Below are 57671 nucleotides of genomic sequence, written 5' to 3' on the forward strand. Positions count from 1 at the left end.
CGACACCGGCAAGGCGGCTCTGGAGGGCTTCAGCGGCGTTGAAGGCACGAAGATAACAGTCTTCTATCCCGCCGACGGAGTCAGCGATATGCAGAAGCTCCAGATGACGACGCAGGAGGGCGAAAACGTCAGCGTCAGCGGCATCGCCGGCAACTTCGACGACGCGCAGACCGGAGTCAAGCGCATCTTCGCGGACCCGGCGATCGCGGAAAAACTCGCCGCGCGCGGCGAAGTCCTTTCCAGCGCGAACTCGATAAACTGGGGACGCCTCGTGCCGCAGATTGCCTACTACGTTCACACGTGGGCGCAGCTGAAAAAGCAGGGCGCGGCGCTTGACGGCGGCTTCAACGTCGTCGTGCCGACCGGCAACTTCGGCAACATCCTCGCCGCCTACTACGCGAAGATGATGGGCGCGCCGATAAACAAGCTCGTCTGCGCCTCCAACAGAAACCGCGTGCTGACAGACTTCTTCGCCACCGGCGAATACGATAAGAACCGCGAGTTCTACACCACCGAATCGCCGTCGATGGATATACTCATCTCATCGAACCTCGAGCGCCTGCTCAGCTACCTGGCCGACGGCTCCGCGGAAGCGGTGCGCGGCTTCATGAAGTCACTAACCGAAACCGGAAGCTACGGTGTTACGGATGAGATGGAACGCCGCGCGTCGGAGCTTTTCTTCGGCTCCTGCGCGAACGACGCGGAGACGTCCGCGGCGATCGGAAAGACCTTCTCGGAAACCGGCTATCTGCCCGATACCCACACCGCCGTCGGCATAAAGGTCTGCGGCGACTACCGCGCCGCGACGGGCGACGAACGCCCCTGCGTGATCGCCTCCACCGCCTCGCCGTATAAATTCCCCGCCGCCGTGCTCGGCGCGATAGGGGAGAGCGCCGAAGGCGCGCCCTTCGAGCTTATCGAACGCCTCGAGGCGAAGACCGGCGTTCCCGCGCCCGCCCGCATTTCCGCGCTGAAGGATAAGGCGGTACGCTTCACCGGCGTATGCCGCCCCGAAGAGATGGCGGACGTCGTGCTTGAGCAGAGGTGAGCGGATGGCGGTATACACCATAGCCGACCTGCACCTTTCCTTCGGCACCGACAAGCCGATGAACGTCTTCAACGGCTGGCAGAACTACGAGGAGCGCTTGAAGGTGAACTGGCTCGCGACCGTCGGGCCGGACGACACCGTAGTGCTCGCCGGCGACTTTTCGTGGGGGATGGACCTGCCGCAGACGCTTCCGGACTTCCGCTTCATCGACGAGCTGCCGGGCGAAAAACTGCTCGTCAAGGGCAACCACGACTACTGGTGGACTACGGTCAAAAAGATGACCGGATTCATTGACGAAAACGGCCTGACGACGATAAAATTCCTGCATAACAACTCTTACGTTCGCGGCGGTGTCAACCTCTGCGGAACGCGCGGCTGGCTCTATAATCAGCCGACTGAGCTTGACAAAAAGGTCTTCAACCGCGAGCTTATGCGGCTTGAAGCGTCCCTCGCCTCCGCTGAGGAGGGGATGGAGCGCGTCGCGTTCCTGCACTATCCGCCGGTCTTTTCCGGAACCGCGTGCGTCGAGGTCGCCGACCTGCTTGCGAAGTACGGCGTGCGCCGCTGCTACTTCGGGCATATCCACGTCCGCGACAGCGAATTTCGCGACGGATTCACTTACGACGGAGTGGAATACAAGCTCGTTTCGAGTATATGCGCGGACTTTTGTCCCGTAAAGGTCGCGGAATAAACGAAATCGGCAAAAAAACGATTGACAAACACCCGGACCTACTATATAATGTATATTTGATAGTTTATTATCAATAAAATCGCGCCCGACGGAAAAATCCGCCGAGCGCGTAAAACCGAATTATTCGGAGGGGAAGTCAAATGAGACAAAAAGCAAAGCCCGTCTTCTTTATCGTGCTTGCGGCTATCCTGTTTCTGACTTACGTGGCCTTTTTCGGCTTGTACAGATACTACGGTGATATGTCGTCCGGCATTTCCGGAGCGGGCAAGATCAGGTGGGGAATAGACATCCGCGGCGGCGTGGACGCCACGTTCCAACCTGATACGACCGAAGAAATTACCGACGAAAACATAGACGGTGCGATAACGATACTCAAGCAGCGTCTTGACGACAAGGGAATCTCCGACAGCGAAGTCATCGGGGACTATTCCGCCGACCGCATCATCGTACGTTTCCCGTGGAAAGCCGACGAATCGAACTTCGATCCCGAGACTGCCATAAAGGAAATCGGCGAGACCGCGCTGCTGAGCTTTAAGGACCCTAACGGCGAGACTGTTCTGACCGGCGCGGACGTCAACCAGGCGACTGCGGGCTATGACCAGCAGAACGCGCAGTATATCGTTTCCCTCGACCTTAACAGCGAGGGTTCGACCAAGTTCGCGACCGCTACGAGCGCCAACGTCGGCAAGCAGATAAGCATCTATCTCGACGACGAGCTGATCTCATCCCCCGTCGTCAACGAGGCGATAACCAACGGCAGAGCGTCCATCAGCGGCAGCTTCAAGGAGTATTCCGAGGTCAAGGCGCTGGCGGACAAGATCAACGCCGGTTCGCTGCCCTTCTCGCTGAAGGTCGAGACCTACTCCACCATCAGCCCGACGCTCGGCGAAGACGCGCTTGACGTTATGCTTCTCTCCGCGGCAATCGCGCTCGGGCTCATCGCGCTCTTCATGCTCTGGAGATACAAGGTGCCCGGACTCGTCGCGATCATCTCGATCGTCGGTCAGGTCGCCTGCACCATACTTGCGATCAACGGCTTCATCTTCGTGCTGCCGATGTTCGCTGCGCAGACGCTGACGCTGCCCGGCCTTGCCGGTATTATTCTTGCTGTCGGTATGGGCGTTGACGCCAACGTCATCACCGCCGAGAGAATCAAGGAAGAAGTCGTCGCCGGCAGGACCATCGACGGCGCTATCGAAGCCGGCTACAAGAAGGCGTGGAGCTCCATTCTGGACGGCAACGTAACGACCTTCATCGTCGCGTTCATCCTTTTCATAATGGGCAGCGGCACGATCAAGTCCTTCGGCTTCACCCTCGGAGTCGGCGTTCTGCTGAACTTCGTAATGGGCGTTTTCGCTTCCAGACTGATGCTGAGAGGCATTTCCAAGTTCAAGGTCTTCCGCAAGGTGACCCTTTACGGAGGTGCGAAAAATGCGTAAGAGATATTATGATTTCTGCAAAAACAGCAAGTGGTTCGTGCTTTGTATCGCGGTCGTCTACGTCGTTACGATAGCGATGGCGTTCATCAGCGGCATCGGCGTTGACATCAAGTTTACCGGCGGTGCCCTGCTCAAGTACAGCTACACCGGCGGCACCGTCGATCTCAAGAACATCGAGAGCATCGCGGAAGGCACGCTCGGCAGAGACGTTACCGTTCAGGAAAACACCGATTCCTCCGGCAACAAAATGATAACCATAAGCGTCGCCAACCGCGGCGGTACGAAGGTAAATGACGAACCCGCGGCCGCGGGCGAAGAAGACGCCGCCGCGAGCAGCGAAGAAACTCCTATCGGCGATGCCCCGGTCGTCGGCGATACCAACGCCGGAGAAAAGGTGGAGAACCCCGAAGTATACGTTGCAAACGACGGTGAAGTCACCACCACGGGCGCCGAAGACGGCGAAGTCACCACCACGGGCGCCGAAGACGGAGAGGTTACGACCACCGATGATGAAGACGGCGAGGCCGCCGAAGACGCCGCCGCTTCGACCAAGACCGAAGCCGATATCTACGCGGTCAACGTCGAAGAGGAAGCCGCGCTGAAGGAGGCAATTCAAAAGGCGTACCCCGACGTTACCTTCACCAACGCGGGCTCGAACAGCGTCTCCGCTTCGATGGGTAAAGAAACCCTCATCAAGAGCTTGATCGCGGTGCTCATCGCGGTCGGTCTGATGCTCATCTACATAGCGATCCGCTTCCGCAAGATAGGCGGCTGGAGAGCCGGTTTCTGCGCGATAGTTTCGCTGCTGGTATCGCTTTCTTTCGTGTTCGCGACCTTCGTGATAATGGGCAGCTCCCTGAGCGAGAATTTCATTGCCGTCATGCTGACCATCCTCGGCTACGCGATCAACAACACGATCATTATCTATGACCGTGTCCGCGAGAACAAAGCGAAACTCGGCCGCGGCAGAGTCGATTACGCCAAGCTTGTCAACGACAGTATGAACGAAACGCTGACGAGAACGATAAACACGACTATAACGACCTCCATAGCAATCGGTACCGTCGCAGTTATGTCCATCGTTTTCAACATCGAATCCATTATCAGCTTCGCGTTCCCGATGCTTGTCGGCATTATAGTCGGCACGCTCTCCACGCTGTTCATTTCCGGACCGCTGTGGGTCAAGCTCCAGAAGAACTGAATCACGCACGGACGGCTGGCTTCGGTCAGCCGTCTCAATATTAAGATGACGGAGGAACCTTTATGAAAGGCATGAAATGCCCCTTCTGCGCTTGGGAGGACAGCAAGGTCATTGATTCCCGCCCGACCGACGATTGCGAGCGCATCCGCCGCCGCAGGGAATGTTTGAAATGCGGCGAACGCTTCACGACTTATGAGGCGATCGAGCGCATACCGATAATCGTCATCAAAAAGGACGGCTCCCGCGAGCCGTTCAGTGCGGAGAAGCTTCTGCGGCAGATGCTGATCGCCTGCGGCAAGCGCGCCGTGCCGACGGAGCGCATCGAGCGCGCCGTATTCGATATCGAGGCGTCGCTGCAGAACTCACTGCTGCGCGAGGTCGAATCCTCGCGTATCGGCGAGCTGGCGCTGGAAAAGCTGCGCGACATCGACGAGGTCGCCTACGTCCGCTTCGCCTCGGTCTATAAGGAGTTCCGCGACATAGACAGCTTCATGGCGGAGCTTCAGCAGCTCAAGCGCGAGCAGGAATAGGATAACACGAGCAAAAGCGGAGCAGGGAAAACCCTGCTCCGCTTTAATGTATCGTATTATTGATTGATTACTCGCCGATCATATCGTCCATCGAGTACATACCGTTTTCCTTGGCGGAGATGAACTGCGCGGCCTTGACCGCGCCGACGGCGAAGATATCGCGCGAAAGCGCGGTATGCTTCAGCGTGACGACCTCGTCCTTGCCGGCGAAGATGACCTCGTGGTCGCCGACTATCGTGCCTCCGCGCACGGAGGAGATTCCAAGCTCTTTCTTGTCGCGCTTCTGCCTGCGGGAGTGGCGGTCGTAGACGTAGACCGGCTCCTCCGGAAGCGCGCCGGAGATGGCGTCCGCGAGCATTATCGCTGTCCCGCTGGGCGCGTCGAGCTTGCGGTTGTGGTGCATCTCGACTATCTCGATATCGAAGGAATCGTAAAGTATCGACGCCGCCTTCTTCGCGAGCCCCGCGAGCAGGTTGACGCCGAAAGACATATTGTATGAGAAGAATACCGGCACCTGCGCGGACGCATTCCGCATATATTCGACCTGCTCGTCAGAAATGCCCGTCGTCGCGATGACCGCGGGCGTTTTCGTTTTAACGGCGTAGTCGATTATGCTTTTCAGCAGGGAGGGGTGGGAGAAGTCGATAACGCAGTCGTATTTTCCCGGCGCCTCCGAAATATCGGAGTAGACGGGGAAGCCGACCTCGGCGGCGACCTTGTCGACGCCGGCTGCCGGCTCGTGTCCGTATTCGCGGGCTACGGCGGCGACCGCCCTGCCCATAGCGCCCGCGGCGCCGCAAATCAGAATCTTCATCTTAAACTTCCTTTTCGTTGCCGTCAGACGATAAGCGCCTCGGGCATGGCGTTCGCGAGCTCGACGTGCAGGCGTTCCTCGTTCTTGCCGGAGATCTTCGTCAGCGGCATACGGAGCGAACCGTCGCACCAGCCGAGCAGCTTCATCGCTTCTTTGACGGGGATGGGGTTGACGTCGCAGAAGAGCGCCTCGATAAGCGGATGGAACTTCATCTGCAGCGCGAGGGACTCCTTGAGCTTGCCGTTGAACCAGTATTGGCAGATATCGTGCGTTTCGCGCGGCAGGCAGTTGGCGAGGACGGAAATAACGCCTATGCCGCCGAGCGAGAGGATCGGCACGATCTGATCGTCGTTGCCGGAATAGATCTGCAGGTCGTCGCCGCAGAGGTAAGCGGTGCGCATTATCTGCGAAATATTGCCGGAGGCCTCCTTGATTGCGACGATATTCGGGTGTTTCGCAAGCTCCGCGCAGGTCTCGGGCAGTATGTTGACGCCCGTGCGGGAGGGGACGTTGTAGAGTATCATCGGGATATCCACTCTGTCCGCGACGCACTCGAAGTGCTTGACGAGCCCGGCTTGCGAGCATTTGTTGTAATATGGAGTGACGGCGAGCAGCGCGTCCGCGCCGGCTTCCGCGGCGTATTGCGAGAGCTCGAGGAAATAGGCGGTGTCGTTGCTTCCGGTTCCGGCGATGACGGGTATCCTGCCGGCGACGGTCTTCACCGCGAAGCTGATGGCGTTGCGGTGTTCGGCGTCGGTCAGAGTCGAGGGTTCGCCGGTCGTTCCGCAGATAATGACCGCGTCGGTGCCGTTCTCGACCTGGTAGTTGAGTATCCTTTCGAGCGCGGGGTAGTCGATGGCGCCGCCGTCGATGAACGGGGTGATGATAGCTACGCCCGAGCCCTTAAATACAGTCTTTTTCATATCTGTTCTGCCTTTCGTAAAAATTGCAGCGTCAGTCGATATAACCCTCGGCGCAGAGCAGTTCGGCCATGAGCACGGCTCCGCCCGCGGCGCCTCTCAGCGTGTTGTGTGAGAGGGAAACGAACTTCATATCAAAGAGGTTATCTTCGCGGAGACGTCCCACGGTGATGCCCATGCCGCCGTAGATGTCGCGGTCGAGCGCGGTCTGCGGGCGGTTGTCTTCCTCAAAGTAGGTGATGAACTGCTCGGGCGCGGAGGGGAGCTTCAGCTCCTGCGGACGCCCCTTGAAGTTCTTCCATATCTCCTTGACCTCGTCGAAGGACGGGGGATTCTCAAACGAAGCGAAGACCGCCGCGAGGTGTCCGTCGGAAACGGGCACGCGCACACACTGCGCGGTGATGACGGGGGAGGAGGCGAGCTTTATCTCGCCGTCGGCAATCGAGCCCCAGATCTTGAGCGGTTCGACTTCGCTCTTTTCCTCTTCGCCGCCGATGTAGGGGATGACGTTGTCCGCGATCTCGGGGAAGGTGGCGAACGTCTTGCCCGCGCCGCTTATCGCCTGATAGGTGCAGACGGCGATGGATTTCAGCCCGAACCTGCGCAGCGGCGAAAGCGCGGGAACGTATCCCTGGATTGAGCAGTTCGGCTTGACTGCGACGAAGCCGCGCTTCGTGCCGAGCCGCGCGCGCTGTACGGGTATTATCTCCGCGTGGTGCGGGTTAATCTCCGGGATGAGCATGGGAACGTCGGGCGTCAGGCGGTGCGCCGAGTTGTTGGAAACGACGGGGCATTCGCGCATGGCGTACTTGTTCTCGAGCTCGCGTATCTCCGCCTTCGGCATATCGACAGCGCAGAAGACGAAATCGACCGAGGAGGCGATCTTATCGATATCCTGCTCCGCGTCGAGCACCACCATATCCTTGACGCTTTCCGGCATCGCGGAGGCGAGCTTCCAGCGGCCTTCCATCAGTTCGCCGTAGGGCTTTCCCGCGGAGCGGGAGCTGGCGGCGAGCAGCGCGATATCGAAATTCGGGTGCTTGTCGAGCAGTGTGATGAAGCGCTGACCGACCATACCGGTCGCGCCGATTATTCCGACTTTGTAGTTTCTCATAGATATCAGGTCCTTTCGCGGTCGGGGTTTCGCGCTCTTTATATGGTATGCTTTTGTGACGAAACTACCACACCTATCATAATAGTATAGCATAATATCAAAAAATGGCAATAGCAAAAATGAAAATTTTTACGGATTAAAGCGTAAAATTATTCGCTCCGGTGCTTCGGGATAAAAATGGAAGAATCCACTTGAAAAGCCGCGCAGGATTTGGTATAATAATTTTTTAGAAACGACGCTTTGCCGCGTTCGCGGCGGAAAGGTGATAATATGAAAAAACTCATCAAAAACGTTACCGTCATAACCCCCTCCGGAGAGGTGCGCGGATGCATCGGCGTCGACGGCAGGGTCATCGACTATATCGGCGCGCCGGAGCCGGCCGGATACGACGAGATTATCGACGGCAAAAACGCGATAGCGGTTCCCGGCTTCGTGAACGCGCACGCGCATCTGCCGATGGTGCTTTTCCGCGGATACGCGGAGGATATGGCGCTCCAGCCGTGGCTTTTTGAGAAGATATTTCCCGCCGAGGACAAGCTGACTCCCGAGCTCGTAAAATGGGCGTCCCGCGTCGCGATCGCGGAGATGATTTCGGGCGGAACCACGTCCTTCTCCGATATGTACTATTTCTGCGACGAAATTATTTCCGCCGTACTCGACAGCGGCATAAAGGCGAATATTTCCCGCGGCGTTTCCGCGTTCGCGGAGACCGACGCGTCGAAGCTCGTTTCATTTCGCGAGACGGAGGAGCTTTTCGGCAGGTTCGACGGCGCGGGCGAAGGCCGCGTGAAGATCGACGCCTGCCTCCACAGCGAATACACGAACAACAAAGCGATCTGCCGCGCGATGGCGGATTACGCGCTTGAGAAGAAGGCGGTGCTTCACGTCCACGTTTCCGAAACCGAAACCGAGCACCGCGAATGCATAGAGCGCCACGGTCTTACGCCGACGGCGTTCCTCGAGAAGTGCGGCTGCTTCAGGTCTCCCGTTCTCGCCGCGCACTGTGTCTGGCTGACTGACGAGGATATCGCGATCATGGCGGCGAACGGCGCCTCCGCCGCGCACAACCCCTCCAGCAATCTGAAACTCGGCAGCGGCGTCGCCCGCGTTACCGATATGCTCGCCGCCGGAGTAAACGTCTGTCTCGGAACGGACGGCTGCTCGTCGAACAACAACACCGATATGTTCACCGAACTCCACCTCGCGTCGCTGTGCGCGAAGGGCTTCCGCCGCGATCCGCAGGCGCTGCCCGCCTCGCAGGCGTTCGCGCTCGCGAACGCTGCCGGCGCGAAGGCGCAGGGCAGGGCGGATACCGGCGTCCTCGAGGTCGGCAAGCGCGCCGATATCGCGCTCGTCGGAACGGACGCGCCGCATATGCATCCGACCTATAACGCCACCGTTGCGATAGTTCAGTCCGCGCGCGCGGCCGACGTCCGCTTGACGATGGTCGACGGCGAGGTGCTTTACAAGGACGGCGAATACAAGACGCTCGACGTCGAGGAAGCGATCTTCGAGATGGAGAAGCTCGTCGACAAGACTTACAGATAGAGGGTGCGCGTAATGACCGAAGAAGCGAAAAGACTTGTAAAAGAAAAATACGGGTTTCAGGACCTCGTTGACATAATGGCGCTGCTGCGCAGCGAAAACGGCTGTCCGTGGGACCGCGCGCAGACGCACGAGAGCATACGCAAGAACTTCATCGAGGAGACCTACGAGGCGTGCGAAGCGATCGATAATCACGACACCGCAAATCTACGCGAAGAGCTCGGCGACGTGCTGCTCCAGGTGCTTTTCCACGCGCAGATGGAGCGCGAGGCGGGGCGTTTCGATATAAACGACGTCATCACCGAGGTGTGCGAAAAGCTCGTCGTACGCCATCCGCACATTTTCGGCGACGTTTCGGCGGATACGCCGGAAAAGGTGCTCGAGAATTGGGAGGATATAAAGATCCGCACGAAAGGCCAGACGGACGGCAAAAAGCGTCTTGAGGACGTCCCGAAATCGCTTCCCGCGCTGATGCGTTCATACAAAGTCATCAAGCGTGCGGAAAAGGCCGGCGCCGACCTCGGCGCACCGGAGGATGTTGCCGATAACACTTCCGCGCTTTTGAAGGATTATTTGCAGGCGGAGCAGGCCGAAAAAGAGCAAATTATGGGAAAAATGCTCATAAATCTTGTTACTTTAGCAAAAAAATTTGAAATTGAGCCAGAAGAAGTATTGACAAAAGCTGTTAATTGGTATATCATATCTTACAAGGGAAACGAAGAATAATACTTCGGACAAGCCCTTGAAGAAGTTAACAAACCGCACGTGCGGTTAATTTTGAAGGAGGAAATCAAACCATGACCAAGACTGAACTCATTGCGATCATCGCCAAGGAAGCTGACCTGCCGAAGGCTAAGGCCGAGAAGGCCCTCGCCGCCACTCTCGACGGCATCAAGAAGGCCCTCAAGAAGGGCGACAAGGTCCAGTTCGTCGGATTCGGCACTTTCGAAGTCAGAAAGCGCCCCGCCAGAAAGGGCCTCAACCCCAGAACCAAGGAAGCCATCAAGATTCCGGCGTCCAAAGTTCCCGCTTTCAAGGCCGGCAAGGCCCTCAAGGATGCTGTCAAATAATTAAGACAATATTCGTTAAAGGCGGTCGGAGCGACAGCTCCGGCCGCTTTTATCACACGGAGGCAATATGCGAGTAGACAAGTTTCTGAAAGTCAGCCGCATTATCAAGCGGCGCACCGTCGCCAATACCGCGTGCGACGGAGGCAGAGTGAGCGTAAACGGCAAAAGCGTCAAGCCGTCGCACGAGGTCAAGGTCGGGGATATAATCGAGGTTTCCTTCGGCACGGGAAAGGTGAAAGCGGAGATACTCTCCGTTGCGCCGACCGCCGCGAAAGCGGATGCGCCGTCGATGTACCGGATCATCGAGGGCTGATTGAGGCAAGGATAAATAAATAGAATAGAATAAGCGCCCGCCGCTGTTCATAAGTATAGGTGTCTGTATTTATGAACGGCGGATTTTTACGCCTGAATTCAAGGGGGCGCGGCGAAATGGCTGAAAGCATAACTGAAAAGTCGCACGATCTGTCAATCGTGCGCAGAAAGAAGATGACTCTTACCGGCGTTGAAGACGTGGTGAGTTATGATGATAGCAGGATGGTGATGAAAACCGCGCTTGGCGGACTTGTTATCGCCGGCGCCGGCCTGAAGCTCGGACGGCTTGACACGTCGAGCGGAGAGGCGGAGGTCGAAGGACTGATAAAAATGCTTGAATACACCGACGCCGGCACTGAAAAGGGCTTCTTTAAGAAGTTGTTTCGCTGATGCAGTTCTTTGACGATACCGGCGCGGTGCTGGTCAATATGCTGCGGCTCGCGGTTTACGGAGCTGCAGCGGAGTTCGCGCTTGAGGTGATAAACGGGTGGAATTCTGCGCGAAGACCGAATAAAAAAGCCCTCTTTGCCGCCGATCTCGGTTGGAGCATATTCGCGGCGGCGGGTTTCTTTTTGCTGCTGCTCGCGTACGCGGACGGCGCTCTTCGCCTGCTGTGGTTCGCATGCGCATTCGCCGGCGGATTCGTTTTCAGGCGGCTTTTCGGGCAGCCGACAAAGCGTGCGTTTGCAGCGTATTTCCGTTTCACGGCGAGCGTATGGAGATTTGTCTGCGCGCACGTTTTGAATCCTGTAGTTTCAGCGGCGAAAAAAATCGCGAAATTTTTCTCAAAACCCTTGATATTTTTTACTGCATGCATTAAAATGAAAGCGTATAGGTTAAAATCCGGAAGAATCAGGCGTAAAATCGCGAGGAGAAAACGCAGATGGCTTCGAGAGCGAAAAAAGGCGTAAAGAGAAAGGGCATGCTGCTTAGAATAGCAGTGGTGCTTTTCTTGTGCTTTGTCTGCTACACGATCGTCAAGCTGCAGATAGGCATCTCCCAGATGCGCGCCCGTCTCGCCGACATCGAGAAGGAGAACGCCGCGATCGAAATGGAGATCGCGGAAAAGGAGATAACCCTTCAGGAAGGCGCGACGAAGGAGAACGTGGAACGTATCGCGCGCGAAACGCTCAACTACGTTTATCCGGACGAGATCATCTACACGGATCTCCCGTGATGCGTAGGAGGAAAAACTGATATATGCCAATAAACGTCGGTGATATTTTTGAGGGAACGGTGACCGGAATAACCAATTTCGGCGCTTTCGTCGCGCTTCCGGATGGAAAATCCGGAATGGTGCATATTTCCGAGGTGGCCAACGTTTACGTCAAAGACATAAACGAGTTCGTCAAGGACAAGCAGACCGTCAAGGTCAAGGTGATCGGCATCGACGACAAAGGCAAGATCGGCCTTTCGATGAAGCAGGCGGCCGAATCCGCGCCGGAACCGCCCAAGCGCCGCGAGGAGAAGCCCGCGCCGGCGCCCGTGCCTGCCAAAAAGCCGCCCGTTTTCGACGGCGGTTGGACTCCGGAGATAACCGACGACGCGGATTTCGAGGGAATGATGGCGAAGTTCAAGAAACTGAGTGAGGAGAAGATGAGCGACTTCAAGCGCAGCAGAGACGTTAAGCACGGAAGTTACTCGAGAAGAAGATAGTATGCTTATAAAAAACGCGAAAGTATTTATGCCCGACGGCGACGTTATGGAGAACGCCTGGCTTGCCGCCCGCGACGGAAAGATCAGCGGGATAGGCAGGATGACCGAGGCGCTCCCTCACTTTGAGGGTGAGGAGTATGACGCTGCCGGCGGTTTCTTACTGCCCGGATTCATAGATCCGCACACGCACCTCGGAATGTGGGAGGATTCCCTCGGCTTTGAGGGCGCCGACGGCAACGAGGAGACCGACCCCGCCACTCCGCAGCTCCGCGCGATAGACGGCGTCAACCCAATGGACAGATGTTTCTCCGAAGCGCTCGATTACGGCGTGACCTCCGTTGTTACCGGCATGGGCAGCGCTAATCCCGTCGGCGGGCAGATGGTCGCTGTGAAGACCTTCGGCGACTGCGTCGACGACATGATAATCAAGAACCCCGTCGCTGTCAAATTCGCGCTCGGAGAAAATCCGAAAACGGTCTACAACGGTCAGAAGCAGGCGCCGATGACCCGCATGGCGACCGCGGCGATAATCAGAGAATCGCTTTTCAAAGCGAAGAAGTATATGGAAAAGCAGGGCAGGGCCGCCGCCGACGAAGACGAGGACGAGCCAGACTTCGATATGAAGAGCGAGGCGCTCATCCCGCTGCTGAAGGGTGAGATCTCCGCGCATTTCCACGCGCACCGCGCGGACGACATCTTCACCGCGATCCGTATCGCCGACGAGTTCGGGCTGGATTTGAAAATAGTCCACGGCACCGACGCCGCCTGCATCGCGAAGCGTCTTGCCGACCGTGGTATCGACGTTTTCGTCGGCCCGATAATAAGCGACCGGTGCAAGCCGGAGCTGCGCTCGAAGTCGGATTCCACCGCCGCCGAGCTTGCCGCCGCCGGGGTCTCCGTTTCGATAACGACCGATCACAACGTCGTGCCGATACAGCATCTGCTGACCTCCGTGCAGATCGCCGTGCGCGCCGGTCTTTCCAAACGCGACGCGTTCCGCGCGGTCACGGTCAATCCCGCGAAGGCGCTCGGTCTCGAGTCCAGAATCGGCCGCCTCGCCGTCGGTCTGGACGCGGATATGTCCGTATTCGCCGAGGATCCGTTCGAGACCGTCGCCGCGAAACCGGCGATGGTTTTCATCGACGGCCGGCGCGTCAGATAGCATCAGATAACGAACGATCGGAAGTGGAGCTTAATGGCTGAAATACTTGAAGCGGCAATGGTGATACTCTTCGGTGTATCATGGCCGACGTCGATAATCAAATCATACCGCGCGCGCACGGCGAAAGGGAAGAGTCTGCTTTTCCTGTGCTTTATATTCTTTGGCTACGTCTGCGGCATCGCGGCGAAGATAATCACCGGCAATATCACCTATGTTTTCGCGTTTTACGTGCTTAATCTGCTGATGGTCGGTACGGATATCGCGCTCTACTTCCGCAACCGCGCGCTCGATCGCGTCGCCGAAAAAACGGAGCAGCCGGCATAATAATCATTAGAAGAAATTGCTGAAATCCTTACACAAAATTGTAACAAAAAAGTTACAAATCGGGAACGGTTTGTAACTTTTATTGTTAATATTCGCTATGTTTTGTGGAAATATAGAAGTTGTGATTGTGCATATTCCCGAAAAAGTATCAAAAGTATTGCAAAATAGTTACAAACGGTTATAATAGTATAGTACGAAAACACTCCCGTTCGCGGGAAACGGCGGATCATCGCCGGTAAAAAAGGTGGATATATCGTGCTTGATAACAACATTACAAATAAATACGGCGCACGCGCGGTGAAGTATTCGCCTGCGCACGCTTCGAACGGATCTTCCACGGGCCTGACGGCGTTCTTCAAGAACATCAGGAAGATGTTTAGAAGAGGATTCAGAAAAACCAAGGCCGCCTTTGGCAATATGTTTGCCGCCTGCGGCAGAGGTTTCAAGAAGATCGGTTCTTGGTTCAGGCAGCACTTCGGCGAGGATATTGCTGCTGTCAAGCGTTTTTTCGCGAAAGTTCGTTCTGCAGATAACAAGGCGATCAACGAGACTAAAAATTTCTTTTCCGAAATAGGCAGGGATTTCAAAGCATTCTTCGGTCTGTTCTCGAAGGATTCGCGCAAGCGGATATTGACTGCGGCGAAGAATAAGCTCACCGCAGTAGGCGAGCGAGTTTCGGAGCGGGGTTTCTTCGCGTGGGCGGCGAACAGCGTCAAGCTGCACGCCCGCTTCATTATAACGGTCGCAATGGTATTCAGTATAGTGCTGTTCACTTCCATCTACGCGGCGAATGCCTACGCGATGAACAGCGTTGCGGTCATAGTCAACGGCGAGAATATCGGCGCGGTCAGCAGCATCGACCAATTCGACGAATCCGTCCGAATGGTCGAGGAGCGCGTTTCGCTCGGAACTAACGGCGAATACAAGCTCGGTCTTGACATAAAGTACGAGTTCACGACCTCGTCGTCGGCCGATATATCCACTACTTATGAAATGATCGATAAGATCCTTCGCTTCTCCGGCACGAGCATAGTCGACGCCTACGGTCTCTACGTGGACGGCGAGCTGTGGGCGGTCTGCCGCGACAAAGAAACGATCGATAACTCTATTGCTTCGGTGCTCGCGCCTTATCAGGCGAAGCAGACGGAGGCGGGCGCGACCGTTGCCTTCACGCAGAAGACCGAGACGGTCTACGGGCTTTACCCCGCCGGACTGCTCTGCAGCGAAGAGGACCTCAAATCCATAATCGGCGACGTTGAGGGCTACAAGAGCTATCGTATCCAGGCGGGCGACACGCTTGAGAACATCGCTATGATGAACGACACCACCGTCGAGGCGCTGAAGGAGCTCAACCCCGACCTTCCCGAAGAGCTGGTCGTCGGCACGGATATCAACGTCGCGAAGAACGACGGCAAGCTTTCCGTCAAGACGGTTATCCGCAAGAGCTACCAGAAGACGATAAAATATAAGACTGTCAAAACCAGAACGAAAACGCTCGCTGCCGGCACGACGAAGGTCGAGCAGAAGGGCGAGAACGGGCTGAAGGAGATCGTCTCCGACTTCGTCTACATCGACGGCGAACTGATCGAAGAGGTCGTTGTTTCCGAGAAGACGATCAAGAAGGTCGTCGACGAAAAGATCCTCGTCGGTACCAAGTCCACGGGAGGCGGCGGAGGAGTATCCACCGGCAACTACATGAGACCGGTATCCGGCGGCTACGTATCCAGCAGATACGGCTACAGAGGCAGGGAGTTCCACACCGGCGTCGATATCGCGTGTCCGAAGGGAACGCCGATAATGGCTGCCGACGGAGGCACCGTCACTACGGTCACATACGGCAGCAGCGGTTACGGATACCATATCATTATCAACCACTCCAACGGAGAACAGACGCTTTACGCTCACTGCAGCGCGCTCTACGTTCACGTCGGCGAGAAGGTCGATAAGGGTCAGGTCATCGCCGCGGTCGGGCAGACCGGACGCGCCTACGGCTACCACCTCCACTTCGAGGTCCGCCGCAACGGCAAGCACGTCTACCCCGGCATAGGATAATAAGCGGCATAATAAAAGCGGCTCCGTGCGGAGCCGCTTTTGTCTGTCATTCTGAGGGCGATGCCCGAAGAATCCCCCGACTTTCTCAGCGGTGCGGGATCAGTCTTCCGGCCCGAGCTGGCCTTTCGCCCAGTGCTTGCGGCAGAGACTCGTGTAGCTTTCATTGCCGCCGATGACGACCTGTTCGCCGGTCTTCGTGACCTTGCCGTTCAGCAGACGTGCGTTGCAGGTGGCTTTCCTGCCGCACCAGCATATCGTTTTTACCTCCTCGATGGAGTCCGCCCACGCGAGCAGCCATTGACTGCCCTCGAAAAGGTTGCCTTTGAAGTCGGCGCGCAGTCCGTAGGCGACGACGGGGACGTTTTCCTCGTCCACGATGCGCACGAGCTCCTCGACCTGCGCCTTCGTCAGAAACTGCGCCTCGTCGACGATGACGGCGTCGTACTTTTTGACGTCCACGCCGCCGAGCTCCTCCATATAGACGCAGTCAGCGCGCAGTCCGGAACGCGAGACGACGACGTGATCGCCGTCGCGGTCGTCCACGCGCGGCTTGACCATGAGCGCGTTCTGTCCGCGCTCGGCGTAGTTATACTGCACCATGATCGCGTTCGCGGTCTTGCTCGAGCCCATCGCTCCGTAGCGGAAATACAGCTTTGCCATAAAAGCGCCTCCGTTTCTTTGCATCATTATACCACACCGTAGCGGAAAAGGGAAGAGGATTTGCGTAATAAAAAAGGCGCCCGTCGGGACACTTGCGACAGAGCATGTGTCCCGATTTTTTGCGCTTAGCTTTGAAATTGATCTGATCTGTGCTGTTTTCAGCAAAACCAACGCAAAAGCACTTTTGACAACCTGCGGTCATCAAAAGCGCATTTTTGCTCGGTGAGGCGGGGATTGATCTCCGCCTTGATGAATTAATGGCACTGCATTGTTTCAACTCCCAGTTGAATTATTTGCGCTTATCAGGTTATTGAATATTAATTGAGCATGATCTATAATGATATCAGAACGAAAGGCGCCGATTCGTTTTAATTATGTAATAGAAACGGAGATAACTATTATGGTATTAAACATCGGAAGCAAGATTAAATCGTTGCGAAAGCAGCGAGGATTAACGCAAGAACAACTGGCTGAGGCTGTCGGCATTTCTTTTCAATCCATAAGCAAATGGGAAAACGGTATTGCATTGCCGGATATAACTCTTACACCGGCTTTGGCGAGTTATTTCGGCATCACGATGGATGAACTTTTTGGATACAATCTGAAAGAAACAGAAGAAAAGATAAATTCCATCTGCGAAGAGGCTTTTAAATGCAGAAACGAAGATCCGATCAAAAGCCGCGGTATTCTTGAAGAAGGGCTGAAAGCTTATCCGGACAATGATGTTTTGCTTAATAATCTTCTATACGTAATGGATTATCAAAAAGAGCCGGATGAGGTTATTCGAATTGCCAATAAACTGATTGATCAGACAACGCAAGAAGATGTTAAATACGATGCGTTGCGTTGCCTTGCCGACGCTTATAAACAAAAAGGCGATATGAAGAGCGCCGAAGCAGCCATTGAGCAGATTCCCGAAATCTATTTTTCAAAGTTATCGGTAGCAGCGTGGATACTGACAGGCAAAAAACAATACGATGCTGCGGAAAAGCAGAAGTGGATAGCTTTTGAAGATCTTCTACAAATGATGGGCAAAATCGCCGAATATCTGGAAGAAGAGGAGAACTGCGTTGCTGCTCTTGCGGAAGCAAAACGTGCAAAGGCGCTCATTGAAGCAATGAAAGATGAGAAAAACATTGAAAAATTCAGTGTATATGTCAAGGCGATAGATGAACAGATTTGCAGACTATCGGCAAAAAAGTAGTGAGGCGCGGAGCAATCCCAGCCTTGTATCATTGTTACTTATAAACAGTCTTCTTGACTCTTTAGCTCCGAACCCGTAAACAAACCGCGAGGGACACCTGCTCTATGGCAAGTGTCCCTCGGGACGCCTTTTTCGTATGCGTTTTTCAGAAAAGTTCGGTCCTGCGGTTGATGCGGTTGAGCAGGAGCATCAAGCTGACGCCGAGGACGTAGCAGACGGCGGCTTCGCCGGCGCCGACGGTCAGCGCGTGGAGCCCGAGCACCGCGAACTTCGAGGTCGCGCCGAGGGTGGCGGTCACTCCGTAGCCGTAGTAGAGCACGAATGGGATAATCAGCGCGTTGAAGACGACGGGCGGCAGCGGCACGAGCAGCTTCGCTCCGAGCGCGACGCGCTCGGTCCTGCCGACGCGGAACGCCCTGCCGATGAAATAGCTCGCGATCGCGGCGAGCAGCGTCGCCAGCGAGCCGAAGACGACGTCGATCCACGTGCCGCCGAGTATGTTCGCGACGGCGCAGCCGATCGTCAGTCCCGGGATGGCGGCGGGCGTGAACGCGGGCAGCACGCAGAGCGCTTCGGAAAGGCGGAACTGGATGCCTGCGGACGAGATCTCCCACAGCACCATCGTCAGCGCGGCGTAAAGCGCGGCGGTCAGCGCCGCGGTCACAAGGTACCTTACACTTTTGTTTTTCATTTTTTCAACTCCGTAGTTTTGTTTTTTCGGCCTTGCGGCGTGGGTGAGGATGGTTCCGAACTCACCGAGGGCGATTATAACACAGGCGCGCGCGAATTGCAAGCGAAAGTTTCGCCGCCCGAAATACAAAAAATATCTCTTGACAAAGGCGGCGCGGTATGTTATCATTCATCTGTTGCGTTACGGAGAGATGTCCGAGCGGTTTAAGGAGCCGGTCTTGAAAACCGGTGACCCGAAAGGGCCGAGGGTTCGAATCCCTCTCTCTCCGCCAATTTCTCTCATAACGAAATGATATAGGCGTTTATCGTCACCATGGAGAAGTACCCAAGTGGTGAAGGGGCTCCCCTGCTAAGGGAGTAGGCTTGTAACAGGGCGCAAGGGTTCAAATCCCTTCTTCTCCGCCAAATAAATCAACCCCACAAAAATTGTGGGGTTGATTTATTTATGTCGGATTCAAGGGGATTTGAAACGAGCTCCAAAGGCGCGAAGCGGCTTTGGCCGCAACAGTCCGGTGGACTGTTGCGCAAGGGAGAGGAAAATCCCTTCTTCTCCGCCAGCATGGCACCTCGCGATCGCGGGGTGCTTTTGTTTTATCCTTTCCCGCGCCCCGCGCGTATACTGCGAGGGGTGATAGTATGAAAAAACTCCGCAGCCCGTTCGCCTGCGCGGTAAGGCGCACGGCGGGCTATCCGAACTACCCGGGCGGCGCGTACCACGGCGGGGAGGATTACGTTCCCGTCGACAAAACGCCCGAATCGAACTGGGATATCTACGCCGTTTCCGGCGGCGAGGTATATATCGCGAAAAAGCAGAAGGGCGACTACTCCGGCGGCTACGGCGCTTACGGCAACTATATCGTCTATATCTGCGATAACGGTCTGTGGGTGCTCTGCGCCCACCTCGCGAAGCTCCCGTGCGTGAAGGCGGGGGAGCGTCTCGCCGCGGGCGAGCTGATCGGCGTTGCCGGCGCGACGGGGAACGTCACCGGCCGTCACCTGCATATCGAGGTCGCGGATATGCGCGGCGTCGAATGCGACCGCGCGGACTGGTACGCCGCCTTCAAGGCACGCCGTGTCCGCCCGAGCGACTATATCGATTTCAACGACTACAGGGAAGAGGGCTTCTTCGTGAAAGTGTGGAAAAACGGCAGCACCGTCGAATACGTCTATCAAACGACGGCGGACTGCAAAGCGCGGCGCGGCCGTATCGGCTCGCTCGCGCCTTACGAAAGCTGCGAGTGCCGCGGGATCATCGACGGCGTCTATCTCGTCGTCTACCGCGTCAACGGCACGAACGCGCTCAAGTGCGGCTTCGTCCGCTACTCCGGCGGCGTAAAGTAGGTGTTGACCTCGCAGCGAAACGGTGGTATAATACCGGTATCAGCTAAACGAAAGGACGTTCGGATATGAGTATTCTGAAATGGGTCATCAAAGACGCCGTCGAAGAAGCGGTCTCGCAGGCCGCGTGGAAGGCCGCTCAGCCGTCTATGGAAGCCGCCGCCAACAAAGCCGCGCAGGAAGCGTTCGCTGAGGCAACCAAAAACGACGCCGCCGTTCAGGCCGCGCTCGAAGCGGCGAAGAATATGAAGATCTGCCCCTCATGCGGAACCGGCTGCGCTGCCGATATGAAGTTCTGCACCAACTGCGGAACGAAGCTGCCGGAGCTCGCCGTCGGCGCGGGATTCTACTGTCCGAACTGCGGCAAACAGAACAGCGACGACGCGAAGTTCTGCGTCGGCTGCGGTCAGCCGCTGAACCATTGATACCGCGCTTTTTCCGCGAGCGCCGTCCTTCCGGGCGGCGCTCGTTTTTTGCGCGCGCACCGCGGTATTGATTTTTCTTGTCCGATATGCTATAATATCTAATGTTATACACAAGATGCCGTTGGGGCAAATACGCGAAAAGAATATGGGGGCTTCCGCTTAATGAGCCGTAAAATACGTAACTTTTACTATTATGACGAACGAAACGACGACTTCGCGAGCAACGGAATAGAGACCAAGCCGCTGCCCGCGGACTACGAATACCTGCCGAAGAGCCGTCTTTTCCGCTTCTTCAAACCGCCGGTCTACTTTTTCGTGCGCGGGATATGCTCGCTTTGTGAAAAGACGGGGATCGCGATGCGCGGAAAGAACAAAAAGGTGCTGAAGAACAGGGGAGACCGCTCGAAGGGATATTTCATCTACGGCAACCACACCTCGAGCTTTTCCGACGCCGTCACCGGCGCGGTGGCGACGTTTCCGAGGCAGTGCTACGTCGTCTGCAACCCCGACGCGCTCTCAATAAAAGGCATCCGCACGCTCGTGCGCTTTGTCGGCGCGCTTCCGACGCCGTCTTCGCGCAGGAACTACGCCGACTTCGGCGTCGCCGTGGGGACGCTGTACGAGAAGGGGCGCCCGATAGTGATTTATCCTGAGGCGCACATCTGGCCGAAGTATAACGCGATCCGCGACTTCGCCGACGTGTCGTTTTCATTTCCCGTCAAGCTCGGCGCGCCCTGCTTCGCGAAAACCACGGTTTACAAAAAGAAGCGCGGAGGCAGGACGAGGGGCTTTGTGATATACGACGGGCCATTCTACGCGGACCGTTCGCTCGGCGAGAGGGAGGCCCGCGCGGAGCTCTGCGCACGCGTTAAGGCGTGTATGCGCGCGCGTGCGGAGGAGTTCGGCTCCGCGCTTGACGAGAGTTACCATTATATAAAAGTCGAATCGCCCGCCGAGGTCAGAACGGAGAGCGTTAAAAAATAATTCTCAGCGATTATTCAAAGCGGCGCGGAAGCTGATAAAAAGACGCGAAGAACAAAAAAACTAATTTTCCCTCTTGACATATGGGGAAATATGCGGTATACTTTTAATGATTTGATGTAGTTTTATGATGTCTTGCGGTACGCAATTGTGCCGAAAGGCGTTGTAAAGCGCAGTTTCCGTATTTATTTTTTCGCGTTTCAAGAAAGATTGCGGCGCCGCGAAAAGCGCTTTCCGCAATCGTTTTCGGAGGTCCAAATGTGGCATAAGAAAGAAAACGTGAATAATGCCGTCGAGGAACAGACCGCTCCCGAGCAGGTTTCCACGGTGAAAAAGGTATTTAACATAGTTAAGAGAGTTTTCACCTGGATTGTTGTTATCTTCGCCGTCTTTATGATGATTTTCACCATAATCTCGACGACGACCTTCAACCGCAGGGACAGGGGACTGTTCGGATATAAGATGTTCATCGTTCTGTCCGACTCCATGAGCATCTCTGAGCAGGATACCACCGCCGAGGATAAGGCGGGGGTCTACTTCAACGCAGGCGACCTGATTTTCAGCAAGAATCTCGACCCCGAGGAATGCGTGCAGCTTCAGCCGGGCGACGTCATTACCTTCCAGTCGCAGAACGGAGACAACTTCGGAGAGGTCGTCACCCATAAGATCAGGAGGATAACGACGACTGCAGAAGGCGGCCTCGGCTTCGTCACCTACGGTATCAACACCAACACCGACGACGAAACCATCGTTGCGCCCGACTTCGTCCTCGGCAAATACGCCGGCAAGATTCCGAAGCTCGGCACGTTCCTGAGTTTCCAGAAGTCGACGGTCGGTTACATAATCTGCATATTCGTACCTTTCGTTATTTTGATAATCATTCAGGGCGTTAAGAGCATCCGCCTGTTCCGCGTTTACAAGAAGGAACAGCACGCTGAGCTCGACGCCGAGAAGGCGGAGCTTGCCGCGCAGAAGGCGGAGACCGAAAAGATGATGCGTGAAATGCTCGAGCTCAAAGCTCAGCTTTCCGGTCAACAGGCGCCGCAGCAGGCCGCTCCTCCCGTTCAGGAAGCGCCGCAGCCCGCGGCGGCTCCCGAACCCGCGCCCGCGGCAATACCCGCGCCGGAAGCGGAGCCAGCTCCCGCACCGCAGCCCGAACCGGCTCCCGCACCGCAGCCCGAACCGGCTCCCGCCGAGGATCCGTTCGCCGCGCAGAAGGCGGAGCTCGAGGCGCAGAAGGCGGAGACCGAGCGCATGATGCGCGAGATGATGGAGCTCAAAGCGAAGCTCGACGCGCAGCTCAATAAACCGAACGACGGCTCCGAAGGAGCAGAATGATTCCGCAAACGGTATATGCGGCGTATCTGCGCCGATAATACGAATGCGGTTTGAATGGATAGGAGGCAACGGCTTTGTTCAGAAATGATAAGCAACAACTGAAAAAGCGTAAGAATGCGGCGCTGAAGGTGCTGCTGTTGTCTGCGTTCGTTACATTTATGTGCTTCTCTATGCTTGTCGGCACGACCTACGCATGGCTGACCGACAGCGTCACGAGCGGTAAGAACAGGATCGTTTCCGGCAGTCTGGATATTCAAATGAACTACTATAACGGCACGAAGTTCGTTTCCGCCGAGGGCGACGTTTTTGAAAACGTTACCTGGCAGCCCGGCGCAGAAACTCACCGCCTCATACAGATTTACAACAACAGCGATATGCCCGTCAAGTTCGCGTTCAAGGCAAACGTTATGTCCGAGTACGGCAGCATAAACACCGAAGGGAACAGCTTCCTGCTTTCCGATTCGCTGGTTTCTTATCAGGCGATATTTGACAACGATAAGCTTCAGGACGCGCAGGATGCGTTGGGCGCGATCGTCCAGACGTGCAAAAACACTGCCATCAATAAGTTCGGCGCGTTCACGCAGATCAACGACAACAGCGTGCTTATCGATCCGGGCAAATCGAAATACGTTCTCCTCGCTCTTTATATGCCGGAAACCGGCGTTGAAGCCTCCACCGTTAAGGAGGGAATGCCGCTGCCTACGTTCGAGGTCGAGCTTGACCTCGCCGCCACTCAGGCGTCCGGAGGTCAGGATTCCTTCGGATACGTTCCCGGCAACACCACCGTTCCCGACGTGAGCGTCGATACGGCTAAGTTTACCTATGAGCTCGCCCCGAACACGCTCCTTTACGAAAAGGAAGACGAGAATCACAACAAGTATTATGAAATAAAGGACGCCGCGGATTTTGCCAGATTCGCAGCCGCGGTCAACAAAGGAAATAACTTCGCCGGCAAGACCGTCAAGCTGACATGCGAGGAAGAAATCGACCTCGACGGCGCCGCCTGGCCGCTGACCGGCGATTTTGCCGGAACGTTCAACGGCAACGGCAAGAAGATAAGCGACTTTAAGCTTACCGTAAACACAACGACCGCCACCCCGGTTCAGTATGCGACGCTGTTCAACGGACAGTGCGGCGTGACCAATCTTAAGGTCGCCGGTATCGCGCTGACGAAGCATAATACCGATGATAACTCCGACGCCGAATCCACGATTAACGAGTTGAGCGTTATGAGCAACGGTACGATATCTGTTGCGTGATAACCCTTTACGGAGGAGCTTTATGAGCAAAGATAACAGCACAGGCGTCGAACGCAGCACATGGCGCAAAGTCTGGAATATCGTCTCTATCGTCCTTGTGGCGATAGTCGTGCTCATAGCCGTTCTGCTTATGGGCGCCAAGATAATAGGACTCAAGACCTACAGCGTTATATCTCCTTCGATGAAGCCCGCATATAACGTCGGTGATCTCGTTTACGTCAAGGGCTACGACATTGAGGATATACCGGAGAATATCGAGGTCGGCGACGCGATAACCTTCGTCCTTGACGAAAACCTCAACGTCGCGACCCACAGAGTCGTGAGTATAGACCTTGAGAGCAGTCACTTCACAACGAAGGGCGATGCGAACGACACTCCCGACGCCAACCCCGTCCATTTCAAAAACCTCGTCGGCAAGGTCGTTTTCAAGCTTCCGCTGCTCGGCTACGTAGCCGACTGGGTGCAGAACCCGCCCGGAACCTACATAGCGGTCACCGTCGGTGCGGTGCTGCTGATCCTCGTCTTCCTGCCCGATATGATAGGGAAGAGGGTAAAGGCGAAAACAGGGCAGAACGTTATTGTGGAAGACGTGCCGCCGGCTGAAGATAAGCCGGACGGCGACGATAACTTTCAATAAATAATAATATAGTATTCTCTTGAAAAGGAGCATCAACTATGAAAAAAAAGATAATCGTTGTATCCGCAATCGTCGCGCTGGTTGCCATCGCGCTGGTCGGCTCTTCGCTCGCGTTCTTCCGCGACGCTGATGAGAAGGCGAACGTATTTGTGTTCGGCAGCGTTGACATCGAGCAGCACGAGAAGGACAGAGACGGCAACGACTTCGTTGACAACAGCATCCTGATGCCCGTCATTGATACTACTCTCGGCACCGACAGCGAGTCCGCGACCACGAGAGACACCAACGGAATGCCCACCGACGAGAACTTCCGCGATAAGATCGTCACCGTCGAGAACGTCGGCAGCGAAGACGCTTACGTCCGCACCTACATAGCCGTTCCGAAGGCGCTTGACGACGCGGGTATCCTCAAGCGTGATATCAAGGCCGGCACCGACTGGACCGCCGTTTCCGCGGACCCCGTTGCGGTCATCACCAGAGACAGCATCGATTATAACGTCTATGCATACTACTACAACGCCATTCTTCCGGACGGCGAGACCACTCCCGCTCTGCTCAACGGCGTATATCTCGATTATAAGACCGACTGCAAGACCGCGGTTGATGCAAACGGTGTTACGCAGCTGACTCATCTGACTTATCCCGGCACCCCCGCGGCGATTGAGATTGCCGTTGATGATTTCGCCATCGGTACCCCCGGCGCCGATCCCGCCGTCAATCCGACCGAATACAAGAGCTACGTGCTCGTAGCCACCGAAGGCGTCCAGGCCCGCGGCTTTGCGAACGCCGCCGCTGCTACCAACAGCGCGTTCGGCGATTTCTCCGCGATGAGCGCCGCCGACGCTGCCGCGCACTTTGACGGTTTCTGGAACTGATAGAGTTCTGTTGATTCAGGTTTTAGAGGAGAGATCGGCTTTTGTCGTAACACGTGAACGACAAATATCTCCTTTGAAATAATTTTCAAAGAAAGGAGAAGACTACTACATGAAGAAAAAGGTTCTTGTCGTTGCAGCTATCGTTGCTATCATATCCATTCTGTCGGTAGGCACTTTGGCGTGGTACAGCGATTCGCAGGAGAAGGTCAATAAGTTCATCGTTTCCTCTGATCAAAACGGTGATCCTGATTTCTCCGTTGAAGTGCAGGAGTCTGTTGACGATACCGCGAGTGACGTCGTGCCGACCGTTATAACAGATACCGACGGCAACCCCACCGGCCTCCAGTATGACGGAATACTCCCCGGCGACTTCCTGTCGAAGGAGCCCAAGGCCGTCAATACCGGCGCTTATGATGAATACATCAGAGTTACCGTAACGCTGGTTCCCGATGACGCCGCCGCGTGGGCCGCGATGGTTCCTGATTTCAAGCTGAACGACTACCTCCAGGATGTTGACGCCGACTTCGTATTCGACACGGTTTCCGCCGATGGTCTGACTGTTGTGTATTACTACAACAAGATCCTGCCCGCGGGCGAAGCTACTGCTGACGTGTTCAAGGGCTTCAACGTTCCGGACGTCGAGATGACCACCACCAGCGGAGTCGTCTCTCTTGACCTGAAGGTCAAGGCTGACGCTGTCCAGACGAGAAACATCGTCAACGCTGACGATTACGCCACCGTCGCGCTCGCCGCGAAGGCCGCGTTCACCGTTCTGGGCGCGTAACCAACTTTTCCCGTGTTTCTTAACGTAGCATGACATGCGTTTTGAATAGCAAAACACAAAAATCAATCTCGAGATTTTGTCCGCTCGAATCCGCAAAAGTTCGAGCGGCGAACAAAGGGCTTGAGGGTTCAAACCCTTTGTTCGCCAGAAAGATTTGTTCCAGTATTTAAGGAGGAAGCGTATGGCAAAAATTAAATTATGCTTTATTGCGTTTCTGATGTTAATAGTTTCACTGCTGTCTTTTGAGACCGTCGCGTTTTACACCGTAACGGGTACGGCGCGGAACGTCATAACCTTCGGCGATATCCCGTCGGAAGTTATTGAAACGACCGCTACCGGCGACGACTTCCCGGAAGACGGCGTATACGTCATGCCCGGCGATATCGTCAGCAAGATCGTTAAGGTGGCCAACAAATCCGAACATCCGTTCTACGTCAGAGTCAAGCTCGTCAAGGGCACCGACAACGTCGAGCTCACGCCCGAGGAGTGCCTCGCCATCGAGACTGACACAGTCAACTGGACGTATATGGAAGACGGATATTACTACTACAACAAGGCAGTTCCCGGCTACGGCGTAACGGAACCTCTGTTCAAGGAGGTCGAGGTCGTCGGCGACAAGATCACGAAGGAGCAGATCGGCTCCATCCTGACCGTCACCGTCAAGACCTTCGTCGTGCAGAGTGAGAACAACGCCGACACTCCGTTTGAGGCCGTTGGCTGGCCGGTAGAAAGCTGAGGCGGCAGATGAAGAGAACAGCGAAGTTTTTTGTAATGTTAATAGCTGCCGCGATACTGCTCGCGGGCGCCGTTCCGGCGTTTGCCTATAACGGTGAGGTCGTTTACGACGGCAACGCGAAAGAATTCGTCTTTGCGCCCGGCAGTGAATATTCGCCCACCGATCTTTTCCCGGATTTCAAAGACGTTATGCCGGGCGACAGTCTGACGCAGAAGATAACCGTCCGCAATACCGCGGATAAAAAGGTCGACGTCAAGATCTATATGCGTTCGCTCGGAGCGCAGGAGGGAACCGAAGACTTCCTTTCCCAGCTCTCCATGAAGGTTATCCAGAGCTCCGATAATACGTTGTTCGACGCTCCGGCGGACCAGACCGACGGACTCACCGATTGGGTCCTGCTCGGCACGCTCCGTTCCGGCGGACAGACCGATCTGACCGTTCAGCTCGACGTCCCCGTGACGATCGGCAACGAGTTCAAGAGCGCTATCGGCTACATAGACTGGGAATTCAAAGTCGAAGAGATACCGGTCGAAGAGCCCGACACCGGCGACGAAGGGTTGCCGGTATGGCCGTTCATCGCGGGCGGCGCGGCGCTCATTCTGATAGCCGTACTGCTTGTGGTTTTCAAGCGCAAGAAGTAAATTGTTCAACACAGTAATTTTTGGGAGGAACTTAGAATGAAGAAAGCGACAAAAGCAGCTCTTTGTGTAAGCATCGCTTTGCTTATTTTGTGGGGCCTCCTCGGCGCCGGCGCCTCGCTGGCGTGGTTCACGGATACCGTCACCGACGTTCGTAATCAGTTCATCATCGGCGTCGCCGATATAAGAGTTTCATATTACAGTCTTGTTCCCAACCCGACCTACGATTTCAGAGAGCTTCTCCCGACGACGACCGATATGTTTGATGACCAGGCGCTTTACGAGCCGGGTTATACAAAGGTCGTTTATATCAAAGTCGAGAACCTCGGCGGCATCCCCGTTGACTTCAAGGTTTCCGTTACGGCTAACAGCTGGGTGGACGGCAGAAACTCGCTGGGCAACGTAATACATCTCCCGTCATATCTGAAGTTCGGGATTCTTGTTGACAACAACCTTACCGATCTGGCCGCCGCGGTCAACGCGGTGGGCGGGCGTCCGGATGCGCGTATGATAGCCGGTCTCGATATGGACGATTACGAATCGCTCAATCACTATAACAGCAACAGCGCGTCCCTCGACGTCAACGAAACGAAGTACGCAGCCATCGTCGTCTATATGCCCGAGGACGTCGGCAACGTCGCCAACTACGTCGGCGATACTCAGCCGACCGTCAACCTCGGCGTGACCGTGCTTGCTTCGCAGAAGGGAACCATCGATCAGCTTTAATTAAGCCGATCAAAAGCGCCGGACGGCGCGGAATCAAAAGTAATGCCTCTTTGCGTTGGCGCCTGCAGTCCACGTTGTAAAAAGTGGCTTTGAAAGGAGAAAAGGCGATAATGTCTGATAAGGTCTTTACCAAAAAAATGACACTGTCTATATGCCTGATAATATTATGCCTGTGCGCCCTCTCCATATCTGCCGGAGCGTTCTTTTCCGATACGTCAAAATCCAACGCGAAGACGTTCTCTACCGCCACTTATGACCTGACGATCACGGCCACGAAGCAGGTGACTGAAAACTCGACGACAACGACGGAAAGCGTTACTGCGACTGCTGCCGATCCTCATATTTACGAGTTTACAATACTTCCTGATGCGGATAAAGCTGAGGGTTACTCGGTAAGGCTACAGATTAAAACCGGAATAACAGCAACGTCGTCCGGATATTGTAAAATCGTAATCAAGGATAAAGAAACTCCGACAACGGTCCTTGGTACGTATTATTCAAAACAAATCGCAAAAGCGAATGCGGCAAACGCCGATATCACAACGCTTCGCGATATCAAGATTATTACAGAAAAAGCGATAATTGTCGAATTCATTCCTCTGTGGGGAACGTATTCCGGTAATGATGCGCTGGCAAATAACAAGATTATCAACGTGGCTGCTGCCGGCACAATAACCCTTTCCGATCCGCCTTCCACTAATACGTAATCAAATAGTTGCTTTAACCGGCGGCCTTATGGCTGCCGGTTTTTGTTATATAAAAACCCGCGCATTTTATCATCTTTCACTTTTCATTTTCAAAACCTCGTGGTATAATATACAATATGTTATTATGAGAGATTGTGGGGTGATCGCGTGGATAGATTTCAGCTCGTTTCCGAATACAAGCCGACCGGCGATCAGCCGCAGGCGATAGACAAGCTCGCGAGCGGAGTGGAGAAGGGCTTTCGCGAGCAGGTCCTGCTCGGCGTTACCGGCTCGGGCAAGACCTTCACGATGGCGAACGTCATCGCGCGCGTGAACCGCCCGACGCTTGTGCTCGCGCACAACAAAACGCTCGCCGCGCAGCTTTGCAGCGAGCTCAAAGAGTTCTTTCCGAACAACGCCGTTGAATACTTCGTGTCGTATTACGACTACTACCAGCCGGAAGCGTACATCCCCGCGACCGACTCATATATCGAAAAAGACTGCGCGATAAACGACGAGATCGACAAGCTCCGCCACTCCGCGACCTGCTCGCTTTCGGAGCGGCGCGACGTGATCGTCGTTTCATCCGTCTCCTGCATCTACACGCTCGGCAACCCGATCGACTACCGCAACATGATAATCTCGCTGCGCCCGGGTATGAAGTGGGATCGCGACGCGCTTATCCGCAAGCTCGTTTCGCTGAAATACGAGCGAAACGATATCAACTTCGTCCGCAACAAGTTCCGCGTCCGCGGCGACGTCGTGGAGATATACCCCGCATACAACACCGACACCGCGATCCGCGTCGAGCTTTTCGGCGACGAGGTCGAACGCCTGACCGAGATAAACGTCCTGACCGGCAAGGTGAAGGCGGAGCTGAACCACGCCGGCATCTATCCCGCGTCGCACTACATCGTTTCCGACGAGAAGCGCGAGGAGGGGCTGCGCCGCATAGAAGAGGAAATGCGCGAACGCGTCGAGTTTTTCCGTGCGCACGACCGCCTTATCGAAGCGCAGCGCATCGAGCAGCGCACGATGTACGATATCGAAATGCTGCGCGAGACCGGCTTCTGCAACGGTATCGAGAACTACTCCCGCGTGCTCGCGGGCAGGGAACCGGGCGCCGTGCCCTTCACGCTGCTCGACTACTTTCCGAGCGACTTCCTGCTCATGGTGGACGAATCGCACGTCACCGTGCCGCAGGTCAGAGCGATGTACGCCGGCGACCGCGCGCGCAAAGAAACGCTCGTCGAATACGGCTTCCGCCTGCCGTCCGCGTTCGACAACCGCCCGCTGAACTTCAAGGAGTTCAACGAGCGCCTCAATCAGATAATCTACGTTTCCGCGACGCCCGCGGAATACGAGCTGGAACGCGCCTCCGCCGTCGCGGAGCAGATAATCCGCCCGACCGGCCTGCTCGATCCGGAGATCTCCGTCCGCCCGACCGAGAATCAGATCGACGACCTCGTCGGCGAAATAAACGCGCGCATCGAAGCGCAGGAGCGCGTCCTCGTCACGACGATGACGAAGAAGATGGCGGAGGACCTCTCCGCGTATCTGGAAACGCTCGGCATCAAGGTCAGATACCTGCATCACGACGTCGACACGATCGAGCGAATGGAGATAATACGCGACCTGCGTCTCGGCGAATTCGACGTGCTTGTCGGCATAAACCTCCTGCGCGAAGGTCTCGACATCCCCGAAGTCTCGCTCGTCGCGATCCTCGACGCCGACAAACAGGGCTTCCTGCGCAGCGGCACTTCGCTCATACAGACCATCGGCCGCGCCGCGCGAAACGCCAACGGCAAGGTCATCATGTACGGCGACGAGGTCACCTCCGCGATGGAATACGCCATCCGCGAGACCGACCGTCGCCGCGGCATACAGGCGGCGTACAACGCCGCGAACGGCATAATTCCGCAGACTATAAAAAAGGACGTCCGCGACATAATCGAGATCTCCACGAAGGAGAAGACCGAGAATATCAACGTCCGAAGACTTTCCGCGAAGGAGCGCGCCCGCCTCGTCGAACAGCTCACGAAGGAGATGAAGGCGGCGGCGAAGCTGCTTGAATTCGAGCACGCTGCGTTCCTGCGCGATAAGATAAGAAGCATCGAAAACGGAGAGGGCTAATGACCGACAAGATAATCATAAAAGGCGCGAGGGAGCACAACCTCAAGAATATAGACGTCGAAATACCGCGTGATAAGTTCGTAGTTGTCACCGGCGTTTCGGGGTCCGGGAAATCAAGTCTCGCGTTCGATACGGTCTTCGCGGAAGGGCAGAGGCGCTATATCGAGTCGCTTTCGTCATACGCGAGGCAGTTCCTCGGGCAGATGGACAAGCCCGACGTCGACACGATAGAAGGGCTTTCTCCCGCGATATCCATAGACCAGAAAACGACCTCGAAAAACCCGCGTTCCACCGTCGGAACGGTAACGGAAATATACGACTACCTGCGCCTGCTTTACGCAAATATCGGCGTCGCGCACTGCCCGGTCTGCGGCAGGGTGATCGAGCAGCAGTCGGTCGACCAGATCGTCGACCGCATCCTCGCGTACCCGGACGGCACGCGCCTGATGATACTCGCGCCCATCGTCCGCAACCGCAAGGGCGAGCATCAGAAATTGCTCGAAGCCGCGTCGAAGGCGGGCTTCGTCCGCGTCCGCGTGGACGGCATAATGTACGACCTCGGCGAAAGCATCACGCTTGACAAAAACGTCAAGCACCGCATAGACGTCGTCGTCGACCGCGTGATCGTGCGCGACGAGGTCAAGGGGAGGATAACGGACTCCGTCGAGACCGCGCTCCGAATGGGCGAAGGGCTCGTCGCCGCGTCAACGGACGACGGCGAGATACTCTTCTCGCAGAACTACTCCTGCCCGGACCACGAGAATGTCTCTCTGGAGGAGCTCACGCCGCGAATGTTCTCCTTCAACAACCCCTACGGCGCCTGCGAAAAATGCTCCGGCCTGGGCGTCTTCATGAAGCTCGACCCCGACTTGATAATACCGGATAAAGACCTCTCCGTCGCGCAGGGCGCGATAAAGGCGAGCGGCTGGAACTACGGCGGCAGCAGCATCTGCACGATGTACTTCAACGGCCTCGCGAAGCACTACGGCTTCTCGCTCGACGCTCCGGTGAAGGATCTGCCGCGCTACGCGATAAACGCGCTGCTTTACGGCACCGGCGGCGAGCGCATCGTTATCGAGCGCATCAACGAATACGGCCACGGCACCTATCTTTCCGACTTCGAGGGCGTGATAAACAACCTCGAGCGCCGCTACCGCGAAACGCAGAGCGAATGGTCGCGTTCGGAGATCGAGAGCTGCATGAGCGCCGTCCCGTGCGAAGCGTGCCACGGCGCGCGTCTGAAGCCGGAGATCCTCGCCGTCACCGTCGGAGGCGTGAACATATACGAGCTGACCTCGCTTTCCATCGAGCGCGAGCTCGACTTCTTCGAACGGCTGCAGCTTACGGAACGCGAGCAGAAGATCGCCGGCATGATAATCAAGGAGATCAAGTCCCGCCTCGGCTTTTTGAAAAACGTCGGCCTGGGATATATCACCCTTGCACGCGCCGCGTCGACGCTTTCGGGCGGCGAAAACCAGCGCATCCGTCTCGCCACGCAGATCGGCTCCTCGCTGATGGGCGTGCTTTACATCCTCGACGAGCCGAGCATCGGCCTGCACCAGCGCGACAACCGCAAGCTGCTCGACGCGCTCAAACGCCTGCGCGACCTCGGCAACACGCTGATTGTCGTCGAGCACGACGAAGAAACGATGCGCGAAGCGGATATGGTCATAGACATAGGCCCGGGCGCGGGCGCGGACGGCGGCCGCCTCGTCGCGCAGGGTACGGCGGAGGAGATAATGAAGTGCGAAGACTCCGTCACCGGTCAGTATTTGAGCGGCAAAAAGAGTATCCCTGTCCCGAAGAAGCGCCGCAGAGGCACGGGCGAAAAGCTTACCGTCGTCGGCGCGCGCGAAAACAACCTGAAAGGCATCAACGTCGATATCCTCATAGGCACGTTCACCTGCGTGACCGGTGTTTCCGGCTCCGGCAAGTCGAGTCTCGTCAACGAAATACTCTTCAAGCATCTGAGCGCCGAATACAACCGCACGAAGCAGAAGGGCGGCAAGTGCGACGATATTCTTGGCAGGGAACACCTCAACAAAGTAATCAACATAGATCAGGACCCCATCGGCAGAATGCCGAGCTCCAACCCCGCGACCTACACCGGAGTTTTCAACGACATCCGCGCGCTCTTCGCCGAAACGACAGGCGCGAAGGAACGCGGCTTCAGCGCGGGCAGGTTCTCCTTCAACGTCCGCGGCGGACGCTGCGAGGCGTGCGAGGGCAACGGCATCGTGAAGATCGAGATGCACTTCCTGCCGGACGTTTACGTCCCCTGCGACGTCTGCAAGGGCAAGCGCTACAACCGCGAAACGCTCGCGGTGAAATACAAGGGCAAGAGCATCCACGACGTGCTCGAAATGACGGTGGACGAAGCGCTCGACTTCTTCGACAGTCTGCCGAAAATAAAGCGCAAGCTGCAGGTGCTTTCCGACGTCGGCCTCGGCTACATCAAGCTCGGGCAGCCCGCCACGACGCTTTCCGGCGGCGAAGCGCAGCGCGTGAAGCTCGCCACCGAGCTCGCGAAACGCGCCACCGGCAAGACGATCTACTTCCTCGACGAGCCGAGCACCGGCCTGCACTCCGCGGACGTGCAGAAGCTCGTTGAAGTCCTGCAGCGGCTCGTCGACGCGGGCAACACCGTCGTCGTCATCGAGCACAACCTCGACATAATCAAATCCGCCGACTATATTATCGACCTCGGGCCCGAGGGCGGGGAGGAAGGCGGCGAACTCGTCGCCTGCGGCACTCCCGAGCAGGTCGCGAAAACTAAAGGTTCATACACAGGCGAATACCTGAAAGACATATTATTTGGAGGAAAGAAAAATGGCTGAACTCAGATGGCACCCGCTTATCAAAGACTGGGTAATGATCGCGTCCAACAGACAGAACAGGCCGCAGATGCCGAAAAACGACTGCCCCTTCTGTCCCGGCTCCGGCAAGGTGCCGGATAACTACGACGTATATATGTACCCCAACGACTTCCCGGCGTTGAGCCAGACTCCGCCGACGCCCGACCCCGTGGCGACCGACTTCTTCAAGACCGCGGAAGCGTACGGCAAATGCGAGGTCATACTGTATTCGCCCGACCATACAAAGCCGATCCGCGAGCTGACAGACGAGCATATGCTCAAGCTCGTCGACCTGTGGGTAGAGCGCTTCAACGCGATGAAAGCCGACGAGCGCATAAAGTACGTCTTCATCTTCGAGAACAGAGGCGAAGTCGTCGGCGTCACGATGCCGCACCCGCACGGCCAGATCTACGGCTATTCCTTCATGCCGAAAAAGCTCTGCCTCGAGCTCGACAGCGCGAAGGAACACAAGGAGCAGACCGGCAAATGCCTCTACTGCGACCTGCTCGAGAACGAAGTCAAAGAGCGGAAGCGTATAATCTTTGAGAACGAATACTTCACCGTTTTCCTGCCGTTTTTCTGCGAATATCCCTACGGCGTCTATATTATGTCGAAGGCGCACAAGGGCGATATCACGGAGTTCACCGCGGAAGATCGCTTCGCGCTCGGCGCGACGATACGCCGCGTTTCGGGAACGCTCGATTCGCTTTTCGGAACGAACTTCCCGTATATGATGTGTATGCATAACGCGCCTGTGAACAGCGGCGATACGAGAGAATACTTCCACTTCCACATCGAGTTTTTCCCGCCGATGCGCTCGGACGTCAAGCAGAAGTTCAACGCGTCCAGCGAAACGGGCGCGTGGGCGCACTGCAACCCCACCGCGCCGGAAGAAAAAGCGGAAGAGCTCCGCGCCGCCTATCGGCGCTTCCTTGAAGCCGACGCGAAGAGATAACTTCGCGGTCCTGAATTATGGGAAGATAATCCGCCAACAGACTGTTTAACAGCCCCTCTGATGAGGGGCTGTTAATTTAGCCGATATCAGAACAATACCGTCGAGGATGCTTCTTGCGGAATGCGTTATAGCTGTTAATTCAAAAATCCCTTTCTCTTTGCAGCTTTGCAAAATCCGGCTTTTTTCAAATTGATTATTCTACAGTAAACGTGTATAATATTATTAGAGAGAAAAGGGGGATTAGGTCGAATGCTGTAAGGAGTCTGATATGGGGTACTATTCGATCGCGCAAATCTCAAAGCTCTTCGGGTTGTCAGATAGGACGCTACGCTCACGTTTGAAGGATGGAACGCTTGTCGGTGAAAAAATCAACGGCAAGTGGATGATTTCAAGTGAAAGAATATACGATTTTATTTCTTCACCCCAAACTATACCGACGTTGAGAACGAAGGTCGACGGGGTTTATTCGCGGATGTTTACATCGAGCGACAACGGAAGAAAGGCATCGGAATATATGCTGTTGTGCCGCTTTCACGACGCTATTGATTATGAGAGCGAAAAAGTGATTGACTTGATGATGAAGGCATCGGAAAACAGCGATATTCATTTTTATCGTTTTGTTCAAAAACGCGACTTGATTTATATTATCAAAGGCGAATATTCGGTAGTTCGGAAAGTTATTAACGAGTTATACTCAATTTATATCGGCATCAAAGAATAAATGCTTTTGTTCCTGTTGAAGAGAAGATGTTCAGGCCCGAGATTGTGTATATCTGTCTTAAGGAACAAGTTGAGTTTGCTTAAACTCTTTTTATTCACAGATATTATAAGCAGCATCCGTCCATTCACACGGACGGATGCTGCTTTTATACGGCTAATAATCTAAACCGCGTTGTCGATCTCTTCCGGCTCCTGATTCTCCGCCTTCGCTTTGTCGCGGCGCTTTTTCGTTATGATTCCGTAGATTAACAGCCCGACCGCGCTGACGACTACGGTCGCGGAGGTAACGATTATCGCGAGGGTGTAGTCCTTCACGCCGAGCGCGTTGCCCGCGATGACGGACGTGATGATCGAAGGTATACGCGCGAAGGTCGTTATCAGCAGCCACCTGTGCCATTTTATCGGCGTCAGACCGCCGACGTATGAGAGCAGATCCTTCGGCGTGCCGGGGATGAAGAAGAGGATGAAGGCGATCAGCTCAAGCCGCTTTTCGTTCTGCAGGAACTTCACCGACTCTATTTTCTCCTTCGGGAAGAACGCTTCCACCGCCTTCATGCCGAAATAGCGAGTGAAGGCGAATATCAGCGCGCCGCCGATGAAAACGCCTATAAGGCAGAGCGCGAGCCCCTCGAAAACGCCGAAAGCGTAGCCGGCGCCGATCTCCAGCGGCTCGCCCGGTATCACCGCGACGACGACCTGAAGCACCTGCATACCGATAAACGCCAGCTTGCCGACGAAGCCGTGCGCGTTCACCCATTCGCGGAACTGTTCCGGCTCCCTGACGAACTGCAGCATCGGCCGCCCGACAAACCACGCTATCGCCGCAAAAAACGCGATCATCACCGCTATCGAAACTATCGTTATTATCTTTTTTGCTTTGGGGGAAAGATGCGTTTCCCGTTTTTCCATAGTCAGTCCTCACTGTCCTCGGTGCGCTTTTTCGTGTCCGCTCGGCGTTTCGCCTTGCCGAGCGGGTTGCTCTCCATCGCCGCCTGCACCTGCTCGTCGCGCACGTGGGTGTATATCTGCGTCGTGCTCAAGCTCTCGTGCCCGAGTACGTCCTGAAGCACGCGGATGTCCGCGCCGTTCTGATACATCAGCGTAGCGGCGGTGTGCCGCAGTTTGTGGACGGAAAGGTGCTTGCCGCCGAGTCCGGCGCGGTCGAGCGCCGTGTAGACGACGTGCTGAACGGTCTTCGGACTTATGCGCCGCCCGAGCCGGCTCAGAAAGAGCGCGTCCTTGTCCTTTACGCCGTTGACGGGGCGGGCGGTGAGGTAGTCGTTTATCGCGTCGCGGCACATCTGATTGAGGAAGAGCGTCCGCTGCTTGTTGCCCTTGCCGGTAACTATGAGAAATCCGTCGTCGGCGTTGATATCCTTGACGTTGATCCCGACAAGCTCGCTCAGTCGCATTCCGCAGTTGAGGAAGAGGGTTATCATGCAGTAGTCGCGCGCTTTGTAGGGCCCGTCCACCGCGTCGAGCAGGTTGACGCTGTCGTCGACGGTGAGGTATTTCGGCAGCGCGCGTTTCAGCTTCGGCGTTTCGAGCTCGCGCGCGGGACTGTCAGATATGACGCCGGTATGCAGCAGGTATTTGTAGAAGCCGCGTATCGCGGAGCACTTGCGGGCGCGCGCGGCGGCCTGATTGTTGCGCTCCTGCGCGGTGTAGGTGATGAATTCGAGTATGTCGTTATACGTCACGCTCGTGATGAAAGCGTCGTCGAGACGGGAAATATCGGTCTCGTCGAACGGCTCGTCCGATAATCCGCGATAGTGCTTCAGAAAGCGGAAAAAGAGCTTCAGATCGGTATAATACTGGCTGACAGTCAGTTTCGATTTGCCCTTGACGGCGGTCAGATAGTTGATATATTTTCGCACGAGCTCCGGCGCGTCGCTGTAAATCCTGCCGACCATGCCTTTCTCCTTTCAATTATACAAAATCACAATGTGATTATATCATACGTATTCGCGTTTTTCAAGAATTAAAGAGCATAAAAACAGGCAATAATAACTGCGTAGAATCTTTTGAAAGGATATTAGCGTATGAAAGCAGTTATTATGGCGGGTGGGGAAGGGACGCGGCTCAGACCTCTGACCTGCGATATGCCGAAGCCGATGGCGCCGCTCTGCGGCAGGCCGGTGATGGACTACACGCTGGAGCTTCTCGCCCGGCACGGCTTCGACGAGGCGGCGGTCACGCTGATGTATATGCCGCAGGCGATAAGCGAACACTTCGGCGGCGAGGCGCACGGCGTCAAACTGCGCTACTTCGTCGAGGACGAGCCGCTCGGGACGGCGGGGAGCGTGAAACGCGCTTCCGCGGACTTCGGCGGCGACTTCCTCGTAATAAGCGGCGACGGGCTCTGCGACTTCGATCTTAAAAGGGTATGGGAATACCACAAAGCGAAGGGCGGCGCGGCGACGATCGTGCTGAAGGGGATGCCGAATCCGCTCGAATACGGGCTCGTCATGACGGACGCGGACGGGCGCGTCACGCGCTTCCTTGAGAAGCCCGACTGGGCACAGGCGCTGACCGACCTTGTCAACACAGGCGTTTACGTATTGTCAACCGAAGCTATGAAGCTTGTTCCCGAGGGAAAGTCGTTTGATTTCGGTAAGGAGCTTTTTCCTTTGATGCTCGAAAAGGGGATGCCGGTATACGGGTATACCGAGAACGGCTACTGGCTGGATATCGGCGATATCGCGACATACGTTTCAGCGCAGTTCGACCTGCTCGACGGCAGGGTGAAGTTCGACGCCGCGAAGCCGCCGCGCCGCGCGGGCGTCAAACCGCCTGTCTGGATAGGCGAAAACGTCAGCATCGCGCCGGGCGCTTCGGTGGGAGAATACGCCGTTATCGGCGACGGATGCCGTATCGCGCAGGGCGCGAGCGTACGCAACAGCGTCGTCGCGGCGGGAAGCTATATCGGCAAACGCGCCGCCCTGCGCGGTGCGCTCGTCTGCGGCGGCTGCGTTGTGAAGGCGGACGCCGCGATGTACGACGGCAGCGTGCTCGGCGCGGGCAGCGTGCTTTCGGAGGGCTCGGTCGTTTCGCCGAACGTTCGCATATGGCCCGGAAAGCGCATCGAGCCGAACTCCGGCGTCTACTCCGACGTCGTCAAAGGCGTTTCCGGCGGCGGCCTTATCGAAAACGGACTCATCGCAGGAACGATAGGCGCGGATATCACTCCGGAATACGCCGCGCGGATCGGCGCCGCGGCGGCGACGGCGCTGAAGGGCGGTTCCGTTGCCGTTTCCTGCGACGGCTGTGAGGGCGGCGGTGTGATAAAATCCGCGCTCGTCGCAGGTCTGCTCGGCAGCGGCGTGGAGGCGGTCGACATGGGCGTCCTGCCGCTGAACGTCTTTTCTTTCGGTGTCGCGGACAGAGAAGTGAAACTCGGGCTCGCGGTCACGGAGAAAGGAATAGCTGTCCGCGACGGGCTTGGGTTTCCGCCGGTGCGCGAGCTTGCGCGCAGGGTCGAATCGGCGTACCGTCGCGGCGAGTTTTCCCGCGGCGGCTACCGCGAGGCGAAAACGGACTCCGCGGTCTTCAGCGACTACGCGCGCGAGCTTGAGAAGTTCCGCGCGCCTTTTCCCGTCACCGTCAGCTCGCCGGAGCAGGCGTTCGGGCGGCTGTTTTCGTCGGTATTCACCGTCGGCGGCAGCGTCCGCGCGCGTATCTCCGCAGACGGTTTTGCTGCTTCATTAGTCGATGAGGAAGGGAGGGAGATCGCGCATTCCCGTCTGCTTTACGGCATATGCTTCCTGCTTGCCGTCGGCGGCGCAAAGCGCGTTCCGCTCCCGCCTGAAACGCCGAAAACGCTCGCGGAGGCGGTCCGTCAGCTCGGGTGCGAGCCGCGTATCAGAATGGCGTGCCCGCCGGACAAAAGCGACGACGCTTCGCGCAGGGAGGCCGCGCGCCTGCGCGTGCTTGACGACGCGGTCTTCGGCTGTGCGTTTCTGCTCAAATCGCTCGCGGAACAAAAACAGCGCGCCGCCGACTTTTTCGCCTCCGTGCCTCACTTCGCGGTAGCAGAGTTCGCCGAGGACTGCGGCGAACGAAGCGGCGGTATGCTGATCCGCCTGCTCGGCGAAAAGGAAAAGGACTTCACCGCCTCCGCCGAAGGAGTTGACCTGCGCCGCGGAGGCGCGGTCTGCACCGTCAAGCCCTCCGATCGCGGCAGGCGTCTGCGCCTCGTAGCCGAGGCAAACACCGTCGAAGCCGCGCGGGAGCTTGGCGCGGAGGTGCTCGAACGAATCCGCGAAGTCAAAAAAGAACTTGACAATACCCCTTACGGATGATATAATCCATACGGACTCGGGCGGACGGGGCGTGCAAATCGGCGCCCTGATACAGACCTTTTTCCCGTCAGCGAAAGGCGGGTAACATAAACAATCAAATACACTCATAATACTTTTCCGAAAGGAAAGGTATGTTTTGGTATGAAAAATCCGGAGGTACATTTTTGAGCAACAGCAAATCCAGGAAAAAAACCGAACAGCGCATTGAAGGCGCGAAAAAGCGTATGACCGCCGCCGAAAAGCAGGCGGCGCGCGACGCCGCGGACAAGGCGGCGTTTATGGAAAAACTCAACGCGTCCAAAAAGACGCAGGCGGGGCTTCCCGGCACCGATTCCACGCCGATCCCGCTGAAAAAGCGCGAGGGCAGGGTGGTCGAGATACCCTTCAAGCCCGCGAAGACGCGCGCGAAAAAGCAGCAGGCCGAGCCGAAGCCGGAGCCGCCCAAGCCCGAGCCGAAAGCCGCGAAGAAAAACCGCAGGCGCGCCGAAAAACCCGCTCCCGCGCAGCCGGAAGCGGCGCCGGCGCAGACCGTGCCGGCTGTAACCGCGCCTTCCGCGAAGCGGAAGAAGAACCGCAAGGCCGAAAAGTCCGCGTCGCCGCTGAAGATCATGGCGCTCGGCGGACTGCACGAGATCGGCAAGAATCTGTACGTATTCGAGTATGAGAACGATATGATAATCGTCGACGTCGGGCTCGAGTTTCCCGATCAGGATATGCTCGGCATAGACGTCGTCATCCCCGACTTCACCTATCTTCTCAACAACCGCGAAAAGATCCGCGGCATAATCATCACCCACGGCCACGAGGACCACATCGGCGGCCTGCCTTATCTGATGAAGGAGCTGGATACGACTATCTACTCCACCAGAATGACGCAGGGGCTCATCGAGGCGAAGTTCGTCGAGCACGGGCTGAAGGGCAAGGTCAACATGAACACCGTCAAGGCGGGCGACGTCATAAAGCTCGGCTGCTTTGAAGTCGAGTTCATCACCGTCAACCACTCGATTCCGGACGCCGTCGCGCTCGCGATAAAGACTCCGGTCGGAACGCTCGTCCACACCGGCGACTTCAAGATCGACACCACCCCGACGCAGGGCGAAATGATAGACCTCGCGCGCTTCGGCGACCTCGGCAACGAGGGCGTCCTCGCGCTGCTGATGGACTCCACGAACGCCGAGCGTCCCGGTTACACGATGAGCGAGCGCCGCGTCAGTCAGTCGCTTGAAAACATCTTCAAAAACGCCGAGGGCAAGCGCATCATCATCGCGACGTTTTCCTCGAACGTCTACCGCGTGCAGCAGATAATCGACATCGCCGCCGCGCTCGGCAGGAAGGTCGCGCTTTCCGGCAGGAGCATGGTAAACGTGACCGCAATAGCCGAACAGCTCGGCTACATCAAGCTGCCCGCGGGCGTCCTGCTCGACATCAACGTCATCGATAAATACCCGAAGGATCAGACGGTGATAATCACAACCGGCTCTCAAGGCGAAACCATGTCCGCGCTCTACCGTATGGCGTATTCCGACCACCGCAAGGTAGTCGTTTCGGAGGACGACCTTATCGTGCTCTCCTCCAACCCGATCCCCGGCAACGAGAAGTTCGTCACGAACATAGTCAACGAGCTGATGAAGCTCGGCTGTTCGGTCGTCTATGAATCGCTCGCGGAGGTGCACACCTCCGGCCACGCCTGCCAGGAGGAACTGAAACTGATCCTCGGGCTCGTCAAGCCGAAGTTTAACATCCCCGTGCACGGCGAATACAATCATCTGAAAAAGTCTCAGATGCTCGGTGAAAGCATGGGCATCCCGACAGAGAATATACTTATATCCGACAACGGCAAGGTGATCGAGCTGACGCCCGAATCCGCCGCCTTCAAGGGCGAAGTGCCGACCGGTAGCGTTTTCGTCGACGGCACGAGCGTCGGCGACGTCGGCGCGATAGTCATGCGCGAGCGCAGACAGCTCGCTTCGGACGGCCTCATCGTCGTCGCGGTCTCGGTCGACAGACAGACCGGATACCTCGTCTGTGAGCCGGAGATCATCAGCCGCGGGTTCGTCTATATGCGCGAATCCGAGGAGCTTCTCGGGCAGCTCAAGGAGCTCGTGACCGACTGCGTAAACAGGAACGCGACGATCGGCGTTCACGACTACAACGCGCTGAAAACCGTCGTGCGCGACGAGCTCTCCAAGACGATCTTCAAGCAGAGCAAGCGAACGCCGATGGTCATTCCGGTCATATCGCATATCTGATCGCGGGAGGAAATTATGGCGGATAAATCAAGAAACGATACTTTGATACTGTTTTTCTGCGCGACTCCCGAGGACATCGTTAAGTGCTGGGAGAAGTACAGCCGCGGATGCCACAGAATGCTTTTCTTTGCGGGCGGCGGAGTCAATATTACAGTGAACGGCGAAGATTATGCCGCTGGTGAAAAAACGATAACGTTTTTCAGGAGCTCCGATATGTGTGAGTTTCCGGCGGAATGGCACAGCGGTTCAAAGCAGAAGCATATCGAATGCTACGCTGTTTTCGTCGGCGGCGCGCATTACGACGCCGTCCGCAAACTGCTTGGCGAAGACGCGGCTTTTTCGGATTACGGGAGAGCGCGTGCGCCGCTTTCCTTCAAACTCGACGATATCCAATGCGACAAGATGATCCGCGAGATGAAGGATTTCAATCAGTCCGAGGATATCGGCGCGGCGGAGCATCTGAACTCCACGCGCCTGCTCGTCGCGGGCTACTATTACTCCTTCATTGTCAGGGGCAACCGCCCCGCAGTTCGCTTTGCGGACGCGCCGCGCTGGCTGAATGACTATTACGAGCTGATCAGCAAGCCGGAGATATTCACTCTGCCGTTCGAGCAGATAGTAGCGCTTTCCGGCAAGACGAGGGAGCATCTCTCGCGCGTGTTCAAGTCGCTGACGGGTGTAAACATTTCGGACTTTATAGTTTCAAAGCGCATCAACTACGCCTGTGTACTGCTCCGCGACGGGAAGAAGCCCATTCAGGAGATCGTTGAGAAGTGCGGCTTCACCAACATAGGAACGTTTTACAACAACTTCAAGAAAAAGACCGGCGAGTCGCCCGAGCGCTACCGCAAGATGCTGATATCCGGCGAATCCTTCGGCGGCAAAAAGAAGCCGGTACATAACGGTTGAAAAACAGAAAACAATATTAAAAGGCACGCCCAAAGGGCGCGCCTTTTTGCGTATCCTTATCTGGTCACACGGGATTCGCCGTCGCGGCGAAGGCCCACTTGTTGCAGTGGATATCCGGCTTTTCGCCGTCTCCGCGGCAGTCGAGGCGGAGACGCTCCTCCGCGAGCTCGGGCAGGTCGTCGAGTTTGCCGTCGAGGTATTCATCTATGCGGCGCATCATCGTTATGAAGCGGCTGCGCAGACCGCCGAGGCGCAGATCCTCGACCTCGAAGCCGAAGGTCTTGTTCTCGGTGTACCACTGCGTGCGGAAGGTCTCGAAAAACTGCTCGAACGCCGCGAACGCCGCCTCGAGTTCGCCTTCGCGCAGGCGTTTCAGTTCGGCTTTGTCGCCGGAGTCGTACGCCGGCTTGAGCTTGAGCGCGAGGCCGAGCTTTTCGGAAAGGTAGCGGCAGAGCGCCGCGGAGTTGTCGAAAATATAGCGCCATTCGGGGTTGCGGTCGGCGGCGCATGAGAGATACTGCGCGTACTTCGCGTAGGTCTCCGGGTAGTCGGCGCCGATATGCTTATCCGCCAGCCCTATGAATGGGTCTCCGTAGACGAGATACTTCGCGGGGTTCAGGTCTGTCGGACTGTCGAAGTTGCCGGCGGGCAGCTGCGGCATATCCAGCATCATGAAGTCCTCCATCTCGCCTCCGACGCAGGTGCGGAAACGGCGCGCCGCGCGTTCCTCGCTTATGTCGCCGGTGAAGCACCCTTCGGCGTAGAGCTGGAAGACGGGCAGCACGGCGAAGAAGGGGCATTCGCAGCCGTTGTCGCCCCATGCGGTTATGAGGATATCGTCCACTCCGTGCTCGAAGCAGCTTTCTATTGCGGGCTTGCTGCGGGTGAAGCTGTAATGATTCAACGGCGCGAAGCCGACCCATTTCCACGCGCCGCCGGCGAAGGCGACGGGGTTATCGAACTTCTGATGCATCTCTATAACGCCGTCGTAGATGCGCTTGTCGCCGTTGTAGTAGTCCCAGTAGACGAGCGTCATATTCTTCGGCGGCACCTCATGGATATCGGCGGGCAGGGAAGCGGTCGTGTCGTACCTGTTGCGCGGATTGCCCTCGGCGTCGCAGTTGAAAAGCATATCGCTCCACATCATCGGAGAAACGCCGTATTTATCGCATATATCGCATACTTTTTTCAGGTGCTTGCGCATTATCGAGGACTTTGCCTCTATCCCGCGGCGGTCCTTATACTTGCCCTGACCGACCATCCACGCCTCGTCCATTCCGACGTGAATGCGGCGTGAAGAGAAGTCCTCGGAGCAGGTGCGGATCATCTTATCGATAAGCTCGTAGGTCTTCGGCTCGTCAACGAGCAGTATGTCGAAAATATCGCAGACGGGGTTGTACGCCTCCCACTTCATCACCTCGCCGAGATGCGCGAGCGTCTGGATGCAGGGAACAAGCTCGATGCCGAAGCGGCGGGCGTAGGCGTCGATTTCGCGGATCTCGTCGTGAGAGTATCTGCCGCGCATATAACCGAAGTAGGGCTCGCCGTCGAGGGTGTAGGTGTCCTCGGTGTAAAGCATAAGCATATTATGCCCCATCAGCGCGATGTGGCGTATCATCTTTTTCAGCGACGTGACGGTCAGAACGCCGTTGCGCGAGCAGTCGAGCATCGGGCCGAGGGACTTGTGCCGCGGAGTCTCGCTCGTTTCGCAGCCGCCGTCCGTTTCCGCAAGCAGTCCGAGCGCACGGAAGAAAAAAGCGGGCTCAGAATACGCGAGGACGGCGGAGCCGCCTTCGCGCCTGACGGAGAGCCCGCGCGTTTCGGTTTTTTCGGCGGTCAGCTTCAGACCGTCGGCCGATTCTTCGATTTTGAGTATTCCGAGCAGTTCGGATGCGGGTGAGCGGAGTTCTTCGGAAAGCGCGGAAAGGTTGAGCTTCATAGTCGTTCTCCTTTTCAGTCGTTTGCGTTCCTCTGTGAGAAGGCGAGTTTTGCGGATACTATAACGGCGAATGCCGCAATGAGCAGGCAGGCGAAGTCGAATCCGGAGACGGCGTCGAAGAAGGAAACGCCTTCGGCGGTCAGCGCGTCGACGAAGTTCGGGATGACCGTCATGCAGGAGAAGAGCGCCGCGGGCAGCGAAAGCCCGACTACCGCGGCGGTGGAGGAGGTAAAGCCCTTGGCGGTGGATTTGAAGAAATAAAGCAGGAACATTACCGTGCTCGCGGTCATCAGCACGTGAAAGTAGTGGTCCGAGATGTTCGCCACGCGGGTGTAGCCGAGAAACTCATATGCGAGCTTGACGAGCAGCCAGATAAGAGGTATCAGCGCGAGCAGCAGCGAAAGACGGTATTTGAAATCGAAGCCGGTGAATATCTGGCACGCGAAGACCACTATTATCACCGCCGACACGAACTCGAACAAACCCAACAGCAACGCAAAAAGATCGAACTCCGCTTCGGAAAGGACGTTTTCGAGCACCTTCTGAACGGCGTCGAAGCCGAGCGCGATCGCCGCGGCAAAAAGCACCGCGCCGGCCGCCTTGGGAGCGATCGTTTCACCGCCGTTCTCCTTACGGGTCATTATCATGACAACGATGGCGAAAATGATCGCGAGTATGGATACCAGAGCGGCGAAAGAGAATTTCTGCCCGCCCAGCAGTACGTGCGGAAACGCCGCGTTTTTAAGCGAAAGCAGTCGCAGCAGCGTGCCCGTGACGCAGAATACGGGAGTTGCGATAACGAGGGCCTTTCTCATTTTTATTCCTCCGTTTTAAGCCGCCGCAGCGGCGATGGGGTTTATTGCCTCTCCGAGAGAGGAGTATAAGGCGCTTTTTTCAGCACCGACATATACGCCGGACGGATAATGCGGTTGGAGACCGCGATCTCTTCGATGCGGTGTGCGCACCAGCCGGCGATTCGCGCGGTGGCGAATATCGGGGTAAAAAGCTCGCGCGGCATATTGAGCATCGTGTAGACGAAGCCGCTGTACATATCGACGTTGGCGCAGATGGGTTTGTCGTTCTGCTTGACCTCGGCGAACGCCGTCGGCGCGAGGCGCTCGACCGACTCGATGAGATTGAACTCGTCTGACATATTCTTCTTCTCCGCGAGGGAGGAGGCGTACTTTTTGAGCAGAACGGCTCTGGGATCGGAGAGGGTGTATACCGCGTGCCCCATGCCGTAGATGAGGCCGCTTCCGTCGCCCTTTTCGCGGCGCAGGATCGCCTTGAGGAATTCCAGCACCTCTTCGTCGTCCTTCCAGTCGGAGACGCCGGACTTGATGCAGTCCATCATCTCCGTGATCTTGAGATTTGCGCCGCCGTGCTTGAAGCCCTTGAGCGCGCCGACCGCCGCGGAAATCGCGGAGTAGGTGTCCGTTCCGGAAGACGAAAGCACTCTGCAGGCGAATGTGGAGTTGTTGCCGCCGCCGTGCTCCGCGTGGAGCATAAGGCAAACGTCGAGCAGCGTCGCTTCCTCCTCCGTATAGTGCATATCGGGGCGCAGGAAGGTCAGCAGACATTCCGCGGTGGAGAGGTTTTTCGGAATCGGGTGCAGATACATGCTCTGGTTATCATAGTGCCTGCGCTTTGACTGGTAGGCGTAAGAAACGATCGTCGGCACCCTCGCGATTATCTCTATCGACTGCCTCAGCAGTGTTTCGAGACTGACGTCATCGGGATTCGGGCAGTAGGAGTAGAGGTTGAGTATCGCGCTCTCCAGCTTGTTCATTATGTTGCGGCTGGGAGTCTTGATAAGCACGTCCTCGATGAAGCCGTGCGGAAGCTCGCGGCATTCGTCTATCGCGGCGCGGAAATCGTCGAGCTGCTTCTGCGTGGGAAGGGAGCCCATCAGCAGAAGATATTCCGTCTCTTCAAAGCCGAAACGGTCGTCCGCTCTCGCGCCGGCGACGAGCTCGTTGACGTCGATGCCGCGGTAGATGAGTTTGCCTTCCTCCGGCACCTTTTCGTTTTCATTTATGACGTAGCCGTGAACGTTGCAGATGTTCGTGACGCCGGCGACGACGCCGGAGCCGTCGCTGTTGCGGAGTCCGCGCTTTATGCGGTAGTTGTCGCGGGCGTAACGGTCAACATCGATGTTGTTATATTTGTTGTGTTCGCCGCATAGAGTTTCTATGTAGGCGTCTGCCAATAGGGGTTTTCTTTCTGCCATAAGGGTCGCTCCTGTTCTGAAATGCCGTGTATATAAAATTATACACATTTATTCTACTACTTATTATTATAATAGTCAACCGGAAATTTTCGATTTGTGAAAGGGAAAGCAAAATGAAAAGAATACTTGCCGTTTGTCTTTGCTACGCCGCGGTGCTGTTCGCGGTGCCGTTTTTCGTTTCGCGCCCCGGCGCCGCCTCCGCTGAAGAAGGGGAAACCGCCGCGCCGTCCGGATGGGGCGACACGATCAAAGTGTATAATCATAAAACGGACAAGGTCATGCTTCTGAACAGCTTCGACTACGTCGTAGGCGTCGTTGCGGCGGAGATTCCCGCGACATACGAGCCGGAGGCGCTGAAGGCGAACGCCGTCGCCGCGTATACTTACGCGATACGCAAGAAGGAATACACCGAGGCGCACCCCGGCTACGCCGAAAACGAGCACAAGGGAGCCCACGTCTGCACGAACTACGCGCACTGCAAAAGCTGGAAGAGCGAGGAGGAGCAGCGCGAGATGTGGGGGAGCAAATACGAGGAATACCGCGCCCGCGTCGAAGACGCCGTCCGCGCGGTTTACGGTGAAACGCTTCTCTACGACGGCGCTCCCGCGCTGACGGTATTCTATTCTATATCGGCGGGCTCGACGGCGGCGTGCAAGGACGTCTGGGGCAACGATGTGCCGTATCTGCAGAGCGTCGACAGCAGCTGGGACGAAAACGAAAAGGGCTTTCTGTCGACCGTAACGCTTTCAGACGCGGAGGTGAAGGAGAAGCTTGCGGACTGCGCGCTTCCCGACGCGCCGGAAGAATGGCTGACCGTGACCGACCGCGCGGAAAGCGGTTACGTCCGCGCCGTGACGGCGGGGGATAAGACCTTCACCGGCGGGGAGATACGCAAGCTGTTTTCGCTGCGGTCAAACTGCTTCGAGATCGCGCACGCGGACGGAGTCTTCACATTCACCGTCAAGGGCTACGGCCACGGAGTCGGCATGAGTCAGACCGGCTCGCAGGCGATGGCGCTCGCGGGCAGCGGCTACCGGGATATACTTTATCACTACTACCCGGGCACGGTGATCGCCGAGCGTTACGAGCCTGCCGAAAAAGCGGAATAATTATTTGCATTTTCTATTGAAATACGCGGGGAAAAATAGTATCATATAGAAGTTGAGAAAAACCCTTGAACGCGAAAGGGGAATGAAAATGCACGAGTATTACGAAAGCCCGCTCTGCAAGCGCTACGCGGGGAAGGAAATGAAACGCGTCTTTTCCGATGACGTGAAATTCGCGACCTGGCGAAAGCTCTGGATCGCGCTCGCGGAGAGCGAGAAGGAGCTCGGCCTGCCGATTTCCGACGCGCAGATAGCGGAGCTGAAAGCGCATATTGACGATATCGACTACGATTTCGCCGCCGCAAAGGAAAAGGAAGTCCGTCACGACGTTATGGCGCACGTTCATACCTACGGAGAGAAGTGCCCGAACGCGAAGGGGATAATCCACCTCGGCGCGACCTCCTGCTACGTGTGCGACAACGCCGACGTTATCATTCAGCGGCAGGCGATGCTGCTGATAAAGCGCGAACTGCTCGCGGCGATAAGAGCGGTCGCGGAGTTCGCGGAGAAGCACAAGGGCATTCCGACGCTCGCGTATACGCATTTCCAGGCGGCGCAGCCGACTACCGTCGGCAAGCGTGCGACGCTCTGGCTGCAGGATCTGCTGATGGATCTCGAGCAAGTGGACTTCGCGATCTCGAATATGAAGCTGCTGGGCTGTAAGGGAACGACCGGCACATCTGCGAGCTTCCTCGAGCTTTTCGACGGCGACGCCGCGAAGGTCGAGGAGCTCGAGAAGCGCATCGTCGCGAAGCTCGGCTTCAACTCCGCCTACGCCGTCAGCGGCCAGACCTACACGCGTAAGGCGGATTTCGCGCTGCTTTCGGTGCTTTCCGGCATTGCCCAGAGCGCGCATAAGTTCTCGAACGATATCCGCCTGCTTTCGCATCTGAAAGAGGTGGACGAGCCCTTCGAGAAGGGGCAGATCGGTTCCTCCGCGATGGCGTACAAGCGCAACCCGATGCGCAGCGAACGCATCGCTTCGCTGGCGCGTTACTGCATCAGCGACCTGACGAATCCCGCGATAACCGCCGCTTCACAGTGGCTTGAGCGCACGCTCGACGACTCCGCGAACCGCCGCGTCGCGATTCCCGAGGCGTTTCTCTGCGTCGACGCGATCCTCGCGTTGTATATCAACGTCATTTCCGGCTTGAAGGTTTACCCGAAGATGATGGAAAAGCATTTGAAAGAAGAGTTGCCGTTTATGGCGACCGAGAATATCCTCATGTACTGCGTTTCCCGCAAGGGAGGCGACCGCCAGCAGCTCCACGAGGCGATACGCCGCCACTCCGTCGCCGCGGCGGAGCAGGTGAAGCTCAACGGCGGCGAAAACGACCTGCTCGAGCGCATCCTCGCGGACGGGACCTTCGGGCTGACGCGTGAAGAGCTCGACGGAATTCTCGACGCGGGCGGCTTCACCGGCCTCGCGGAGAAGCAGACGGATGACTTCCTCGCCGGTCCCGTCAAGACGGCGCTGGATGCCAACGCCGGTTTCGAAACGGTCGACGTAGAGATAAACGTCTGACGACATACGAATATCCGGATAAAAAACAACGGCTTGAAGCTGATTCGCTTCAAGCCGTTTTGCTTATTCCGTAATTCAGGTGCTGCTGTTTGAAATGCCGTCTATTACAAGGTCGATCTGCTTTGAATACATCTCGCGTACCGTGAGCCAGGAACGGTTGTTTTCGACGGATTCGAGTATGAAATCCCAGGTGTCCGAAAGCTCGACGAAGGTGTATTTGTTTTCGTATTCACGCGGCTTGCGCATGCGCTGGAACTGCTCGTAGGACCAGTTGTTCAGCTCGCACTGCGCGTCGGTGGAAACCTTGTCGAGATCCGGCGTCTGCTTGTAGTAATTGAAGATCTCTATGAACGCGATTGCCGCCTCGGTATCCTTCGCACCTATAGGTATCGCGTGGCCGGAGAGGGCGAAGTCCTGCCGCGGCCCGAGTGCAAGGTGTGAGTTTGTCGGCGCGGGCACGAAGTCGATAGCGCCGGTCAGATTCATCTCTGCAAACGGCGCGGACATCGACAGCCAGTTGCCGTACCAGAGCATGGCGAGCTTGCCGGAGGCAAAGTAGGGGAGCGCCTTCTCCGGCTTGCAGGTGACGCGGGAAACGTTTATCTGTTCGTTAAGGTAGGATATCGCGTCGGTCACGGCGTCGCTGCCAACGGTGTTGACGTATCCGTCACCGGACTTGACCGAGAGCTGTGCGTCGAACATCGCGAAGACCTGACGCATCCATGTGTGATCGTAGCCGAAACCGTAGAGCTGTACCGCGCCGTCCTGTCTGACGGTCAGCCGCTTGCATATGCCGTCGAACTTGTCCAGCGTCCATTCGCCTTTATCGTAGAGCTCGATCGGATCCTCGACGCCGCGCTCGGAGAATATGTTTTTGTTATACCATATGAAATAGTTGGAGTTGAATTCCGGCGCTATGAGGATTCTGCCGTTATAAGTCACCATGTCGAGATAAGGCTTCAAGTCGCTCCAGTTGCGGCTGTCCCAGTCTATAAGATCGGTAAGGTCGGTGAAAAGCCCCTGACGCATGATGCCGGCGACGTCGCCGTCGCGGACTTTGTAGAGGTCCGGCGCGTTTTCCGCAAGAACCATAGATTGAAGCTTCGTTCCGCATTCTCCGTATGGAGCAGTGATAAACTTCACCTGCGGTCCGCCGTATTTGCGAAGATAGCTGATCATATGTATCGAATCGGGGGTATCCGCGTCCCAGTGGCTGAGCAGGGAAACAGTGTGTCCGGACATATCGTACAGCGGTGTTATATACGGCGTGCCGTTTTTGTCAACGAACGTTTCGACAACATCGCCGAGATCTATTTCGGTGTTGCCGGGCTGATACTGCATGCTGAATTCTTCTTCGCTGCCAGCCGCGGATGAGGCGTCGGACGACGCCGGTTTGGAGGGCATACGGGAACAGGCCGCGAACGCGCAGAGCGCGCAAATCGCGACGATCGCGGCGGTTATTCGCTTTTTTGTACCGTTTGCCATTTTCTTTGCCTTTCGCCATATTTAACTGCAAAATTAATCACTATATAATTTTATACATAAACCGTATAGTTTTCTTGTCGTTGAGTGATATTTTTACCGTTCTGTGATATCTATATCGTGAAATGTTTGTTAAAAACAGACCGGACCTGAGTAGTATTTGTGAAAAGAAAACTAAAATATTGATATTTTTATATTTGTGAAAATAACTATTGTAAAACTCATCCGTATTTGGTATAATCATACTATCAGTAACTATGGGTTATTATAGATAAATATATCCGGAGAGAATTGTATCCGGAGGTACACCGCTGATATGAGGTGATAATTTGAAAAACAAACTGTTCAGATTTTTGAATACGGACCTGATCTTCCAGCTTTGCGTCTATACTGCGATATGCGTCGTGTGCTATATTTTCATGGGATTTACGAAGCTGTTCTTCATCGTGCTCGGGATAGTGCTTTTCGGACTGCTTGTGCAGATGCTTCGCAAGTGGGCGATCTCGCGCAACGTCGTCTCGAAGCTGAAAAGTCTCGTCCGTACGCTCGAAACCGCGGAAAGCGGTTCCGACACGATGTTCCCGATGCCGACTGTCATAGTGGGCAAGAACGGGAATATCGCGTGGTACAATGAGCTTTTCTTCGCTTACGTGCTGGGCGGAGCGGACGCTATGGACACGCCATTCTCCGCGATAACTGGAGAGCTTGACTACCGCGCGCTCGGCGTCGACACCGGCGCTGGCGAATGCAGCTTCGACGGCAGGTACTACATGGTCTACGCCGCGGGCAACAACAGCCGCAGCGAAAAGATGCGCGCTTACTACTTTTCCGACATAACGGAGCTGAAAGAGACCGCCATCGAATACGAGCTCAGCAGACCCGCGGTGGCGCACATTTCTTTCGACAGCTACAACGAGCTGATGAAGAGCGTCAAGGACAGCGAAAAGACAATACTCGCCGGCCGTATGGAGCTGATAGTGCACGAGGGGCTTGAGAAGTACGGCGGCGCGATGCTGAAGACCGCGCCCGACCACTACGTTCTCGTTTTCGAGCAGCGCCACATCCCCGAGATGAAGGAAGCGAAGTTCGACCTGCTCGACAAGACCAGAGAGCTTTCCGGCGGCGAGAACTCGCTGTCGACCATCTCCATCGGTATCGGCTACGGCGGAGACGGCTTCGCCGCCTGCGACGAAATGGCGGTGGAAGCGCTTGACATGGCGCTCGGCAGAGGCGGCGATCAGGCCGCTCTGCGCAACGCCGACGGCTTCGAATTCTACGGCGGCAAGTCCCGCGGAGTCGAGAAGCTGACGAAGGTCAAGACCCGCGTCATTGCTACAGAAATTCAGGGTGTTATTTCTGAATCCGACAACTGCATGATAATGGGGCATAAGTTCTCCGATTACGACGCCATCGGGTCCGCTATCGGTATGTACCGCGCCTGCATAAGCACCGGCAAACAGGCGCACATCGTGGTCGACAAGACATCCACTCTGGCGGGCGATATGGTCGAGACCTACAGCGAAATGAGCGAATACAGACACGTTTTCATCACTCCGGATAAGGCGGAGGATATGATAACGAAGAACACTCTGCTCATCGTAGTCGACGCGCACCTTATCGAGCACATCGAGTCGAAGCGCATTTACGACGCCTGCGAAAAGGTCATAGTCATCGATCATCACCGCAAGGGAGTCGACTACATCGACAGGGCGACGGTCTTCTGCCACGAACCGTTCGCGTCGTCCGCGAGCGAAATAGTCACCGAGCTTGTGCAGTATATGAACAACGTGCAGCTGATAAAGACCGACGCGGAGGCGCTGCTGACGGGCATAATGCTCGATACCAAGAAGTTCGCGGTGCGCACCGGCGTCCGCACCTTCGACGCGGCGGCGTATCTGAAAAAGTGCGGCGCGGACTCCGCGGAAGCGCAGAGATACTTCGCGAAGGATATGCGCGAGTATAAGTTTATGTACGAGGTCATTTCGAACGCGAGGGAATACAAGGGCTGCGCGATTGCGGTCTGCCGCGGCAAGCGTGCGGCGGAATACAAGGTAATGGCGGTTCAGGCGACCGACGAGCTGCTGAATATCAACGAGTTCAAGGCGTCCTTCCTTGTCTATGAGGAAAGCTACGGAGTCAGCGTTTCCGCGCGTTCCATGGGCGCGATAAACGTGCAGATAATAATGGAAAAACTCGGCGGCGGCGGCCATCACACCATGGCGGGCGCGCAGTTCGAGAACGCGACCGTTGATGACGTCTACGAACGGCTCTGCGACGCGATAGACGAGTATATGAAGATAAACAAGTAACTTAAAAAGGAGACGCGCTATGAAGGTCATACTTAAAGAAGACGTAAAGGGCTCCGGCAAAAAAGGCGAGCTCGTGAACGTGGCGGACGGATACGCCCGCAACTTCCTCATCCCGAAGGGACTGGCGATCGAGGCGAACGCGACGAACCTCAACGTTTATAACGAGCAGAAGGCGGCCGCGAAGTACCGCGCCGACGAGGAGAAGAAGGACGCGGAGCGCATCGCCGGTATTCTTAACGGCGCGAAGCTGACCGTGAACATAAAGGCGTCCAAAAACGGCAAGCTTTTCGGCTCGCTGACCTCCAAGGAGGTTTCCGCGGCGATAGCGGAGCAGTTCGGCGTCGACGTAGACAAGCGCAAGATCGAGCTTCCCGTCGTCAAGGAAGTCGGAGAAACGGAAGCTAAACTCAAGCTTTACAGCGGCGTTTCGGCGGCGCTGAAAATCGACGTCGTCGGTCAGGACTTCTGATTCAGGCAATAACCGCAGGCGGAAATAACCACAGACAGAAGGTGTTCAAGTGGCATTTGAAGATATAAAGTTCCCTTACAGTCTTGAAGCGGAGCAGGCGGTGCTCGGCGCTCTTATTGTTGAGCCGGATCTTATCAACGAGATCGCTCTTATCCTGCGCCCCGACTGCTTCTATATCCAGGAGCACGCCGCGATATATGAGATACTGCTCAAAATGAGCGATCTCAACAAACCGATAGATTTCGTAACTCTGCTCGAAGAGATCAAATCCGCGGGAGTTTACAGAGACGATGACGAGGCGAAAGAGTATCTCGTCAATCTTGCGCAGACCGTTCCGACCTCGCACAACGTCAAGAACTACGCGAAGATCGTTGCGGACGACTACTATCTGCGTTCGCTGATAACGGCGTCCCGCGAGAACATAGAGGACGCCACCGGCAGGGGAAACGACGTCCGCGAGGTCATGGACGCGGCGGAAAACCGTATTTACGGCATAATGAACGACCGCAACCGCATCCGTCTTACTCCGATAAGCGAGGCCATTCAGGTCTCTCTTAAGAGCATGGAGGACCTTTCCGATCCCGAGAAGCGCGGAGAGATAATGGGCGTGAAGACCGGTTTTTCCTCGATAGATTACTATATAACCGGAATGCGAAAAGCGGATCTGGTCTTCATCGCCGGACGCCCGGGTTTCGGTAAAACGTCGCTCGCGCTGAATATCGCGACGAACGTTGCCAAGACGGGCAAGGGCGTGGCGTATTTCTCGCTTGAAATGTCCGCCGAACAGCTTGCCACCAGGGTGCTCGCCAGCGAGTCTATGATAGACAGCAGGAAGATCATGCGCGGCGAACTCGAGAGCGAAGACTGGATAAAATTAGCCAACACCTGCGACGTTCTTTCCAACGCGCCGATTTACTTTGACGACACCTCGAACATAACGATAACCGAGATGAAGGCAAAGCTCAGACGTCTGAAAAACATAGGTTTGGTCATCATCGACTACCTGCAGCTTATGTCGACCGGCAAGCGCAGCGATAACCGCGCCAACGAGGTCCAGGAGTTGACGAGAAGTATGAAGACGATGGCCAGCGAGCTCGGAGTCGCGGTCCTGTGCTGTGCCCAGCTGAACCGCGAAGCCGCCAAACGTTCGCTGAGTTCAAAAGGCGAAGGCAGGCCGGTGCTTTCCGACCTGCGTGAATCCGGCTCTATCGAGCAGGACGCGGATATGGTCATGCTCCTTTACAAGAAGGACGACTACGCCGAAGACTCCGAAGACAGAGATACCGTCGAATGCATCGTTGCAAAGAACAGACACGGTGAGACGGGCATCGGCAAGCTCCGCTGGATCGGCAAGTATACGCGTTTCGTTTCCATTGATGTGAACAGGTGACGGAGATGAAGGAACAGGTCCTCGAAAAAGTCAGAGCGCATATCCTCGATACGCGTATGATTCACGCGGGGGATAAGGTGCTGCTCGCGCTTTCAGGCGGAGCGGACTCCGTCGCGATGGCGCATATTCTGCTGACTCTTTCCGGGGAAATGGGCTTTTTCGTCTGCGCCGCGCATCTGAATCACTGTCTGCGCGGCGAGGAGTCGGACTACGATGAGCTCTTCGTGAAGAACTTCTGCACGATGCGCGATATTGAGCTTGTTTCCGAACGCGCCGACGTGACCGCGCTTGCCGCGGCGTCTAAACGGGGGATAGAGGAGAGCGCGCGCTCTGCGCGTTACGACTTCCTGTTCCGTGCCGCCGCGCAGCTCGGAGCCGACAGGATAGCGACGGCGCATACGCTTTCGGATAATGCGGAAACGCTGATATTCAATATCGTCCGCGGCAGCGGACTGAAGGGACTCTGCGGCATTCCGGAAACGCGCGGAAAGCTTATCCGCCCGCTGCTTCGGCTGACTCGCGCAGAGACGGAGAGTTATGACAGAGAGTGCGGGTTGCCGTTCGTTACCGACAGCAGCAATTTTGATACGGAATTTACAAGGAACTACATCCGGCAGGAGATAATCCCGCGTCTGACCGAGCTTAACCCTTCCTTCCTCGCATCCGTCGAAAGACTTACCGGAGCGATGAAAGAGGATAACGCCTTCATCGAGCGCGAAGCGGACCGTCTGCTCGCCGTCGCAGGCGAAAAGAAATGCGACCTGCGGCTGCTGCGTGAAGCGGATCCGGCCGTTGCGAAACGCGCGCTTTCGCGCATCTATGCGGATTTTACCGGCAGGCGTCTCGACGCGAAAAACCTCAACGCGCTTCTCGCTTTCGCCGCGTCCGACGGGGACGGACGGACGCAGCTTCCCGGCGCATTCGCCGTGAAGTACAACGGCCGGCTGTCGCTGAACGATTCCGCTGAACGAAAACAACCTAAACGCTTCTATATTACCGCCGAAAAGGCGAACGTCCTTCCGGACGGCAGAAGGGTTACGATAAGCTTGATTGCGGGCGGTTCGGCGGTTGACAAATTCGCGGTCGACGCGTCCCGCGTCGTCGGAGGCCTGCGGCTGCGGCTTCGCGTACCGACGGACGAACTGCGGCTGCCGAAGCGGCCGACAAAGTCGCTCAAAAAGCTCTTTTCGGAGCAGAAGATACCGATCGAAGAGCGCGACCGCGCCGTCGTTCTCTGCGACGACAAGGGCATCGTTTGGGTAGAAAAGTTGGGCGCTGCCGAACGCGCCGCGGCTACCGTCTTTACTGACAGATTATTAAAAATAGAAATAACAGAGGAGTAAACACAAATGGAAAACGTAAAAATGCTCATCACCGAGGATGAGATCAAACGCAGGGTTGCCGAACTCGGTGCGCAGATCACCGAGGACTACGCCGGCAAAAGCATATTGCTTATAGGCGTGCTTAAGGGAGCCGCGGTCTTTATGTCGGACCTTATGCGCGCGATCAATCTCCCCGTTGAGATAGATTTCATGGTCGTATCGTCATACGGCGCCGGAACGCAGTCCGCCGGCAATATCAAGATAGTCAAGGACACTGACGTTTCCGTTGAGGGAAGGGAAGTTCTCATAGCCGAGGATATACTCGACACGGGCATCACCCTGTATAACCTCAAGGAGCTCCTGCTCAAGCGCGGAGCTAAGAGCTTGAAGATCTGCACGATATTCAATAAGCCCGCTCGCCGTAAGAGTCCGATCGAAGCGGACTACATCGGCTTCGACGTTCCCGACGAATTCGTCGTCGGATACGGTCTCGACTACGATCAAAAATACCGCAATCTGCCTTACCTCGGAATACTTGATTCGAGCGTATACGGCGGCTGATAGAGAGAATAACATTACCAAGGAGAGAATATTATGAGAAGATCAAGAGGCGGTCTCGTACTGCTCGTGCTGATAATCGGAGTGCTTCTCGCGTCGCTTTTGCTTTCGCAGGGCGGCTCTTCCGAAAAGCGCACGTATTCCGAAATTATCGACCTCTTCAAGCAGGGCAAGGTCGAAAGCTATTCGCTTAATATAAGCAACGGCAAACTCCTGTTCAGCGTAAAGGACTCGAAAGAGCCGGAAAGCTTTTCGCTGCCCTCCGCGTCGCTGTTTATAGACGACGTCAGAGAGATAGTCAAAGAACAGCACGATAAAGGCACAATAAAGGAATACGACTATACCAAATCGTCCGACTGGGCGG

The 57671-nt window shown here is 56.2% G+C and carries 54 protein-coding genes and 2 tRNA genes (2 of these 56 cut by a window edge); 45 read left to right on the forward strand and 11 right to left on the reverse strand.

Going from position 1 to position 57671, the window contains the following annotated elements:
* The 5 genes from IJL83_06975 to nrdR form a co-directional block, all read left to right on the forward strand.
* Positions 1 to 1048, forward strand: the 3' portion of a protein-coding gene (locus tag IJL83_06975) for a threonine synthase (protein MBQ6553337.1). The gene continues 428 nt to the left of window position 1, outside the view; only the last 1048 of its 1476 coding nucleotides appear in the window; its start codon lies off the left edge, out of view; its stop codon occupies positions 1046 to 1048.
* Positions 1049 to 1052: 4 nt separating this feature from the next.
* The gene (locus tag IJL83_06980) at positions 1053 to 1739 is read left to right on the forward strand and encodes a metallophosphoesterase (GenBank protein ID MBQ6553338.1); all 687 of its coding nucleotides are present in this window, start codon (positions 1053 to 1055) and stop codon (positions 1737 to 1739) included.
* A 140-nt stretch (positions 1740 to 1879) separates the two neighbouring features.
* The gene (gene secD, locus IJL83_06985; protein ID MBQ6553339.1) at positions 1880 to 3178 is read left to right on the forward strand and encodes a protein translocase subunit SecD; all 1299 of its coding nucleotides are present in this window, start codon (positions 1880 to 1882) and stop codon (positions 3176 to 3178) included.
* Positions 3171 to 4379, forward strand: a complete 1209-nt coding sequence (locus IJL83_06990; protein ID MBQ6553340.1) for a hypothetical protein — start codon at positions 3171 to 3173, stop codon at positions 4377 to 4379. The genes secD and IJL83_06990 overlap by 8 nt, the downstream gene beginning before the upstream one ends.
* Before the next feature lie 71 nt (positions 4380 to 4450).
* Positions 4451 to 4909, forward strand: a complete 459-nt coding sequence (nrdR, locus tag IJL83_06995; GenBank protein ID MBQ6553341.1) for a transcriptional repressor NrdR — start codon at positions 4451 to 4453, stop codon at positions 4907 to 4909.
* A 67-nt stretch (positions 4910 to 4976) separates the two neighbouring features.
* On the opposite strand, the gene IJL83_07000 is transcribed toward nrdR, so the two are convergent.
* From IJL83_07000 to asd, 3 genes are read right to left on the reverse strand one after another with little or no spacing between them, the layout of a single operon-like run.
* Complete coding sequence (locus IJL83_07000; GenBank protein ID MBQ6553342.1) at positions 4977 to 5723, reverse strand: 4-hydroxy-tetrahydrodipicolinate reductase; 747 nt, start codon at positions 5721 to 5723, stop codon at positions 4977 to 4979.
* A gap of 23 nt (positions 5724 to 5746) precedes the next feature.
* Positions 5747 to 6646: a 4-hydroxy-tetrahydrodipicolinate synthase gene (locus IJL83_07005; GenBank protein MBQ6553343.1), complete on the reverse strand. Its 900-nt coding sequence runs from the start codon at positions 6644 to 6646 to the stop codon at positions 5747 to 5749.
* A gap of 31 nt (positions 6647 to 6677) precedes the next feature.
* A complete protein-coding gene (gene asd, locus IJL83_07010; GenBank protein MBQ6553344.1) occupies positions 6678 to 7757 on the reverse strand; it encodes an aspartate-semialdehyde dehydrogenase in 1080 nt (359 codons plus the stop codon).
* A gap of 270 nt (positions 7758 to 8027) precedes the next feature.
* Between asd and IJL83_07015 the strand changes: the two genes are divergently transcribed.
* From IJL83_07015 to IJL83_07060, 10 genes are all read left to right on the forward strand, one after another.
* A complete protein-coding gene (locus IJL83_07015; protein ID MBQ6553345.1) occupies positions 8028 to 9305 on the forward strand; it encodes an amidohydrolase in 1278 nt (425 codons plus the stop codon).
* A 12-nt stretch (positions 9306 to 9317) separates the two neighbouring features.
* Complete coding sequence (gene mazG / locus IJL83_07020; protein ID MBQ6553346.1) at positions 9318 to 10028, forward strand: nucleoside triphosphate pyrophosphohydrolase; 711 nt, start codon at positions 9318 to 9320, stop codon at positions 10026 to 10028.
* A gap of 71 nt (positions 10029 to 10099) precedes the next feature.
* On the forward strand, positions 10100 to 10372 hold the full coding sequence (locus tag IJL83_07025; protein ID MBQ6553347.1) for an HU family DNA-binding protein: 273 nt from the start codon (positions 10100 to 10102) through the stop codon (positions 10370 to 10372).
* A 67-nt stretch (positions 10373 to 10439) separates the two neighbouring features.
* A complete protein-coding gene (locus tag IJL83_07030; protein ID MBQ6553348.1) occupies positions 10440 to 10685 on the forward strand; it encodes an RNA-binding S4 domain-containing protein in 246 nt (81 codons plus the stop codon).
* A 116-nt stretch (positions 10686 to 10801) separates the two neighbouring features.
* Entirely contained in the window at positions 10802 to 11074 is a 273-nt protein-coding gene (locus tag IJL83_07035) for a hypothetical protein (GenBank protein MBQ6553349.1), read from the forward strand.
* Positions 11075 to 11567: 493 nt separating this feature from the next.
* Positions 11568 to 11861 carry a septum formation initiator family protein gene (locus IJL83_07040; protein ID MBQ6553350.1) on the forward strand — a complete coding sequence of 98 codons (294 nt, stop codon included), beginning with the start codon at positions 11568 to 11570 and terminating at the stop codon, positions 11859 to 11861.
* A gap of 23 nt (positions 11862 to 11884) precedes the next feature.
* The gene (locus tag IJL83_07045; protein MBQ6553351.1) at positions 11885 to 12340 is read left to right on the forward strand and encodes a S1 RNA-binding domain-containing protein; all 456 of its coding nucleotides are present in this window, start codon (positions 11885 to 11887) and stop codon (positions 12338 to 12340) included.
* A gap of 1 nt (position 12341) precedes the next feature.
* Positions 12342 to 13502, forward strand: coding sequence for an amidohydrolase (locus IJL83_07050; GenBank protein ID MBQ6553352.1), 1161 nt, complete (start codon positions 12342 to 12344; stop codon positions 13500 to 13502).
* A 33-nt stretch (positions 13503 to 13535) separates the two neighbouring features.
* Positions 13536 to 13826, forward strand: a complete 291-nt coding sequence (locus IJL83_07055; protein MBQ6553353.1) for a hypothetical protein — start codon at positions 13536 to 13538, stop codon at positions 13824 to 13826.
* A gap of 255 nt (positions 13827 to 14081) precedes the next feature.
* On the forward strand, positions 14082 to 15878 hold the full coding sequence (locus IJL83_07060) for a M23 family metallopeptidase (GenBank protein ID MBQ6553354.1): 1797 nt from the start codon (positions 14082 to 14084) through the stop codon (positions 15876 to 15878).
* Between the two features lie 99 nt (positions 15879 to 15977).
* Here the strand turns inward: IJL83_07060 and IJL83_07065 are convergent, their stop codons facing one another.
* A complete protein-coding gene (locus tag IJL83_07065; GenBank protein ID MBQ6553355.1) occupies positions 15978 to 16538 on the reverse strand; it encodes a thymidine kinase in 561 nt (186 codons plus the stop codon).
* A gap of 400 nt (positions 16539 to 16938) precedes the next feature.
* Between IJL83_07065 and IJL83_07070 the strand changes: the two genes are divergently transcribed.
* Complete coding sequence (locus tag IJL83_07070; GenBank protein ID MBQ6553356.1) at positions 16939 to 17742, forward strand: helix-turn-helix transcriptional regulator; 804 nt, start codon at positions 16939 to 16941, stop codon at positions 17740 to 17742.
* A 145-nt stretch (positions 17743 to 17887) separates the two neighbouring features.
* Here IJL83_07070 and IJL83_07075 read toward each other — a convergent pair whose 3' ends face one another.
* A complete protein-coding gene (locus IJL83_07075) occupies positions 17888 to 18433 on the reverse strand; it encodes a QueT transporter family protein (GenBank protein ID MBQ6553357.1) in 546 nt (181 codons plus the stop codon).
* A 184-nt stretch (positions 18434 to 18617) separates the two neighbouring features.
* On the opposite strand from IJL83_07075, the gene IJL83_07080 reads away from it, so the two are divergent.
* The 18 genes from IJL83_07080 (at position 18618) to IJL83_07165 (ending at position 35519) form a co-directional block, all read left to right on the forward strand.
* Positions 18618 to 18704 (forward strand) — tRNA-Ser (locus IJL83_07080).
* Positions 18705 to 18747: 43 nt separating this feature from the next.
* Positions 18748 to 18837, forward strand: a tRNA-Ser gene (locus IJL83_07085).
* Positions 18838 to 19068: 231 nt separating this feature from the next.
* A complete protein-coding gene (locus tag IJL83_07090) occupies positions 19069 to 19773 on the forward strand; it encodes a M23 family metallopeptidase (GenBank protein MBQ6553358.1) in 705 nt (234 codons plus the stop codon).
* Between the two features lie 65 nt (positions 19774 to 19838).
* Complete coding sequence (locus IJL83_07095) at positions 19839 to 20195, forward strand: zinc ribbon domain-containing protein (GenBank protein MBQ6553359.1); 357 nt, start codon at positions 19839 to 19841, stop codon at positions 20193 to 20195.
* 162 nt (positions 20196 to 20357) lie between these two features.
* A complete protein-coding gene (locus IJL83_07100) occupies positions 20358 to 21179 on the forward strand; it encodes a hypothetical protein (GenBank protein ID MBQ6553360.1) in 822 nt (273 codons plus the stop codon).
* A gap of 255 nt (positions 21180 to 21434) precedes the next feature.
* On the forward strand, positions 21435 to 22514 hold the full coding sequence (locus IJL83_07105; GenBank protein ID MBQ6553361.1) for a signal peptidase I: 1080 nt from the start codon (positions 21435 to 21437) through the stop codon (positions 22512 to 22514).
* A 74-nt stretch (positions 22515 to 22588) separates the two neighbouring features.
* Positions 22589 to 23773 (forward strand): hypothetical protein, encoded by a 1185-nt coding sequence (locus IJL83_07110; GenBank protein ID MBQ6553362.1) that lies wholly within the window; start codon positions 22589 to 22591, stop codon positions 23771 to 23773.
* A 22-nt stretch (positions 23774 to 23795) separates the two neighbouring features.
* The gene (locus IJL83_07115; protein MBQ6553363.1) at positions 23796 to 24410 is read left to right on the forward strand and encodes a signal peptidase I; all 615 of its coding nucleotides are present in this window, start codon (positions 23796 to 23798) and stop codon (positions 24408 to 24410) included.
* A 38-nt stretch (positions 24411 to 24448) separates the two neighbouring features.
* Complete coding sequence (locus IJL83_07120; GenBank protein ID MBQ6553364.1) at positions 24449 to 25285, forward strand: hypothetical protein; 837 nt, start codon at positions 24449 to 24451, stop codon at positions 25283 to 25285.
* 109 nt (positions 25286 to 25394) lie between these two features.
* Entirely contained in the window at positions 25395 to 26069 is a 675-nt protein-coding gene (locus tag IJL83_07125; protein MBQ6553365.1) for a hypothetical protein, read from the forward strand.
* Between the two features lie 181 nt (positions 26070 to 26250).
* Positions 26251 to 26805, forward strand: coding sequence for a hypothetical protein (locus IJL83_07130; protein ID MBQ6553366.1), 555 nt, complete (start codon positions 26251 to 26253; stop codon positions 26803 to 26805).
* Between the two features lie 35 nt (positions 26806 to 26840).
* Entirely contained in the window at positions 26841 to 27446 is a 606-nt protein-coding gene (locus tag IJL83_07135; protein ID MBQ6553367.1) for an LPXTG cell wall anchor domain-containing protein, read from the forward strand.
* 36 nt (positions 27447 to 27482) lie between these two features.
* Positions 27483 to 28169 (forward strand): hypothetical protein, encoded by a 687-nt coding sequence (locus IJL83_07140; GenBank protein MBQ6553368.1) that lies wholly within the window; start codon positions 27483 to 27485, stop codon positions 28167 to 28169.
* 110 nt (positions 28170 to 28279) lie between these two features.
* Positions 28280 to 28876: a hypothetical protein gene (locus IJL83_07145; GenBank protein MBQ6553369.1), complete on the forward strand. Its 597-nt coding sequence runs from the start codon at positions 28280 to 28282 to the stop codon at positions 28874 to 28876.
* Between the two features lie 147 nt (positions 28877 to 29023).
* Complete coding sequence (gene uvrB, locus IJL83_07150) at positions 29024 to 30988, forward strand: excinuclease ABC subunit UvrB (GenBank protein MBQ6553370.1); 1965 nt, start codon at positions 29024 to 29026, stop codon at positions 30986 to 30988.
* A complete protein-coding gene (uvrA, locus tag IJL83_07155) occupies positions 30988 to 33825 on the forward strand; it encodes an excinuclease ABC subunit UvrA (GenBank protein MBQ6553371.1) in 2838 nt (945 codons plus the stop codon). The genes uvrB and uvrA overlap by 1 nt, the downstream gene beginning before the upstream one ends.
* Complete coding sequence (gene galT, locus IJL83_07160; GenBank protein ID MBQ6553372.1) at positions 33818 to 34798, forward strand: galactose-1-phosphate uridylyltransferase; 981 nt, start codon at positions 33818 to 33820, stop codon at positions 34796 to 34798. Before uvrA ends, galT begins: the two co-directional genes overlap by 8 nt.
* Positions 34799 to 35066: 268 nt before the next feature.
* Positions 35067 to 35519 carry a helix-turn-helix domain-containing protein gene (locus IJL83_07165; GenBank protein MBQ6553373.1) on the forward strand — a complete coding sequence of 151 codons (453 nt, stop codon included), beginning with the start codon at positions 35067 to 35069 and terminating at the stop codon, positions 35517 to 35519.
* 161 nt (positions 35520 to 35680) lie between these two features.
* On the opposite strand, the gene IJL83_07170 is transcribed toward IJL83_07165, so the two are convergent.
* Positions 35681 to 36427 carry a TVP38/TMEM64 family protein gene (locus IJL83_07170; GenBank protein ID MBQ6553374.1) on the reverse strand — a complete coding sequence of 249 codons (747 nt, stop codon included), beginning with the start codon at positions 36425 to 36427 and terminating at the stop codon, positions 35681 to 35683.
* A 2-nt stretch (positions 36428 to 36429) separates the two neighbouring features.
* Positions 36430 to 37431: a tyrosine recombinase XerC gene (locus IJL83_07175; protein MBQ6553375.1), complete on the reverse strand. Its 1002-nt coding sequence runs from the start codon at positions 37429 to 37431 to the stop codon at positions 36430 to 36432.
* Between the two features lie 129 nt (positions 37432 to 37560).
* On the opposite strand from IJL83_07175, the gene IJL83_07180 reads away from it, so the two are divergent.
* The 3 genes from IJL83_07180 (at position 37561) to IJL83_07190 (ending at position 42977) form a co-directional block, all read left to right on the forward strand.
* Positions 37561 to 39819: an NTP transferase domain-containing protein gene (locus IJL83_07180; protein MBQ6553376.1), complete on the forward strand. Its 2259-nt coding sequence runs from the start codon at positions 37561 to 37563 to the stop codon at positions 39817 to 39819.
* A gap of 164 nt (positions 39820 to 39983) precedes the next feature.
* Positions 39984 to 42068 carry a ribonuclease J gene (locus IJL83_07185; protein MBQ6553377.1) on the forward strand — a complete coding sequence of 695 codons (2085 nt, stop codon included), beginning with the start codon at positions 39984 to 39986 and terminating at the stop codon, positions 42066 to 42068.
* Between the two features lie 15 nt (positions 42069 to 42083).
* Positions 42084 to 42977, forward strand: a complete 894-nt coding sequence (locus tag IJL83_07190; protein MBQ6553378.1) for a helix-turn-helix transcriptional regulator — start codon at positions 42084 to 42086, stop codon at positions 42975 to 42977.
* A 64-nt stretch (positions 42978 to 43041) separates the two neighbouring features.
* Here IJL83_07190 and IJL83_07195 read toward each other — a convergent pair whose 3' ends face one another.
* Genes IJL83_07195 through IJL83_07205 form a run of 3 tightly spaced genes read right to left on the reverse strand, consistent with a single transcriptional unit; the run spans position 43042 to position 47146 of the window.
* Positions 43042 to 44916 carry a beta-N-acetylhexosaminidase gene (locus IJL83_07195; protein MBQ6553379.1) on the reverse strand — a complete coding sequence of 625 codons (1875 nt, stop codon included), beginning with the start codon at positions 44914 to 44916 and terminating at the stop codon, positions 43042 to 43044.
* A 14-nt stretch (positions 44917 to 44930) separates the two neighbouring features.
* Positions 44931 to 45731 carry a hypothetical protein gene (locus tag IJL83_07200; GenBank protein ID MBQ6553380.1) on the reverse strand — a complete coding sequence of 267 codons (801 nt, stop codon included), beginning with the start codon at positions 45729 to 45731 and terminating at the stop codon, positions 44931 to 44933.
* Positions 45732 to 45772: 41 nt separating this feature from the next.
* Positions 45773 to 47146 (reverse strand): citrate synthase, encoded by a 1374-nt coding sequence (locus IJL83_07205; GenBank protein ID MBQ6553381.1) that lies wholly within the window; start codon positions 47144 to 47146, stop codon positions 45773 to 45775.
* A 113-nt stretch (positions 47147 to 47259) separates the two neighbouring features.
* On the opposite strand from IJL83_07205, the gene spoIID reads away from it, so the two are divergent.
* Together spoIID and IJL83_07215 are read left to right on the forward strand one after the other, a co-directional pair.
* On the forward strand, positions 47260 to 48255 hold the full coding sequence (gene spoIID / locus IJL83_07210; protein MBQ6553382.1) for a stage II sporulation protein D: 996 nt from the start codon (positions 47260 to 47262) through the stop codon (positions 48253 to 48255).
* Positions 48256 to 48343: 88 nt separating this feature from the next.
* On the forward strand, positions 48344 to 49777 hold the full coding sequence (locus tag IJL83_07215; GenBank protein MBQ6553383.1) for an adenylosuccinate lyase: 1434 nt from the start codon (positions 48344 to 48346) through the stop codon (positions 49775 to 49777).
* 75 nt (positions 49778 to 49852) lie between these two features.
* Here IJL83_07215 and IJL83_07220 read toward each other — a convergent pair whose 3' ends face one another.
* Positions 49853 to 51262, reverse strand: coding sequence for an extracellular solute-binding protein (locus IJL83_07220; protein ID MBQ6553384.1), 1410 nt, complete (start codon positions 51260 to 51262; stop codon positions 49853 to 49855).
* Positions 51263 to 51588: 326 nt separating this feature from the next.
* On the opposite strand from IJL83_07220, the gene IJL83_07225 reads away from it, so the two are divergent.
* From IJL83_07225 to IJL83_07250, 6 genes are all read left to right on the forward strand, one after another.
* Complete coding sequence (locus IJL83_07225; protein ID MBQ6553385.1) at positions 51589 to 53568, forward strand: DHH family phosphoesterase; 1980 nt, start codon at positions 51589 to 51591, stop codon at positions 53566 to 53568.
* Positions 53569 to 53587: 19 nt separating this feature from the next.
* Entirely contained in the window at positions 53588 to 54037 is a 450-nt protein-coding gene (rplI, locus tag IJL83_07230; GenBank protein MBQ6553386.1) for a 50S ribosomal protein L9, read from the forward strand.
* Positions 54038 to 54086: 49 nt separating this feature from the next.
* On the forward strand, positions 54087 to 55427 hold the full coding sequence (gene dnaB / locus IJL83_07235) for a replicative DNA helicase (protein MBQ6553387.1): 1341 nt from the start codon (positions 54087 to 54089) through the stop codon (positions 55425 to 55427).
* Positions 55428 to 55432: 5 nt separating this feature from the next.
* A complete protein-coding gene (gene tilS / locus IJL83_07240) occupies positions 55433 to 56770 on the forward strand; it encodes a tRNA lysidine(34) synthetase TilS (protein ID MBQ6553388.1) in 1338 nt (445 codons plus the stop codon).
* 6 nt (positions 56771 to 56776) lie between these two features.
* Complete coding sequence (gene hpt / locus IJL83_07245; GenBank protein MBQ6553389.1) at positions 56777 to 57310, forward strand: hypoxanthine phosphoribosyltransferase; 534 nt, start codon at positions 56777 to 56779, stop codon at positions 57308 to 57310.
* A 33-nt stretch (positions 57311 to 57343) separates the two neighbouring features.
* Positions 57344 to 57671 carry part of the coding region annotated (locus tag IJL83_07250) for an ATP-dependent metallopeptidase FtsH/Yme1/Tma family protein (GenBank protein ID MBQ6553390.1) on the forward strand (this coding region is incomplete at its 3' end). Its footprint extends 411 nt past the window's final position, so 328 of the 739 annotated nt are shown.

Source organism: Clostridia bacterium (assembly GCA_017438525.1).
Classification (GTDB): Bacteria; Bacillota; Clostridia; order Oscillospirales; family RGIG8002; genus RGIG8002.

What these genes read in the sequence shown, in the direction of transcription:
- IJL83_06980 (MBQ6553338.1), top strand. Translation starts at nt 1,053, where the DNA reads ATGGCGGTATACACCATAGCCGACCTGCACCTTTCCTTCGGCACCGAC.
- secD (MBQ6553339.1), top strand. Translation starts at nt 1,880, where the DNA reads ATGAGACAAAAAGCAAAGCCCGTCTTCTTTATCGTGCTTGCGGCTATC.
- IJL83_06990 (MBQ6553340.1), top strand. Translation starts at nt 3,171, where the DNA reads ATGCGTAAGAGATATTATGATTTCTGCAAAAACAGCAAGTGGTTCGTG.
- nrdR (MBQ6553341.1), top strand. Translation starts at nt 4,451, where the DNA reads ATGAAATGCCCCTTCTGCGCTTGGGAGGACAGCAAGGTCATTGATTCC.
- IJL83_07000 (MBQ6553342.1), bottom strand. Translation starts at nt 5,723, where the DNA reads ATGAAGATTCTGATTTGCGGCGCCGCGGGCGCTATGGGCAGGGCGGTC.
- IJL83_07005 (MBQ6553343.1), bottom strand. Translation starts at nt 6,646, where the DNA reads ATGAAAAAGACTGTATTTAAGGGCTCGGGCGTAGCTATCATCACCCCG.
- asd (MBQ6553344.1), bottom strand. Translation starts at nt 7,757, where the DNA reads ATGAGAAACTACAAAGTCGGAATAATCGGCGCGACCGGTATGGTCGGT.
- IJL83_07015 (MBQ6553345.1), top strand. Translation starts at nt 8,028, where the DNA reads ATGAAAAAACTCATCAAAAACGTTACCGTCATAACCCCCTCCGGAGAG.
- mazG (MBQ6553346.1), top strand. Translation starts at nt 9,318, where the DNA reads ATGACCGAAGAAGCGAAAAGACTTGTAAAAGAAAAATACGGGTTTCAG.
- IJL83_07025 (MBQ6553347.1), top strand. Translation starts at nt 10,100, where the DNA reads ATGACCAAGACTGAACTCATTGCGATCATCGCCAAGGAAGCTGACCTG.
- IJL83_07030 (MBQ6553348.1), top strand. Translation starts at nt 10,440, where the DNA reads ATGCGAGTAGACAAGTTTCTGAAAGTCAGCCGCATTATCAAGCGGCGC.
- IJL83_07035 (MBQ6553349.1), top strand. Translation starts at nt 10,802, where the DNA reads ATGGCTGAAAGCATAACTGAAAAGTCGCACGATCTGTCAATCGTGCGC.
- IJL83_07040 (MBQ6553350.1), top strand. Translation starts at nt 11,568, where the DNA reads ATGGCTTCGAGAGCGAAAAAAGGCGTAAAGAGAAAGGGCATGCTGCTT.
- IJL83_07045 (MBQ6553351.1), top strand. Translation starts at nt 11,885, where the DNA reads ATGCCAATAAACGTCGGTGATATTTTTGAGGGAACGGTGACCGGAATA.
- IJL83_07050 (MBQ6553352.1), top strand. Translation starts at nt 12,342, where the DNA reads ATGCTTATAAAAAACGCGAAAGTATTTATGCCCGACGGCGACGTTATG.
- IJL83_07055 (MBQ6553353.1), top strand. Translation starts at nt 13,536, where the DNA reads ATGGCTGAAATACTTGAAGCGGCAATGGTGATACTCTTCGGTGTATCA.
- IJL83_07065 (MBQ6553355.1), bottom strand. Translation starts at nt 16,538, where the DNA reads ATGGCAAAGCTGTATTTCCGCTACGGAGCGATGGGCTCGAGCAAGACC.
- IJL83_07070 (MBQ6553356.1), top strand. Translation starts at nt 16,939, where the DNA reads ATGGTATTAAACATCGGAAGCAAGATTAAATCGTTGCGAAAGCAGCGA.
- IJL83_07075 (MBQ6553357.1), bottom strand. Translation starts at nt 18,433, where the DNA reads ATGAAAAACAAAAGTGTAAGGTACCTTGTGACCGCGGCGCTGACCGCC.
- IJL83_07090 (MBQ6553358.1), top strand. Translation starts at nt 19,069, where the DNA reads ATGAAAAAACTCCGCAGCCCGTTCGCCTGCGCGGTAAGGCGCACGGCG.
- IJL83_07095 (MBQ6553359.1), top strand. Translation starts at nt 19,839, where the DNA reads ATGAGTATTCTGAAATGGGTCATCAAAGACGCCGTCGAAGAAGCGGTC.
- IJL83_07100 (MBQ6553360.1), top strand. Translation starts at nt 20,358, where the DNA reads ATGAGCCGTAAAATACGTAACTTTTACTATTATGACGAACGAAACGAC.
- IJL83_07105 (MBQ6553361.1), top strand. Translation starts at nt 21,435, where the DNA reads ATGTGGCATAAGAAAGAAAACGTGAATAATGCCGTCGAGGAACAGACC.
- IJL83_07115 (MBQ6553363.1), top strand. Translation starts at nt 23,796, where the DNA reads ATGAGCAAAGATAACAGCACAGGCGTCGAACGCAGCACATGGCGCAAA.
- IJL83_07120 (MBQ6553364.1), top strand. Translation starts at nt 24,449, where the DNA reads ATGAAAAAAAAGATAATCGTTGTATCCGCAATCGTCGCGCTGGTTGCC.
- IJL83_07125 (MBQ6553365.1), top strand. Translation starts at nt 25,395, where the DNA reads ATGAAGAAAAAGGTTCTTGTCGTTGCAGCTATCGTTGCTATCATATCC.
- IJL83_07130 (MBQ6553366.1), top strand. Translation starts at nt 26,251, where the DNA reads ATGGCAAAAATTAAATTATGCTTTATTGCGTTTCTGATGTTAATAGTT.
- IJL83_07135 (MBQ6553367.1), top strand. Translation starts at nt 26,841, where the DNA reads ATGTTAATAGCTGCCGCGATACTGCTCGCGGGCGCCGTTCCGGCGTTT.
- IJL83_07140 (MBQ6553368.1), top strand. Translation starts at nt 27,483, where the DNA reads ATGAAGAAAGCGACAAAAGCAGCTCTTTGTGTAAGCATCGCTTTGCTT.
- IJL83_07145 (MBQ6553369.1), top strand. Translation starts at nt 28,280, where the DNA reads ATGTCTGATAAGGTCTTTACCAAAAAAATGACACTGTCTATATGCCTG.
- uvrA (MBQ6553371.1), top strand. Translation starts at nt 30,988, where the DNA reads ATGACCGACAAGATAATCATAAAAGGCGCGAGGGAGCACAACCTCAAG.
- galT (MBQ6553372.1), top strand. Translation starts at nt 33,818, where the DNA reads ATGGCTGAACTCAGATGGCACCCGCTTATCAAAGACTGGGTAATGATC.
- IJL83_07165 (MBQ6553373.1), top strand. Translation starts at nt 35,067, where the DNA reads ATGGGGTACTATTCGATCGCGCAAATCTCAAAGCTCTTCGGGTTGTCA.
- IJL83_07170 (MBQ6553374.1), bottom strand. Translation starts at nt 36,427, where the DNA reads ATGGAAAAACGGGAAACGCATCTTTCCCCCAAAGCAAAAAAGATAATA.
- IJL83_07175 (MBQ6553375.1), bottom strand. Translation starts at nt 37,431, where the DNA reads ATGGTCGGCAGGATTTACAGCGACGCGCCGGAGCTCGTGCGAAAATAT.
- IJL83_07180 (MBQ6553376.1), top strand. Translation starts at nt 37,561, where the DNA reads ATGAAAGCAGTTATTATGGCGGGTGGGGAAGGGACGCGGCTCAGACCT.
- IJL83_07190 (MBQ6553378.1), top strand. Translation starts at nt 42,084, where the DNA reads ATGGCGGATAAATCAAGAAACGATACTTTGATACTGTTTTTCTGCGCG.
- IJL83_07195 (MBQ6553379.1), bottom strand. Translation starts at nt 44,916, where the DNA reads ATGAAGCTCAACCTTTCCGCGCTTTCCGAAGAACTCCGCTCACCCGCA.
- IJL83_07200 (MBQ6553380.1), bottom strand. Translation starts at nt 45,731, where the DNA reads ATGAGAAAGGCCCTCGTTATCGCAACTCCCGTATTCTGCGTCACGGGC.
- IJL83_07205 (MBQ6553381.1), bottom strand. Translation starts at nt 47,146, where the DNA reads ATGGCAGAAAGAAAACCCCTATTGGCAGACGCCTACATAGAAACTCTA.
- spoIID (MBQ6553382.1), top strand. Translation starts at nt 47,260, where the DNA reads ATGAAAAGAATACTTGCCGTTTGTCTTTGCTACGCCGCGGTGCTGTTC.
- IJL83_07215 (MBQ6553383.1), top strand. Translation starts at nt 48,344, where the DNA reads ATGCACGAGTATTACGAAAGCCCGCTCTGCAAGCGCTACGCGGGGAAG.
- IJL83_07220 (MBQ6553384.1), bottom strand. Translation starts at nt 51,262, where the DNA reads ATGGCAAACGGTACAAAAAAGCGAATAACCGCCGCGATCGTCGCGATT.
- rplI (MBQ6553386.1), top strand. Translation starts at nt 53,588, where the DNA reads ATGAAGGTCATACTTAAAGAAGACGTAAAGGGCTCCGGCAAAAAAGGC.
- tilS (MBQ6553388.1), top strand. Translation starts at nt 55,433, where the DNA reads ATGAAGGAACAGGTCCTCGAAAAAGTCAGAGCGCATATCCTCGATACG.
- hpt (MBQ6553389.1), top strand. Translation starts at nt 56,777, where the DNA reads ATGGAAAACGTAAAAATGCTCATCACCGAGGATGAGATCAAACGCAGG.